This window comes from Micromonospora sp. GCM10011542 (assembly GCF_042650685.1).
Lineage (GTDB): Bacteria > Actinomycetota > Actinomycetes > Mycobacteriales > Micromonosporaceae > Micromonospora.
On the sequence record NZ_JBHSBO010000061.1, the window covers coordinates 1 to 55995 of the forward strand.

Consider the following 55995-nt stretch of genomic DNA (forward strand, 5'->3'; position numbering starts at 1 on the left):
GCGTTCCTCAAGGGCCTGCGCCAGGTTGACGGTTGGCAGGACATGCCGCTGACCGACGCCGCCCAGACCGTGCAGGTCTCGGCCTACCCGGACGCCTACGCCCAGTGGGAGCAGCAGGCCGCCGACCTCGTCGCCAAGCACTGGAACTGACGCACGCACTGACACACCACGGCACGACAGACAGCACCACGCGACAGCACGAACGGATGACAGCACGACATGATCGCTGGCCGGCACCCGAAACCGGGGTGCCGGCCAGCGGCGTATCCACGTACCCCAAGCAGACCGGAACCCGTGCACGGACAGCGACCAGAGTCAGGGCTGGGGGCGACCGTCCCCGGCGCAGGGATCAAGCCTGACCGCCCGGAGCCGGGGACGGTCGCCCCCCAGCCCCAAGCGCAACCACCGACAACCCGGAAGGCCGGATCAGAGGAGCGAAGGTCAGAAGAGGACCGTGGCCAGGGTGCCCACCGGACGGAAGCCGCACCGCTCGTAGACCCGCCGCGCAGGCAGGTTGAAGTCGTTGACGTAGAGGCTGACCGTCGGGGCGACCCGCAGCAGCGCGTCGCGCACCACGGCTGCCATCGCGGCGGTGGCGATGCCCCGGCCGCGCCACTCCGGTGCTACCCAGACGCCCTGGACCTGCGCGGTGCGCTTGGTGACGACGGCCAGTTCGGCCTTGAACACGACCCGGCCGTCGACGAACCGGGCGTACGCCCGGCCGGCCCGGACCAGGTCGGTGACTCTCCGGCGGTAGCTGCGTCCGGCGTCATCGGCCAGAGGCGAGACGCCGACCTCTTCGGTGTACATGGCGACCGCCGCCGGGAAGAGCCGGTCGATCTCGTTGCCGCGCACTTGACGTACCTCCGGGTCGACCGGCACCGGCGGCACCGCGTCGGTTGCCAGCAGCGGCTGGTTGGGGCGTACGTCGCGGGCGGGACCCCAGGTGGCGGAGAGCCGGTCCCAGAGTCCGAGTACGGCGTCGGCCCGCCCGACGATCGAGGAGCAGAGCCGCTCCTCGCCGGCGAGCAGGTCGGCGAAGGCGGTGACGGCCGGCTCGGTGGCGAGCACCGGGGTGAGGTTGCCGCCGAGCCAGCAGAGCGATTCCAGGTTGCGGCGGGAGCCGTACCCGAGGATCCGCCCTTCCGCCCGCCACCAGGACAGTCCGCGCGCGGCGACGCGCTCGGCGACCTGCGCGCCCGCGAACGGGTCCAGGTCGAGCAGTCGCTCGACCGCGCGGCGCTCCGATTCCCCCAGTTGCCGTACCGGCACCGTCAGCACGGGTACCAGCCTGCCAGATCGGTCCCCCACCCCGCCGGCTGAGTGACGAGTCCGGGGTCAGACGGCCACCGGTTCGGCGACATCGGGAGCTGGCCGGGTGCTGGTGGCCCATCGGACGACCGGGGGCACCAGGGCACCGAGCAGGAGGAACAGCCCACCCAGCAGCAACCAGCCCGGTACGCCCCAACCGAGCGCGAGGGTGGTCACCACCACTGGCGCGAGCATCTTGCCCAGCTCGTACCCCATGCCGTAGGTCCCCTGGTACTGCCCCTGCGCGTGCTCGGGTGCCAGGCCGAAGGAGATCCCCCAGCCGGCGGCGGAGTGCCACAGCTCCCCGGTGACGTGCGCCAGTGAACCGCAGGCGAGCAGGCCGACGGCGCCCGCGACGGGTAGAGCACCGCTCGCGGCGAAGAGGACGCAGGCCAGCGCGATCGCGAGTCCGGCGCGACGGGCGGCACGGGCGGCCCCGGTGAGGGTGCCGGCGCCGCGCGCGGCGCGTACCTGCAGGAGCACCACCAGCACGGTGTTGACCAGCGTCAGGACGGAGATCATCCAGGCCGGCGCGCGGGTGTGTCCGGCGATCCACAGCGGCAGCGCGATGGTGAGCAGGCTGAAGTGCATGGACATCAGCCCGTCCAGCAGGGTGAAGGCGAGGAACGGCCGGTCCCGCAGGGCGATCAGCCGGGGTCCGTGCGCGGGGGCGGTGACCGCTGCGACGGCGGGCAGACGGACCAGGACTGCCGCCGCGAGCAGCGACGCCGCGGCCGCGGTCAGGATGAGCGCGACGTAGCCGGTGCGGGTGTCGGCGGCGATGGCGAACCCGCCGAGGACGGCGCCGACGGAGATCCCGACGTTGGTGGTGGCGCGCAGGTACGCCCGGGTGTGCACGCGCTGGTCGACCGGGATGGTGCCGGCGATCAGCGCGCCACGGGCGCCGCGGTCGGCGGCGTCGGCGAGCGCGGTCGCGGCGCCCACCAGCAGGAAGGCCGGGAACGACCGGACGGCGATCAGGCCGGCGGTCAGGGTACCCGCGGCCAGCAGTGCGCCGACCTGGGTGGCGCGCGGGCCGACGCGGTCGGCCAGGTAGCCGCTCGGGGCGCTGGCCAGCACGCCGACCAGCGCGGACAGGGTGAGCCCGACGCCCACCTGGGTCGCGGTTAGGCCGACCGAGCGGGTGAGGAAGAGCGCGCTGGCGACGAGCCAGAGACCCCGCCCCACGGTCTTGACCAGCGTGCCGAGGGTGAGGATCCGGGCCGGGCCCGGCGGGGGTAACAGGCGCATGCCCGGCAGCCTAACAAGACGTACGTACGGTTTGCGTACCGCATCCTTGGCGGCGGTTGAGGTGGCCGGGGTCGCCGGCCCAACGTCCGTGGCGCGGTCCTGGCCCTGCTCACCGAGCGGCCGATGCACGGCTACGAGATGATCCAGGAGATCGACTCCCGCACCGGCGGAGCCTGGCGGCCCAGCCCCGGCTCGATCTACCCCACCCTCCAACTCCTTGAGGACGAGGGCGTGATCGCCACCAGCGCGGAGGAGCCCAGCGGCGGGCGCAAGCGGTTCACGGTCACCGAGGCGGGCCGGGCCGAGGCCACCGAGGCGGCACAGACCCCGCCCTGGGCGGAGTTCGCCGAGAACACCGTGAACAGCTGGCACGACATCCGCGACGCCGGCGCGCAGGCGATGAACGCGCTGCGCCAGGTGATGATGACCGGCACCGACGACCAGCGGGAGCGGGCCGCGCAGGTGCTCGACGAGACCCGGCGCAAGCTGTACGCCATCCTCGCCGAATCGGAGTGACACCGCACGGCACCCGCCAACACGAGGAAGCGGCCGTTACCCACGGGGGGTAACGGCCGCTTCGTCGTCGGCGCGGACAGCGCCGGCGGGTGATCAGTGCACGGTGACGGTCGGGCCGGTCACCAGGCCGCGCAGTTCCTCGGGCAGCTCGGCGCCCATCTCGTCGGCGATCCGCAGCGCCTCCTCGATCAGCGTCTCCACGATCTGCGCCTCGGGCACGGTCTTGACGACCTGCCCCTTGACGAAGATCTGCCCCTTGCCGTTGCCCGAGGCGACGCCGAGGTCGGCCTCGCGGGCCTCGCCCGGGCCGTTGACGACGCAGCCCATGACGGCCACCCGCAGCGGCACCGGCAGCCCTTCCAGGCCGGCGGTGACCTCCTCGGCGAGCTTGTAGACGTCGACCTGGGCGCGACCGCAGGACGGGCAGGAGACGATCTCCAGGCCCCGCTCGCGCAGGCCCAGCGACTCGAGGATCTGGTTGCCGACCTTGATCTCCTCCACCGGCGGGGCCGACAGCGACACCCGGATGGTGTCGCCGATGCCCTCGGCCAGCAGGGCGCCGAAGGCGACCGCCGACTTGATGGTGCCCTGGAAGGCGGGGCCGGCCTCGGTGACACCCAGGTGCAGCGGGTAGTCGCACTGCTCGGCCAGCTGCCGGTACGCCCGGATCATCACCACCGGGTCGTTGTGCTTCACCGAGATCTTGATGTCCCGGAAGCCGTGCTCCTCGAACAGCGAGCACTCCCACAGCGCCGACTCGACCAGCGCCTCGGCGGTGGCCTTGCCGTACTTGGCGAGCAGCCGCTTGTCCAGCGAGCCCGCGTTCACGCCGATGCGGATCGGCACCCCGGCGTCGCCAGCGGCCTTCGCGATCTCCCGCACCTTGTCGTCGAACTGCCGGATGTTGCCCGGGTTGACCCGGACGGCGGCACAGCCGGCGTCGATCGCGGCGAAGACGTACTTGGGCTGGAAGTGGATGTCGGCGATCACCGGGATCTGCGACTTCTTGGCGATCGCCGGCAGCGCCTCGACGTCGTCCTGCGACGGCACCGCCACCCGGACGATCTGGCAGCCGGACGCGGTCAGCTCGGCGATCTGCTGGAGGGTGGCGTTGACATCGGAGGTGAGGGTGGTGGTCATCGACTGCACCGACACCGGGGCACCGCCGCCGACCGGCACCGAGCCGACCATGATCTGGCGGCTGGCCCGGCGGGGAGCGAGCGGCGGGGGCGGTACGGCGGGCATACCGAGTCTGACAGCGGTCACTTCAGCACTCACCTTGAGAAGAGCGTGATGGGGTTGACCACGTCTGCGGTGATGGTCAGCAGCGTGAACACGCCACCGATCAGGATCACCGCGTACGTGAAGGGCATGAGCTTGAGGTAGTCGACCCGCCCGGGGTCGGTGCGGCCGATCCGAGCGTAGAGCCAGGAGCGGGCTCGCTCGAACCAGGCGATGGCGATGTGCCCGCCGTCGAGCGGCAGCAGCGGCAGCAACTGGAACACGCCGATGAAGAAGTTCAGCGAGACGAAGAGCATGAAGAACAGGAACCAGGCGTTGTTCTCCACCGCCTCGCCGCCGAGCCGGCTGGCGCCGACCACGCTGATCGGGGTGTCGGCGTCACGTTCGCCGCCGGTGATGGCGGTCCACAGGGCCGGGACCTTCTGCGGGATCCGCTGCAACGCCTGCACCGTGCCGACGGCCATGTCGCCGGTGAAGTCGGCGGTCGCCCCGAAGGCGCCGACCACCCCGTACGTCACCCGGGTGGGGGTGCTGGGCACGATGCCGACGCCGAGCGCGGCGACCGGGGTCACGGCGCCCTTGGGGTCGTCCAGCGGGGCCCGTTCGGTCTTGGCGAGCACCGTGCTGGTCGTGGCGGGCTGCCCGTCACGGACGTAATCGATCTTCGCGGTGTCGCCCGGCTTGAGCGAGCGCAGCGTGGTGAGCAGCTGGCCGTAGGTGCTGATCGGCGTGCCGTTGACCGAGGTGATCCGGTCGCCGTCGCGCAGCTGGGCCTGGACGGCCGGGCTGGCCGGGTCGCCGGGGGCGCAGGCGCGGGCGACGTTCTCCGGCACCACGCACTCGCTGAGCCGGATCACGGCCGGCTCCTGCCGGACCTGCTGCTCGGTGGTCGGGAAGTCGGGGTTGGGCAGGCCGGTCGAGACGGCCATGATCCAGAGCGTGCCCAGGGCGAGGGCGAAGTGGGTGATGGAGCCGGCGCCCATCACGATCGTCCGCTTCCAGACCGGGTAGCGCCACATCGCCCGCGGCTCGTCGGCCGGATCGACGTCGTCGTCCTGCGCCGTCATGCCGACGATCTTGCAGAAGCCGCCGAGCGGGATGCCCTTGACGCCGTACTCCGTCTCCCCCCGCTTGAACGACCAGAGGGTCGGACCGAAGCCCACGAAGTAGCGGGTGACCTTCATCCCGAACATCTTGGCGGTCAGCATGTGCCCCGCCTCGTGCAGACTCACCGAGATGAGAATGGCCAGGGCGAAGAGGACCACCCCGAGCAGGTACGACATCAAGCTCCTTCCACCGAACCCGCGATGATCTCCTGCGCGTGCGCGCGCGCCCACGATTCGGCCGCGAGCACGTCCTCGACGGTACCTGGTTCGTCGAAGTCGGGAGCGTCCTCCAACACCCGTTCGAGGGTGTCGACGATGCCCAGGAAGGGCAGCCGGCCCGCCACGAACGCCTCGACGCACTCCTCGTTGGCCGCGTTGTAGATCGCCGGACGGCAGCGCCCGGCCTCCCCGGCGGCCTTGGCCAGCGCCACGGCCGGGAACGCCTCGTCGTCCAGCGGCGCGAACTCCCAGGTGTGCGCGGCCGTCCAGTCGACCGCCGTGGCCGCCGCCGGCACCCGGTCCGGCCAACCGATGCCCAGCGCGATCGGCAGCCGCATGTCCGGTGGGCTGGCCTGCGCGATGGTCGAGCCGTCGACGAACTCGACCATGGAGTGGATCACCGACTGCGGGTGGACCATCACGGTGATGTCGGCGTACGGCACGTCGAAGAGCTCGTGCGCCTCGATCACCTCCAGCGCCTTGTTGACCATCGTGGCGGAGTTGATCGTGACGACCGGTCCCATGTTCCAGGTGGGGTGGGCGAGGGCCTGCTCCGGTGTGACCTGCGTCAACTCGTCGCGCCGCCGGCCCCGGAACGGGCCGCCGCTGGCCGTGACGATCAGCCGGCGCACCTCGGCGCGCGAACCGGAGCGCAGGCACTGGGCCAGCGCCGAGTGCTCCGAGTCCACCGGGACGATCTGCCCCGGCCGCGTCACCGCGGCCTTCACCAGCGGGCCGCCGGCGACGAGGGACTCCTTGTTGGCGAGGGCGAGGGTACGACCACAGCGCAGCGCGGCCAGCGTCGGCGCGAGCCCGAGCGAGCCGACCACACCGTTGAGCACGATGTCGGCCGGCCACTGGGCCAGCTCGGTCATCGCGTCCGGACCGGCCACGATCTTGGGAAGCTTGAAGTCGCCGGTGGCCCAGCCGCGGCGGCTCGCCTCGGCGTAGAACGCCAGCTGGAGGTCCTGAGCGGCGGACGCCTTGGCCACGCCTACCGCATCCACCCCGAGTTCCAGGGCCTGGGCGGCGAGCAGGTCGACGTTGCCGCCGCCGGCGCCCAGGGCGACCACCCGGAACCGGTCCGGGTTGCGCCGGACGATGTCGATGGCCTGGGTACCGATCGAGCCGGTGGAACCGAGGAGGACGAGGTCGCGGGGAGACGTCACCGTGCCATTGTTCCCCAGCCGTCCTGAACGCCCGCTGGGAGCCTCACTCCGCCGGATCCGGCTCCGCTGTCGGCGCCTCCTCGTCGAGCAGATCGGCCGGATCCACCGAGAACTCGAACGGTTGCCTCATGACGAACGCGCTGCCCGCCGCCGCTGCTGACACCGGGCGGTATTCCTGCTCCACCAGCTCGTAGAGCGCCATCGCGAGAACCCGGTTCCGCAGGTCGACCCGGAGGAAGAACGGAACACCGGCGGCGGCGTACTCGCGTGGCCGGTCGATCACGTCCTTGCGCCGGTTGCCCGGCGACACGATTTCCCCCAGCAGCACGGCTTCCCGGACGTCGACGGCCGACCGGCCGCCACCAGACGACTGCAGCACGGCGATGTCCGGGATGAAGAGATCCTTGCCGCAAACAAGGTTGATCTCGGGATAGACCCAGAGGCCCGCGCGACGGGCCGCGCGGTGCAGCAGATAAGGCAGCTCGCGCTCGACCGACTGGTGGTCGATTCCGGCATGTGGTGTCACGATCACGCTTCCGCTCAGGACCTCAACCTTGGGGCCGTTGGTCTCCGGCAACAGGTCGAGGGCGAGCTGGGCGGTCCACGGCTCGTCGTGCCACCGCAGCACGTCGAACGACGGCTCGGTCGGCTCCGGCTCGGGCGCGTACGCGGCCTGAGCCATCAGGCTCACCCCCTCAGCGGACATCTTCCACAGCTCACCCTAGTCGCGTAGCCGCGCGAGCCGGCACGTCGCACCACTGGTCCGTCGATGCCGCAGTCGATCACGGCGCATCGAGGACGAAGGTCTCCAGCTCCTCGCCGCCGTACCAGTCGGTGCGCCGGCCGACGTGGGTCATGCCGAGCCGGCGGGCCACCGCCATCGACGCCTCGTTGCCGGGCGCGACGACCGCGTGGATCCGTCGGGTGCCGGCCGCGAACTCGCGAGCGAGTACCGGTCGGGCGGCCTCGGTGGCGTAGCCGTGGCCCCAGGAGTCGGGGTGCAGGTGCCAGCCCACCTCAATGTCGTCGGTGGGCGTCTCGCCGTCCCGCCCCGGCAGCGGCTTGAGCAGCAGCGTGCCGGCCACCACGCCCGTGTCGCGTACCTCGATGGCCCACGTGCCGTACCGCCCGGCGTGCCCGGCGTGCCGGTCGCGCCAGAACCGCAGTCGCTCGACCGCCTGCGCCGGGTCGGTCATCGGGATCCCCGCGGCGGTGCTGAGCCAGCGGGTGATCTCCTCCCGGGAGTACATGTCGTAGATCCGCTCCAGGTCGGCCGGCTCGTCGGTCCAGTCCCGCAGGGTCAGGCGTTCGGTCGTGAGCAGGGTCATGGCCGACGATCTTAATGAGTGGCGGGGACCGATACGGGGAAGAGAACCGCGATGAGGAGCGGATGGCGGCGGGCACGGCGGATCACCAGTGCCGCCTTCCGCCCGGTACGGGGGCGGGACCTGTCGCTGCACGCCGCCGCCATCACGTTCTACGGGGCGATAGCCGTGGTGCCGGTGGCGCTGCTGGCGATCTGGCTCACCTCGGTCGTCGCCGGGGCCGACCGGGTACGCCGACTGACCTCGTACGCCGTGGAGGCGCTGCCCACCGCCATCGGCGCGCCCCGGGCCGTGGCCGCGCTGGTCGACGCCGGGGTCGAGTTGACGCCGCTGCTGGCGTTGGCCTCGCTGCTTCCCGCGTCGCTGTACGGCGAGGGCCTGCGCCGGGCGTTCGTCTCGGTGGCCGTGCCGCGCTCCGACGAGCACCTGGTCGGCTGGCGGGGCCGGCTGCTGCTGCTGCCGCTGCTCGCGCCGGCGCCCGCGCTGCTGCTGTCGATCCTGCTGGCTCTGCCGCTCACCACCCGCCTGGTCCGACAGGGCGGCTGGGTCGGCGCGCTTGGTGTGGTGCTGTCGTTCCTGGCGGTCTGGCTGGTGCTCACCCCGGTGCTGCTCTGGGTGTTCCGGGTGGTCGGGCCAGCCTCGCCGGACTGGCTCTCCGCGCTGGGCGTGGGGTCGTTCACGGCGGCGAACCTCTCGGGATTCCTGCACGGTTTCGTGCTCTTCGCCTCCCTCCCGCTGGACCTGGGCGTGCCGTTCGGCGGCTTCGACGAGATCGGCGGCGGGGTCGCCGTGCTCCTGTGGCTCTACCTGTTCCACGTGATCGTGCTGGCCGGCTACTCCGCCACCCTGGCCCTCTCCCGCTGGCGCGCCCAACGCGCCCCCACCCCCCACCTCTGATGGTTGATCAAGAGGTTCCGGTCACCGGGCACGCCTCTGACGACGGAAACCTCTTGATCAACGGGGATGGCCGGGCAACGGGGATGGCCGGGCAACGGGATTGGCCGGGCAAGGGGATTGGCCGGGCTGGGGGTTACCGCGTGGGGTGGGGCGGGCTAGGGTGCGCAGGCATGAGCAGTGAGGTTCCCGCACGGGCCGACGTCGTGATCATCGGGGCGGGGCACAACGGCCTTGTCTCCGCCGTCCTGCTGGCCCGCGCCGGCCTCGACGTGCTGGTGCTGGAGGCCGCCGACGTGATCGGCGGCGCCACCCGCACCGAGAACCCGTTCCCCAAGGTGCCCGGGCTGCGTCACTCCACCGGCTCGTACCTGCTCGGGCTGATGCCGCCGGAGCTGCTCGCCACGCTCGACGTGCGGATCCCGGTGCTGCGCCGCGACCCGCACTACTTCCTGCCCACGCCGGGCGGCGCTGGCTCGCCGTACCTGCTGATCGGCAGCGACGTCGCGGCGACCCGGCGGCAGCTCGCGGAGTTCTTCTCTCCGGCCGACGTGGCCGCCGACGACGCCATGCAGGCCGAGCTGGCCGTGTTGCGCGACGACCTCGCCCCGGCCTGGCTAGCCGAGCCGTTGCCGGCGGAGGAGACCGCCGAGCGGTACGTCCGCCCGGCGCTGCGGCAGGTCTTCCTCGACCTGGTCCGTGGGTCGGTCGCCGACCACCTGGCCCGCTTCGACTTCCGCTCCGAGCTGCTGGTCAGCATGTACGCGGTGACCGACGGGCTCTCCGGGCTCAACGCCGGCCCGGACGACCCCGGCACGGGGCACAACTTCCTGGTCCACAACATGTGCCGGCTGCCCGGCTCCGGCGGCACCTGGATGATCGCCGAGGGCGGCATGGGCACCGTGTCGCGCACCTTCGCCGAGGCGGCCCGCGCCGCCGGGGCGACCATCCGCACCGGTACGCCGGTGAGCGCGGTGACCATGGACGGCGGCGCGGCGAGCGGCGTGGTGCTCGCCGACGGTCGGGAGGTGGCCGCCGGGGTTGTGCTCGGGGCCTGTGACCCGTACCGGCTGATCGACCTGTTGCCCGACGGCGCGCTCCCGGCGCCGCTGGGCGAGCGGATGGCCGCGGTCCGCCGGCCTGGTACGACGCTGAAACTCAACCTGGCGCTGACCGGCCTGCCGCGCTTCTCCTGCCTGCCCGAGGGCGCGGCCAGTCCGTTCGGCTCCACGATCCACCTGCTGCCGGGCTCGGCGTCGCTGGTCGGCGGGGACGCCACCTCGCCGATGGCCGCGCTGCGCGCCATGTGGGCCGATGTGCGGGCCGGCCGGCTGCCCGACGAGCCGACCATCGAGTGGTACCTGCACACCACCGTCGACCCGTCGCTCTCCGACGCGGACGGGCACCACTCGTCCGCGCTGTTCGTGCAGTCGGTGCCGTACCAGCCGGCCGGCACAACCTGGGACGACGCCCTGCCCGGCTACGTCGAGAAGCTAATCGGCATCTGCGAGCGGTACGCCCCCGGCACCGCCGACCTGATCGCCGACGCGGTGCCGCTGCCCCCGCCCGGCATCGAGGCGCACTTCGGCATCACCGGCGGGCACATCCACCACGTGGACAACACCGTCTCGTTCACCGACCGGATGCCGTACGCCACCGGGATCGACGGCGTCTACGCCGGCAGCGCGGGCTGCCACCCGGCCGGGAGCGTGATCGGCGCCGCCGGTCACAACGCCGCCCAGCGGATCCTCAGCGACCTCGGCCGCTGACCCCGCCGTCGACCTCGGGGGCGAAGCGGGGCAGGTCGCCGGGGCGGCGGATGAGGGAGAGGCCGACGAGTAGCAGGTAGAGCACCAGGCTGAGGATCGGGTCGACGAAGACGAAGGCGAAGGCGGTCAGGTAGAGCAGCGGACGTGCCAGCAGTCGCCGGGAGACCGCCCGGGCCAGCTCCGGGTCGAGGTCGGGGTGGAGCAGTTCCCGCCGGCGGGCCCACCACCAGCTCAGGTTGAAGAAGAGCGACTCGCCGAGCACGGTGCCGAGGTAGAGGGCGGCGCTCAGCCGCTGCTCGACCACGCTCCCGCGCAGGTTGTCCGACAGCAGGTCGGCGGTGAACGGGATCGCCGCCACGAAGAGCAGCACCAGCAGGTTGAACACGACGAGCGGTTGGTCGACCCGGACCACGTAGCGCCACATGTTGTGGTGGCCGAGCCAGATCTGGCCGGCGATCCCGAAGGTGATCACGTAGGCCAGGTAGGACGGCCAGGCGTGGGCGAGCGCGTCCGGCAGTTCCCTCCCGCTGGCCCGCGCCGGGCCGTTCTGGAGCAGTTCGACGGCCATCACCGTCAGCACGACCGCGAAGACGCCGTCGCTGAACGTCTCCACCCGGGAGGCGTCCCGGGCCATCTCCCGGTTACGCCGGTAGCGGTAGTTCCTCTCCCTCGCGTCCGCGTCCGTCACGCCGCCCCCCTCCCGACCTGATGGTCACCCGGCGGGGGCGGCGAGCGTGGGGAAACTCAGCTCAGCTCAGCGCCTCGCCGGCCGGTGCGGGGGTGTCCGCGTCGACCCGGTGCGCGCGGACCTTGTGGCCCACGCTGGTGAGGCACCGCCCGCTGGGCAGGTCGAACTTCCAGCCGTGCAGCTGGCAGGTGAGCTGGTCGCCCTCGATGATGCCGAACCGGGTCAGGTCGGCCTTGAGGTGCGGGCAGCGCCGCTGCACCACCCAGTCGCCCAGAGTGATGTCCTCGGCGTCGCTGCTGCGCTCGTGCTCGTCGTACCAGCCCTCGGCGTACTGGAGGCGCTCCTCGGACAGGCACTTGAAGAAGGCGTAGACGAACTCGTTGTACTGGCCGATCCGGGCCGCCGAGAAGCGGCAGGAGAGGAAGAGCGAGTTGACCCAGTCCACCTCGTCCATGAAGAGCAGGTGCTCGATCAGCGAGCGCTCGGTGCGGAACCGGTAGCGGACCTTCTCGTCCGCGTACGGCCGGACCTCCTTGCCCGGGAAGTCCACCACGATCGACTCGACGCTCTCACCGTCGTAGCCCACCAGGTCGAAGCGGACCGGGCCGCCGACCCCCTTGGCCAGGTAGATCGACTCGTCCAGCAGCGGCTCGATCCGGCGCTTCATCTCGGCGAGCACGTCCACCTCGGGGTGCCGCCAGGACGCCTTCTCCGCCTCGATGATCGGGCGCTTGCGCTCCCGCATCTCCTCCAGGTGGGCGACCTTGTTCGCGAAGAACTCCTCGACCGGCACCGGGTGGGTGGTGGTCGCGCCCTCGGTGGTCACCTCGGCGACGCTGCCCGGCAGCAGCACGATGCCGTTGGTGCCGCCCACCTTCGCGTACTCGCTCAGGAAGACCGACTGGTCGGGGAAGATGTTGCCCTCGTCGCCGTGGATGTCGTTGAACTGCCACAGCGCGTCGTCGAGGAAGCACGGCGGACCGGCGATCGGGAACACGTGCGACGCCTTCAGGTCGTCGATGTAGCGCCAGGTCCGGTCGAACTGCCGGTCGCGCTTCTGCTTGCCGAACGCGGTCTTCGCCGCCTGCGGCAGCTCGTAGACCATCGGGTACCAGATCGCGCCGGAGAACTGCAGCAGGTGCGCGTGCACGTGCCCCAACTCGGCGAAGACGCTCAGGTCGGTGGGACGGGCGTCGTTCTGGTTGAGCAGCCGCACCCCGTCGTACTCCACCCAGAGCGAGGAGTCGCCGATCGGGCCGTCGGTGGGGCTGGTCAGCGCCTGAATCATGATCTTCAGGCCACCGGGCAGCTCCACCACCTGCTCGTTGGGCGCCTTCAGAAACTTGGTGAAGCCCAGCGCCCGGAACTCGTCCTCCATCTCCGAGGTGGGGAACTCCGGGAGCAGGACGGTGGCGTCCTTCGAGACGAAGTCCCGCAGGTGCTTCGCGTCGAAGTGGTCCCGGTGCAGGTGCGACACGTACAGGTAGTCGACCTGGCCCAGGCTCTCCCAGTCGAGCAGCGAATTGTCGGGGAACGGGAACCACGAGGCGAAGTAGGCCGGGTTGACCCACGGGTCGCACAGGATGCTGCCCGCGGCCGTGTCGATCCGCATGCTGGCGTGCCCCGTACCGGTCACTCGCACCGCACAGTCCCCCTCAAACAGACAATCAGGTGTACGCCAAACGCTACCGGAGGGAGTCTGACCGCCGCCCCGCGACGCCCGTAGTGCCGTTCCGCCCGACCGGCGAGGGGTCCAACGCCCCGTAAACCCCCACCGCGCCGACCCGGGCACGAGGCGTGCCAGACTAACCGGAGATCCGATCGCGAGGGAAGGACCGACAGTGGCAGGAAGCGAGCCGGTAACGTCGCCAGACCAGCACAAGCCCGGGCACCGCAAGCTCGGGCGAATCGGTGCGGTGCTCTCCGCGCTGGTGCTGTTGGCGATGATCTGCGGCAACCACGAGGGCAAGGTCGAGGACATCTGGCTGGTCGGTCTCGCCGTGCTGCTGCTGGCCATCGTGATCGGTGACGCCGTGCTGCGGCGCAACGGCCTGCGGTCCTGACCGCACCCGGACATGCACGAGGGCCCGCCCCCACCAGGGGGACGGGCCCTCGTCCGTACGCGGGTCAGCGCCCGAACAGGATGTCCTGCACGTCCTTCAGAGCCGCGTCCACCTCGGCCTCGAAGTAGCCACCGGGGACCAGACCGAACCGAAGCGTGTCGAGGTCCTTCGGGTTGACCGGCATCGGGTTGCGGCCCTGCATGCCACCGAGCAGGGTGTCGAAGAACCGGTCCACCTGATCCGGGTCGTAGCCGCTGCCGAAGCGGCGCACCTGGAAGCTGCGGCGGATCTGGTCGACCCGGTACAGGTCGCTGCCGGGCGGACCGGCCATCGGCGGGCCACCCATCGGGGGGCCGCCGACCGGCGGGCCGGGCAGCGCGGGCGGGCCGGCCATCGGCGGCGGGCCACCCATGCCCTGCTGGGGCATCGGGGGCGGGCCGGCCGGACCACGGCGCATGTCGCGCAGGTCCCGCTCGGGCATCCGGATCTCGGCGGTCATGTCGGTGCGGCCGTGCCGACCGGCCTCGAAGCCGTCGAAGCGCGGCTCCTCCGGCGGGTAGCCGCCGGGCGTGCGCTGGTCCAGACCGTACCCACCGGGCGCGCGCTGCTCGTCCTGCCCGTAGCCGCCGGGCGCACGCTGCTCCTCGGGGCCGTAACCACCGGGCGCGCGCTGGTCGTCGGGGCCGTAACCGCCGGGGCCGGCGGGCAGGCCACGGGGGTGACCGCCCATCGGTCCGGCCGGGCCCATCGGGCCGCCGGGGCCGGGACCACCCGGGCCGCGCGGCGCGTCGTATCCGCTCCGGGGGGCGTCGTAGCCACCGGCGAAGGCGCCGGTCGGCTCGTCGTAGCGGCCGTAGCGGTCGGCGGGCGGGCCGGCCTGCGCCGGCATCGGTCGGGGCGGCATCGGCTGAGGCACCGGCGACATGCCGCGGTCGTCGCGCATCGGCGGACCCATCCGGTCCGGCGGGCCCATCCGGTCACCGGCTCGAAGGTCGCCGCGCCCGGCCGGACCGCGCTCCTCCAGCTCGGCCAGCTGCCGCTCGACGCGGTCCAGGTGCAGGTCGACCTGCCACTCGTCGTAGCCGTTGAACCGGACCCGGAAGACGACGTCGTGGACCTCCTGGGAGGCCACCGGCGCGCCGACCTGCCGGCCATCCAGCGTCGCCTCGACCCGGTCGAGGAAGGCGTCCACCTCGTCGACCTTGTATCCCCGGCGGAGCGCCTTCCGCCGGAAACGCTGACCCTGACTCGCCACTATGTCTCCTGGTTTCGTGCGCCACGCCCGGTCACGCCGGTGCCTCTCCGGCGCGGTCGGTGTCGCTGTCGGTGTCCTCGGCGGCGGCGAGCTGGCCACACGCGCCGTCGATCTCGCGACCTCGGGTGTCCCGCACGGTGGTGGACACCCCGGCGTCGCGCAACCGCCGGACGAACTCCCGCTCGACCGGCTTCGGGCTGGCGTCCCAACGGCTGCCCGGCGTCGGATTGAGCGGAATGAGGTTCACGTGGGCCAACTTGCCGGCCAGCAGCCGGCCGAGCAGGTCGGCTCGCCACGGCTGGTCGTTCACGTCCTTGATCATTGCGTACTCGATCGACACGCGACGGCCCGTCCGGGCGGCGTAGTCCCACGCTGCGTCCAGCACCTCGGCTACCTTCCAGCGCTGGTTGACCGGCACGAGTTCGTCGCGCAGATCATCATCGGGGGCGTGCAACGACAGCGCAAGGGTCACTGAGAGGTCTTCGCTGGCCAGTCGGCGGATGGCCGGAACCAGGCCGACCGTGGAAACGGTGATGTGCCGCTGGGAGAGGCCGAGCCCCTCCGGGGCCGGGGTGACCAGGCGCCGGATGGCGGCGATCACCCGGGAGTAGTTGGCCAGTGGCTCGCCCATGCCCATGAAGACGACGTGCGACAGCCGCGGCGGGGAACCGGCGACGGCACCGGAGGCGGCCACGCCCGCCAGGTACACCGCCTGGTCGACGATCTCGGCGGTGGACAGGTTGCGGGTCAGCCCGGCCTGGCCGGTGGCGCAGAACGGGCAGGCCATTCCGCAGCCGGCCTGGCTGGAGATGCAGACCGTGACCCGGTCCGGGTAGCCCATCAGCACGCTCTCCACCAGCGAACCGTCGTGCAGCCGCCAGAGCGCCTTGCGGGTGGCGCCGTCGTCGCAGGCCAGCTCGCGCACCGGGTTGAGCAGCGTGGGCAGCAGCCGCTCGGCGAGCCGCTCGCGGGTCGCCGCGGGCAGGTCCGTCATCGCCTGCGGGTCGCGGACCAGCCGGCCGAAGTAGTGGGTGGAGATCTGCTTGGCCCGGAACGCCGGCTCACCCAACTCGGCGACCAGCGCCTGGCGACCGGCCAGGTCGAGGTCGGCGAGATGCTGCGGTGGCATGGAGGCCCGGCGTGCGGCGGGGGCGTCCGGGGCGGTGGGGATCAGCGGCAGGCTCGTCATGGCTGGTCCAGTCTGTCACGCCGGCGGCGGGACGCACCCGTCCGGAGGTGCCGAACGGGCCACGACCTCCGGTTGGAGACGGCCGGGCCGGCGTGATCCATGCCTCACTTCACCACCGGCACGAAGATCGCCAACAGCAGGTACGCGGTCGGCACCGCGAACAGGATCGAGTCCAACCGGTCCATCAGGCCGCCGTGCCCGGGCAGCAGGTTGCTCATGTCCTTGACCCCGAGGTCCCGCTTGATCATCGACTCGGCCAGGTCACCGAGGACCGCCGCGACCGAGACCGCCACCCCGAACAGCGCGCCCCACCAGGGGGCCACGTCGAACATCAGCCAGATCAGCAGGGCGCTGCCCAGCGCCGCCGCGGTCACCGAGCCGGCGAAGCCCTCCCACGACTTCTTCGGACTCACCGACGGTGCCATCGGGTGGCGGCCAAAGGAGACGCCGGCCGCGTACCCGCCGGTGTCGGAGAGGACCACCGCGACCAGGGTGGCCAGGATGCGCAACGGACCGTCGTCCGGCGCCGCGGCCAGCAGCGCCGCGAACCCGCCCAGGAACGGCACGTAGACGGCGATCAGGGTGGCCGCGGTGAGATCCCGCTGGAAGCCGCCCGGACCGTCGCCCAACCGCCAGATCATCGTGCCCAGCACGGTGACCAGCAGGCCCAGGCTCAGCGCGTCCGGGCCGGCGAACCAGGCCAGCCCCACGGTCAGCACACCGCCGGCGACCAACGGCACCAGCGGCGGGTGGGCGCCACTGCGCCGGACCGCCCGGGCCATCTCCCAGATGCCGACGCCCACCGCGGCGGCGACCACGACCAAAAACGCCGGCGGGTACAGGAACAGCGGCACCACGATCAGCGCGCCGAGACCCAGGCCGACCCCGATGGCGGCCGGCAGGTTGCGGCCGGCCCGGCCACTCGGGGCCTGCTGGGTGGCGGGCCGGTCGGCGCTGGCCCGACGCCGACCCCGGGACCGCCGGCCCGTCGGGCGCTCCGGCTCGGCCGACGGCTCCGGCGCCGGCTCGTCCCGGATCGGCGCGAGCTGGGCGGTCGGGTAGGCGTCGTCGTATCCGCCGGGAATGGGGCCGGTCTGCCGCTCACGGTCGTCGTACCGGCCGGCGTCCCCGGGTTGGCCCGGATCGTCGTGGCGGCGAGCGTCAAGGTGGCGGCGCGGGTCGTCGTACCGGTCGGCGTGGCCCGGGTCGTCGTACCGATCCGGCCGGTTGCGGCCGTCGTCGTACCGCGGGTCGTCGAAGCGGTCGTAGCGGTCCCGGTCGTCGTAGCCGGCCGACCGGTCCCGGTCGTCGTGGCGCACGGGCCGGTCCCGTTGGTCGTAGCCGGGCTCGGCGTACGGGTCGGGGTGTGGACGGGTGCGCGGCTCGGCGTACAGCTCAGGGCCGGCGCCGGAACGGCGACTCCACTGCCCCGGTTCGAGCTCCGGCTCGGTCCAGGGCAGGGCCGCCGGGCGTTCCGGCCGGTCCCAGCCGCGCGGCTCAGGACCGCCGTAGGGGTCGGGGTGGGACATCACGCACCGCGACGCGGCACGAGTACCACCACATGACGCAAGACCACAAGCATCCCCTACACGCGCGACTTGGTTCCTCCAGTGGACCGACCCGACGGGCGGTCGATTCCCGGTGTTCACCGCCCGGTGGTCGGGAATCCTGCCGAGCCTACTGCACCCGTCCCGGGGGCGAGGTGGACGAGGGCCGGCACCGGCACCCGTCCCCGCCCACGGGTGGCGCGACAGGGGTCGACCAACCTTCCGGACCGCTCCCGCGCCGACAGCCGATCCCAATGGCACCTATCCGACTCCGCCGCCGGGCGAACGGGTGATGACCCGCGGTACCCGCCGGTGGTCGGCTGTCGGTGCATCGGCGCCCGCCGGGGCGTTCCACGGTGAAGGGAGCGGTTCCTGCGCAGAATCAGCCTGGCGGTGCTGACGATCGCCGCCATGGTCCTGACGGCGGCCCCACCGGCCGCCGCGGCGACGCGGGACGCCAGCATCAGGATCGACCATCGCACCAGTACGTCGGAACGACCCTGACCGAGACCACACGGAACGTCCGGATCCCGCGCTGACGGTATGACGCGAGGCCCGTCCCCGGTGGGGGCGGGCCTCGCGTCAGCAAGCACGTCCGGCGGTCCTCAGACCTCCAGCAGCTCGGTCTCCTTGTGCTTGACCAGGTCGTCGACGCCGGCCACGTAACGCTGGGTCAGGTCGTCCAGTTCCTTTTCGGCACGGCGGCCCTCGTCCTCGCCGGCCTCGCCGTCCTTGACGATGCGGTCCAGCTCCTCCTTGCCGCGGCGGCGGATGTTGCGGATCGCCACCTTGGCCTCCTCACCCTTGTGCCGGGCGACCTTGATCATGTCGCGGCGGCGCTCCTCGGTCATCTGCGGGAGCAGGATGCGCAGCTGGTTGCCCTCGTTGTTGGGGTTCACGCCGAGGTCCGAGTCGCGGATCGCCTTCTCCATCGCGTTGATCTGCGAGTTGTCGTACGGCTTGATGATGGCCATCCGCGGCTCGGGGATCGCGACGGACGCCATCTGGGTCAGCGGCGTGGGGGTGCCGTAGTAGTCGATGATGATCTTGGAGAACATGGCGGGGTTGGCGCGACCGGTGCGGATGGCGCCGAACTCCTCCTTGGCGTGCTCGACCGCACGCTCCATCTTCTCCTCGGCCTCGAGGAGGGTGTCGTCGATCACCGGTCTCCTCGCCTCCTTCTGTGCTCGTCGTGGGCTCTGCTGAAAGTCGTCAGGACCGCTGCCGCCGTCGCCGGAGGCGAGGGCGCTCAGGCGGTGATCAGGGTGCCGATCTTGTCGCCACCCACCGCGCGGATGATGGTGTCGTCACCCTGCGCGCCGAAGACCAGCATCGGCAGGCCGTTCTCCATGCAGAGGCTGAACGCCGCCGCGTCGGCCACCCGCAGGTTGCGGCGCAGCACCTCGGAGAAGGTGATCGAGTCGAACTTGCTGGCGGTGGGGTCGAGCCGGGGGTCGGCGGTGTAGACGCCGTCCACGCCGTTCTTGCTCATCAGCACCACGTCGGCGCGGATCTCCAGCGCCCGCTGGGCGGCGACCGTGTCGGTGGAGAAGTACGGCATGCCGGCGCCCGCCCCGAAGATGACCACCCGGCCCTTCTCCAGGTGCCGGATGGCGCGCAGCGGGATGTACGGCTCGGCGACCTGGGCCATCGTGATGGCGCTCTGCACCCGGGTCTCGATGCCCTCCTTCTCCAGGAAGTCCTGGAGAGCGAGGCAGTTCATCACCGTGCCGAGCATGCCCATGTAGTCGGCGCGCGCCCGGTCCATCCCGCGCTTCTGCAGCTCGGCGCCGCGGAAGAAGTTGCCGCCGCCGACCACCACGGAGACCTGCACGCCGCGGCGGACCACGGTGGCGATCTGCCGCGCGATGGCCTGGACGACGTCGGGGTCGACACCGATCGCGCCGCCGCCGAACACCTCGCCGGAGAGCTTCAGCACCACCCGCCGGGCCCGCCCGGGCGGTGGAGCCGTCGGATCGTCCATCGCCAGACTCCGATCACTCACAACCTGCGTCATCCGCCCCGCCCCTCCCCGAGCGCACGCCCCGTGCGCCGCGTACCGCGAACCTGCCGCTGCCGACCCTATGTGACGAGGAGGCCGCGGTGCCTGTCACGTACACCGGCGGCCTCCTCGTCGACGTCTTTCCTGCCCACGGGCGCATCAACGCCCGGTGGCGGCTCAGGCCTGGCCGACCTCGAACCGCACGAAGCGGGTGACCTCGATGCCGGCCTCGGCCAGCAGCTGCTTCACCGACTTCTTGTTGTCGGCCACGGACGCCTGCTCGATCAGGACGTAGTCCTTGAAGAAGGCGTTGACCCGACCCTCGACGATCTTCGGCAGGGCCGCCTCGGGCTTGTTCTCCTCGCGGGCGGTCTGCTCGGCGATGCGCCGCTCGGAGTCGACCACCTCGGCCGGGACCTCGTCGCGGGTGAGGTACTTCGGCCGCATCGCGGCGATCTGCATGGCGACACCACGGGCATCCGCGTCACCGGCCTCGTCCGACTTGCCGGTGTACTCCACCAGCACGCCCACGGCCGGGGGCAGGTCCTGGCTCTTGCGGTGCAGGTAGACCGCGGTGGTGCCCTCAAGCTTGGCGAAGCGGTTGAGCACCAGCTTCTCGCCGATCTTGGCGGACTGCTCCTGGATCAGGTCGGCGACGCTCTTGCCGTTCAGCTCGCTGGCGAGCAGCTCCTCGGCGCTGTTCACGCCGGTGCGCTCGCCGTGCTCGACCAGCTGCTGGGCCAGCGCGATGAACGCATCGGTCTTGGCCACGAAGTCGGTCTCGCAGTTGAGCTCGAGCAGCGCCTTGCCGGAGTGCGCGACGAGGCCGTTGGCGGCCGTACGGCCGGCCCGCTTGCCCACGTCCTTGGCGCCCTTGACGCGCAGGATCTCGATGGCCTTGTCGAAGTCGCCCTCGGCCTCGGTCAGCGCCTTCTTGCTGTCCATCATGCCGGCGCCGGTGAGGTCGCGGAGCTTCTTGACGTCCGCGGCGGTGAATTGGGACATGGCTCTCTCTTCGATGTTGAGACGGCGTGTGGATGGTCAGAGGTGCCGGTTACCCGGATCCGGGCCGATTGTGCCCGGCGTACCCGCCGCTCCCCGCCGTGTGGAAAAACAGACGGCGGGGAGCGACGGTGCGGTCACTCCGCGGCGGCGGTCGCCGGCTGCTCGGTGGTGGCGGTCGCCGGCTGCTCGGTGGTGGCGGTCGCCGGCTGCTCGGTGGTGGCGGCCGGCGCCGGCTGCTCGGCCGGGGCGGCCGACTCGTCGGCCTTCTTCGGCTCCTCGAGCAGCTCGCGCTCCCACTCGGTCAGCGGCTCGTCGGTCGCGACACCCGGCTCCGGCTTCTCGTCGGTGCCCCGGCGACGGCCGGAGCGGGCGATCAGACCGTCCGCGACGGCGGCGGCGACGACCCGGGTCAGCAGCTCGGCCGAGCGGATCGCGTCGTCGTTGCCCGGGATCGGGAAGTCGACCTCGTCCGGGTCGCAGTTGGTGTCCAGCACCGCGATCACCGGGATGCCCAGCTTGCGGGCCTCGTCGACGGCGATGTGCTCCTTCTTGGTGTCGACGATCCAGACCGCGGCCGGCAGCTTCTGCATGTCCCGCAGACCACCCAGGGTGCGGGTCAGCTTGATCTTCTCGCGGGAGAGCTGCAGGGTCTCCTTCTTGGTGTACCCGGCGGCGGTGCCGCTCAGGTCACCCAGGGCCTCCAGCTCCTTCATCCGCTGAAGGCGCTTGTACACCGTCTGGAAGTTGGTCAGCATGCCACCGAGCCAGCGGTGGTTGACGTACGGCTGGCCGACGCGGGTCGCCTGCTCGGAGATCGCCTCCTGAGCCTGCTTCTTGGTGCCGACGAAGAGGATGCTGCCACCCTCGGCGACGGTCCCACGCACGAACTCGTACGCCTTCTCGATGTAGTCGAGGGTCTGGCGCAGGTCGATGATGTAGATGCCGTTGCGCTCGGTCATGATGAAGCGCTTCATCTTCGGGTTCCAGCGCCGGGTCTGGTGCCCGAAGTGGACACCGCTCTCCAGCAGCTGGCGCATGGTCACGACGGCCATGGTGGGGTACTCCTCAAGATCCCTGGTTGTCACGCCCGGCCGGTGGCCGGGCGTCCTGGCGCCGGGTCGCCGGCCATGGTGTTCCCGATCAAGATCGGGACCAGGGAGGCCGTCGCTCCACGACGATTCGTGGAGAGGGCGCGCGAGGTCGACCGCACGAGGCGGTCGCCAGTCGACCAGTGTACGCGCCTCCCCGACCCCACGACCCCCGGGTACGCGCGCCCCGCCGCGCGGAGGTGCGGGGTGATCGACTCGGGTTCGTGGAAGTCGGGGCATCCCGCGACCGGGACACCCCGACTTCACGGAAGTCGAGTCGATCACCCCGCGCCTGACACGGCAGGCCGCGGAGGTCCGCAGGTGCTGGCCGGCGGCCAGCGCGGGTGCTAGCCGGCGGCCAGCGCGGGTGCTAGCCGGCGGCCAGCGCGGCGGCGACGAAGAGCACCAGACCGACGGTCAGGTAGGCCGTCGGTGGGCGCAGCCAGCCCCGCCCGTTGTCGGAGAGCGCCAGACCACCGGTACGCAGCCCGTACAGCCCGGTCGCGAAGATCGGCAGCCCGGCGACCAGGAAGATGCCGACCACCACGTTCCCGGCCGAGAGCGGATCGCCGGTCAGCCCGGCCACCAGCACCCGCAGCGCCGGGATCTCGAAGACCAGCACCAGCACGGCGAAGAGCACGGCCAGCGCCGGGCGGCGGGTCCGGTAGACGCCGTCGGCGGCCGGTGGCCGGATTCCGTCCGCCAGGTACGGCGCCTCCCCCGGCGCCAGGTCGACCCGGGGACCGATCGGCGGCATCGGCCCGGTCGGCATCTCCAGCGGATGCGGCGCGTCGGCGGTACGGGCGGGCTCGACGATCGGGTAGCCGCCCAGTGGCGCGGGCCGAGTCGGGTCGGCACCCCGGTCGGCCAGCGCACCGGACGGCGGGTCGCCCGCGGCCTCCCGGGTCAGCGGTACGCCGGTCGGCGACGCGGCCGACTCCCGGGCGGCGCGACGCCCGGGCAGCTCACCCGAGATCTCGCTCGGGTCCCGATCCGCCCGCCGCGAGCGGCCCGCCCGGTAACCGTCGTCCTCCGACCGAACGTCCCCCAGCGGGTCGACCGCGCCGATTCGTCCCGAGTCCGGCTCGGCTGTGCCGGACCGGGCCGGCGGGGCGTCCACGGCCCCGAACCGACCGGAGTCCGGTTCACCGAGCCGGTCGGGCACCGCCGCGAACCGGCCCGAGTCGCCCTCGGTGCTGCCCAACTGCCCCGGGTCGGTGCTGAACCGCGCCGACTCCCGACGCCGCCCCACGCCGGTGTCCTCGCCGTAGCGGCTCTCCTCGGCGCTGCGCTGAGCCGGGACGTCGTCGTCCCGGTACCGCGGTTCACCAGCGCCGCGCCACTCCGGCTCGCCGTAGCCGCGACCCCGCTCGTCGGGATACCAGCGCGACTCCTGATCTTCGGGAAAGCTCCGTCGTCCGTCCACGTCCGGCACCGTATGCGACCGGCTGCGCGCGCGCCATTCGCCTGGCCAACCGCCGTCCGCCGCCGCGTCAGGGCGTCGAGGGCGAGCCGGCAAGCGCGTCCAGTTCCCGCGACGAGATCGGATCGCAGGTCGTCGTGCGCGGGACCGAGCGCATGCGCCGGGTCACGCCACACCTGCGGCGGGTACGCGTGGACCGGCCCCTGCCGCAGCGCCGCCGGCTCCAGGCCGGGACGACGGCTACGCCCTCGCCCCGCCCACCCGGTCCGCCACCCGGACGAAGCGGTGACGCCACGGGCGGCGGTGCGGGAAGGGGGGCCCTAGGCTGGGGCAGTGCCAGCTGACAGCGGGTCCACGGACGTCGGTGGGCCGGTGCACGCCGAGCGGACGGCGGCCCGGCCGCGATGAGCGGGTCGGCCCGCGGCACCCGCGCCGCCCACCAGGAGCTGCCGCCGCCGATGCGCGCGGCGGTGGACGACTTCGCCGACCACCTGTCCCGGGTGCGCAACCGGTCGGCGCACACCGTGCGGGCGTACGTCACCGATCTGGTCTCGCTGCTCGACCACGCCGTACGGATGGGCTGCGTCGACCTGGCCGACCTCGATCTGTCGGTGCTGCGCAGCTGGCTGGCCCGGCAGCGGACCACTGGCGCGGCGCGCACCTCACTGGCCCGCCGGGCCGCGTCCGCACGGGCGTTCAGCGGCTGGGCGCACCGGACGGGTCTGCTCCCCGCCGACGTGGGCGCCGCCCTGGCGAGCCCGCGCGCACACCGGGAGTTGCCCACCGTCCTGCGTGCCGACCAGGCCGCCGCGCTGGTGGAGGCTCCGGCGCTGCGAACACCAGCCCAACCGGAATCGACGGGGACCGCAGCGGACGCCGCCAGCGGGACGGTGACGCCCGAGGAGGCGGAAGCGGTGCCGCTGCGGGATCGGGCGCTGCTGGAACTGCTCTACGCCACCGGCGTCCGGATCAGCGAGGCGTGTGGGCTGGACGTCGCGGACGTCGACCACGGCCGCCGGGTGATCCGGGTGTTCGGCAAGGGCGGGCGGGAGCGCTCGGTGCCGTACGGGCTGCCCGCGCAGCGGGCGCTGGACGACTGGCTGCGCCGGGGCCGGCCGGCGCTGGTCGGCGCCCGCTCGGGCGAGGCGCTGCTGCTCGGCGCCCGCGGTGGCCGGCTCAACCCGACCACCGCCCGCCGGATCGTCGGCGGGTACGCCGAGGCCGCCGGGCTACCGCGGACCAGCCCGCACGGCCTGCGCCACTCCGCCGCGACCCACCTGCTGGAGGGCGGTGCGGACCTGCGGGCCGTGCAGGAGATGCTCGGCCACTCGTCCCTGGCCAGCACCCAGATCTACACCCACGTCTCGGTGGAGCGGCTGCGTGCCGCCTACCGCCAGGCCCACCCCCGCGCCTGACCGCGGGCGGCCCCACCTTCGCGGCCCGGGACGCGGCGCCGACCCCCGGTGCCGACCGGCACCCGCCGGCCTCACCCCGCGCCTCCGGCGAACCGTCGGGTGATGATCGACCGACGGTTACGATCATCGGGTGAGCGTCCCGCAGCCACCCGAGCCGATCCCGGGCGCCCGACTGCTCTTCTCCCTCGATCCGGCGGTCAGCCATCTCAACCACGGCTCGTTCGGGGCGGTACCGGTCGGTGTGCAGCGGGCCCAGCAGCGCCTCCGCGACGAGATGGAGGCCAACCCGCTGCGGTTCTTCACGCAGGGGTTGGTCGACCGGATCGCGCACACCCGTCGGCACCTCGCCACCTTCCTCGGCGCCGACCCGGACGGCAGCGCCCTGGTCGGCAACGCCACCACCGGTGTGGCGGTGGTGTTGCAGTCGCTGGGTCTGCGCCCGGGCGACGAGGTGCTCAGCACCGACCACGGGTACGGGGCGGTGAGCCTGGCCGTCGCGCGGGAGTGTCGCCGGACTGGTGCGGTGAGTCGGGTCCTGCCGGTGCCGCTGGCCGCCACCGACGAGGAGGTCGTACAGATCGTCCGCACCGGCCTGCGGCCCGGCCGGACCCGACTGCTCGTGGTCGACCAGCTCAGCTCGGCCACCGCCCGACTCTTCCCGGCCGCCGCCATCGTCGGCGTGGCCCGCGAGCACGGGGTGCCGGTGCTGGTGGACGCGGCCCACGCTCCGGGGATGCTGCCCACCACGGTGGCCAGCATCGGCGCCGACTTCTGGGTGGGCAACCTACACAAGTGGGGGTACGCCCCGCGCGGCACCGCGCTGCTGGCGGTGGCGCCGCCGTGGCGCGACCGGATCGAGCCGCTGGTGGTCTCCTGGGAGCAGGAGGCGGGCTTCCCCGCCCGGATCGAGTGGCAGGCCACCCTCGACTACACCTCCTGGCTGGCCGCCCCGGCGGGCCTGTTCACGCTGCGTAGTCTCGGCGCGGACCGGGTGCGGGCGCACAACGCCGCGCTGGCCGCGTACGGGCAGCGGGTGCTGGGGGACGCGCTCGGGGTGCCCCCCACCGACCTGCCCGACCCGGGCGGGCCCGGGGTGGCCATGCGGATCATCCCGTTGCCGTCCGGCATGGCCGCCACCACCGAGGCGGCGCAGGCGCTGCGTGGGCGGATCGCCGACCGACTCGCCGCCGAGGTGGCGGTGACGAGCTGGAACGGGCAGGGCTGGCTCCGGCTCTCCGGCCAGGTCTACAACTCCGCCGACGAGTACCAGCGGCTGGCCACGCGGCTGCCCGCCTTGCTCGCCCAACGCTGACCGGGCAGCCGAGCGTCCCCCAGCCGGCTTGGGTGCGGTAGTTCCCGCTCACCGCATCGACCAGCGCGGCGTCGACGGCGGCAGCCGAGGCGGCCCTCAGGGCGGCGGCGCGTCGACCGGGTACAGCCGCACCGGACCGAGGCCGAGCAGGGCCAGCGGGTCGAGGTAGGCGGTGCCACGGCGCAGGCCCCAGTGCAGGCAGGCCGTGGCGGGGCAGCCGGGGTGCCCCGGCAGCAGCGCACCCAGCGGCGCACCGGCGGTGGCCGACTGGCCGGCGCGTACCCCCGGTGCCAACGGCTCGTAGGTGGTCCGCAGCCCGTCGGCGTGGCCCACGGTGACCACCGGCCGACCGGCGACCGGCCCGGCGAAGAGCACCGTGCCGGCCCGGCGCTGCGGATCACCGCCCCGGCTGTGACCGCCAGGTCCACGCCGCGATGACCGGCCAGCCACGGTTGCGGCGGCGGGTCGAAGGCGCGGACCGGGCGCGGCGCCCCGTCGACCGGCCAGCGGAACCGCCCGCGCGGGACCACGTCGGCCCGGTGCTCCGCCGGCACCCGCCCGACCATCGACCGGCCCGCACCGCCCGGCGCGGCCCGTACCGACGGCACCAGCACCCCCGGCGCTCCACGGCGAGGCAGCACGACCGACGCCACCGGGCCAGGCAGCACAGCACGCGCCACCGGGTCGGGCAGCACCACCCGCGCCGCCGGGTCAGGCAGCACCACCCGCGCCGCCGGAACGGGCAGCAGGGCGAGCACCACCGGCCGAGGCGGAACAGCGTGCGGGACCGCGGCCAGCACCGCCGTGCCAAAGAGCTGGCCGGTCAGCGCGAGCGGGCTGACGACCCAGAGCACCAGCGTGCGGCGGACCTCATCGGGCGGCGGGACGGAAGGCGGTCGCATGACGACAGCCTGCGACCACGCCCGCGACGGCCACCACCCCGACGGCGTCCGCTGTGGACAACCGCCGGACCTGTGGACAACGGCCATCGCGCCCGATGATCTGCTATGCGCAAGGGTCCCGGCACCGGCCTAGGGTGGGCCGATGAGCGGAGACTGGTACGCCTGGCACGACGACTACGACCGGCCGGGATCGTCGTTGGCCCGCCGGCTGACCGAGGTGCAGGCGCAGGTCCGCGCAGCCCTGGACCAGGCCCCGGCCGGCCCGCTGCGGGTGGTCAGCCTCTGCGCCGGCCAGGGCCGCGACCTGATCCCGGTGCTCGCCGGACACCCCCGCCGCGACGACGTGACCGCTCGCCTGGTGGAGCTCGATCCGCGCAACGCCGAGGTGGCCACGGCGGCGGCGCAGGCGGCCGGGCTCACCGGCGTGCAGGTGGTCGTCGGCGACGCGGCGGCCACCGACGCGTACGCCGATCTGGTCCCGGCCGATCTCGTGCTGCTCTGCGGGGTGTTCGGCAACGTGTCGGACGACGACGTGCGGGCAATCGTCGGGTACAGCGCCGCGCTCTGCGCGAGCGGCGGCACGGTGTTCTGGACCCGGCACCGCCGGGAACCTGATCTGGTGCCGGCCATCTGCGGGTGGTTCGCGCAGGAGGGGTTCGCGCCGGTGGCCGTCAGCAGCCCGGCGGACGGGGTCGGCGTCGGCGTACACCGTCATGTGGGCCGTCCCCGTCCGCTGCCGGCGGGGGTGACCATGTTCCGCTTCCTCCCCCGCTGACCCGCGGCTCCGCCCCGCCCTAGGCTGGGGACACGCACGGCGGACCGCCGCCGTCCGGACCGGGGAGGTCGGCATGACCAGTGTGGACGACCGGACGCCACGAGCGGACCAGGGCGACCGGATGCCAGGCTCCGGCGGCATCCCGACGCTGGCCGACGTGAGCGGGCCGTCCCGGCTCGCCGCTTCGGACGAGGCGATCAGCGCCGAGGAGTTGCAGCTCGCCGCGCGCAACCACGGCATCCCGCTGGAGGCGCTGCGCTACGACGTCACCCCGGCCGGGCTGCACTACCTGCTCATCCACTACGACATCCCGGAGCTGGACGCGGCCACGCACGCGCTGACCGTGGACGGCGCGGTGGAGCGACCGTTGACCGTCAGCCTGGCCGAGCTGCGCGAGCGGCCCCGGGTCACCCACCGGGTCACCCTGGAGTGCGCCGGCAACGGACGGGCCCTGCTGCACCCCCGGCCGGTGAGCCAGCCCTGGCTGGTGGAGGCGGTGGGCAACGCCGAGTGGACCGGTACGCCGCTGGCGCCGCTGCTGCGCGAGGCGGGCATCGGGCCGGACGCCGTCGACGTGGTGTTCACCGGCGCGGACCACGGCGTCGAGCGCGGGGTGGAGCAGGACTACCAGCGGGCGCTGCCGGTGGCCGACGCGCTGCGGGAGGAGGTGCTGCTGGCGTACGAGATGAACGGCGCTCCCCTGCTGCCGCAGCACGGCGCTCCGCTGCGGCTGATCGTGCCCGGCTGGTACGGCATGGCGCACGTGAAGTGGCTGCGCTCGGTGCAGGTGCGGACCGAGCCGTTCGAGGGCTACCAGAACGCGGTGGCCTACCGGGTGCGTCGCGACGCCGACGACCCGGGTGTGCCGGTGACCCGGATCGAGCCGCGCGCGCTGGTCCGGCCGCCCGGGTTCCCCGACTTCATGTCCCGCCGCCGGGTGCTGCGGCCGGGACCATGCACGCTGGACGGTCGGGCCTGGTCCGGGCACGCTCCCGTGGTCGCGGTCGAGGTGACCGTCGACGGCGGGGCGACCTGGGCGCCGGCGGAGCTGGACCCGCCCGGTGGGGGCGACTTCACCTGGCGGCGGTGGCGCCACGAGTGGACCGCGACGCCGGGACGGTACGTGCTCGGTGCGCGGGCGACCGACGCGTCCGGACGGACCCAGCCCGTGGAGCAGCCGTGGAACCGGGGCGGGTTCGCCAACAACCTGGTGCAGCGGGTGGAGGTCGTGGTGCCCGCCGAGTGACCGGCGGCTACGCCACGGGTGGGGGGCCCGTGGCGTGGCCGGATGCTACGGGCGCGGTCAGCCGCCGAAGCCGGAGTCGGCGGGCAGGGAGATGTCGGGCTTCTCCAGCTCCTCGACGTTGACGTCCTTGAAGGTCATCACCCGGACGTTCTTCACGAAGCGCGCAGGGCGGTACATGTCCCACACCCAGGCGTCGTGCATCTCGACCTCGAAGTAGACCTCGCCGTCGGAGTTACGCACGTGCAGGTCGACCTGATTGGCCAGGTAGAACCGGCGTTCCGTCTCCACCACGTACGAGAACTGGCGGACAATGTCGCGGTACTCCCGGTAGAGCTGCAGCTCCATCTCGGTCTCGTACTTCTCGAGATCTTCCGCGCTCATCGCACTCCGCCTTCCATGACCACATCTTCCCCCACCGGCGCCGGAGGCCGAGGCTGCTCGCCCAACGCCACGCCGACGGTACCCCCTGCCGCCCACGAGCGCTCCATCGGCTCGTCCGGGCCCGGGCCGACCGGCCGCCGGGACCGCGGCGGCCGGCCGTCGCGGCCCGAGATCGTGGCGACGTTGACGTACGAGAACCGGTGCTCCCGGCACGGTCCGTGCTCCCGCAGCGCGGCGGTGTGCTCCGGCGTGATGTAGCCCTTGTGCTCGGCGAACCCGTACGCCGGGAACACCCCGCCCAACTCGACCATGATCCGGTCGCGGGTCACCTTGGCCAGCACGCTTGCCGCTGCCACGCAGGCCGCGACGCGGTCGCCCTTCCACACCGCCAGCCCGGGCACGCCCAGGCCGTCCACGCCGAAGCCGTCGGTGAGCACGTACTCCGGTCGGGTGGTGAGCGAGGCCAGCGCCCGGCGCATCGCGGCCAGGTTGCACACGTGCAGCCCCCGGGCGTCGACCTCGTCGGCCGGAATGACCACCACGGTGTACGCGAGCGCGCGGGCCACGACCTCCTCGTACACCCGTTCCCGGCTGGCCGGGGTGAGCAGCTTCGAGTCGGCCAGCCCGTCGATCTCCCCGCGGCGTCCCTCCGGAAGCACCACCGCGGCGGCGACCAGCGGACCGGCGCAGGCACCACGGCCGGCCTCGTCGGCGCCGGCGACGTGCCGGAAGCCGCGCCGTTGCAGTGCCCGTTCCAGCGCGTACAGCCCGGCCTCCCGGCGCACGACGGTGCGCGGCGGGGTCAGCACGGCACGTCCCCGCCCCGGCCGCTCCCGGCCGACGACGCGGCAGCGCCCGAGGAGGCGGCAGCGCCCGACGGGTCCGCAGCGGAGAGCAGGCGGTCCAGCAGTGCGGGCAGCTCGGGCGGGTAGTAGCGCTCACCGCTCGCGACCAGCTCGGCCGGCGTCCACCAGCGGTGCCCGGCGATGCTGCCCCGCTCGATGTCGGTGAAGCCCGCGGTGTCCACCTCCCAGGACGGCACCCGGAGCAGGAAGAAGTCCTGCTCCTGGCGGTACCAGACACCGTCGAACGAGAACTCGGTCCGGTCGAACCAGACCGACTCGCCCAGTTCGCTCGGCGACACCCGCAGGCCGGTCTCCTCGGCCAGCTCCCGCGCCGCGCCCTCCGCCGACGGCTCCGCCGGATCGAGACCGCCGCCCGGAGTGAACCAGTACCGGTGCTCGGGGCGGGCCGGGTCGAAGCCGTGGAAGAGCAGCACCCGACCGGCCGCGTCGACGACGAGCACGCGGGCGCCGCGCCGAGGGGTGTAGACCCGGTTGCTGCTGTTCACGACTGCGGGGCTCGCAAGCTCACTCCTCGCGCTCACGTTCACCGCACCAGCCTGCCAGACGGGCGGCCGAACGCCCACGTCAGCCCGGATCCGGCTACGGCTTCGGGATGCCGTCGAAACCGTCCGGCACGGTGAGCCAGGTGGCCCGGCCGACCGGCCAGAAGACGGTGAAGGCCCGGCCGACCACCTCGTCCTCGTCGATGGTCGCCTCGATGATGTCCTGCCCGGACTGCTGCCAGTGCTCCAGCGAGTCGCCGGAGGCCGAGCGGTGGTCGCCCATCACCCAGAGCCGCCCCTCCGGCACGGTGATGTCGAAGTCCTGGTCGGCGGGCTTGTCCTGCACCCCGTCGGCCGAGAAGATGTACGGCTCGTCGAGCGACCTGCCGTTGATCACCAGCCGATCCTGCGCGTCGCAGCAGACCACGTGGTCGCCGCCGACGCCGATCACCCGCTTGATGAAGTCCTCACCGTCCGGGTTGCCGCTCCACTCGGTTGGCGCCCGGAAGACGATCACCTCGCCGCGGTGCGGCGAGCGGAAGTCGTAGACCAGCTTGTTGACCAGCACCCGATCATCGATCTTGAGAGTGTTCTCCATGGACGGGGAGGGGATGAAGAAGGTCTGCAGCACGAAGGCGCGGACCAGCACCGCGACCAGGATCGCCACACCCAGCAGAATCGGCAGCTCCTTCCAGAAGGAGCTGCGGGGCTTGTCGGTCTGCTCGTCAATCACGCCAAGGAGCCTACGTTGCCGGGCCGGACGCCACCGTCCGGAACGCGCGGGAACCGCGCAGCGCCGCGACCAGCGGAAGGAGCAGCAGCACACCGCCCTGGGGGGTGGGTCGGACCGGAGGCGGCGCGGAGGCCGCCGCGGCCGGGTCGGACACGTCGTCGAAGGTCGAGGGCACCGGCAGCGAACTCCACCGGGACGACGGCCAGACCACCATGAAGGCGCGGCCCACCACGTTGTCGATCGGCACCGGGCCCTGGCAGCGGGCGTCCTGGGAGACCAGCCGGTGATCGCCCATCACGAAGATCTGCCCGGGCGGGACGACCACCTCGTCGAAGCGCCGGGACCGGCACTCCCCCGGGCTGGGCGGCAGATCGAGCGGCGAGTCCCGCACCACGTACGGCTCGTCCAGCGGCGTGCCGTTGACGGTCACCCGGCCCTGTGAGTCGCAGCACTTCACCCGGTCGCCGGGGAGGCCGATGACCCGTTTGATGAAGTCCTTCTCGCCGGGGCGGCTCACCCCGACCAGGTCGCCGACGGTGCGGCCGAGCTTGCCGACGAACCCGGGGTCGGGCTGCTCGTCGACCTGCGGCGCCCACCGGTCGGTGCCCCGGAACACCACCACCTCGCCGCGCACCGGGTCGCGGACGTCGTAGACGACCTTGTTGACCAGCACGCGGTCACCGACGAGGAGGGTGTCCTCCATCGAGCCGGACGGGATGAAGAACGCCTGGAGTAGGAAGGTGCGGATCAGCACCGCGAGGCAGAACGCGACGACCAGCAGCAGCGGGAGTTCCTGCCAGAGGGGCATCTGCCGGCGGGATCGGCGGGCCCGCCGGCGCCACGGATCGACGGTGCCGTCCTCGTCAAGCGTCTGCACCACGCCACTCCCCGGTCCGCAGAAACACCACCGCCCGGGAGCCTCGTCGAGGCCCCACGGGCGGTCGTGGAAAGCTGCCCGCCGAATTGGCGGGGCCGCCGCTTGGCTGCGCCCGTACGACCAGGGTAGTGCGGTCTGGTCGGTACGGCATACGCGCAGCTCAGGCGGCGTGGCGAGCGGGAAGTCAGCTGGGCTGCTTCTCCCGCTTCTCCTTGATCTTGGCCTTCTTGCCGCGCAGCTCGCGCAGGTAGTAGAGCTTGGCGCGGCGGACGTCACCGCGGGTCACGACCTCGATCCGGTCGATGCCCGGGCCGTTGATCGGGTAGGTGCGCTCGACGCCGACGCCGAAGCTGACCTTGCGGACCGAGAAGGTCTCGCGCAGACCGTCACCCTGGCGGCGGATGACGACGCCCTGGAAGATCTGAACACGGGACCGGTTGCCCTCGACGACCCGGGCGTGCACCTTGACGGTGTCACCGGCACGGAAGTCGGGAAGGTCGGTCCGCTTCGACTGGGCGTCAAGGGCGTCCAGGATGTTCATCGCTGCGTCCTCGTAAGGCTCACGGCGCACCGTCACTCGGTGCGCGACTGGGTGATTCTGATCCCCGGGTGGACGCCGGCGGGCCGGCCCCGGTCGGGGATCCTCGCAGCCGCCCGCGGCGCGGACGGAAGCGGCAACCCCTCTACTTTGCCACATCCCCCGGTGCCGGCTGAAATCCGACCCGGTCCAACGCGGCGATGTCCCGTTTGTCCAGCCGATCGGCGGGCAGCGCGGCGAGCAGGTCCGGGCGCCGGACGGCGGTGCGAACCAGCCCCTCCTCCCGCCGCCAGCGGGCGATCTTCCCGTGGTCGCCGGAGCGGAGCACGTCGGGTACGTCGTGCCCGCGCCAGCTCGGCGGCTTGGTGTAGAGCGGTGCCTCCAGCAGCCCGTGCGCGTGCGACTCCTCGTCGAGCGAGCCGGCGTTGCCGAGCACTCCGGGCAGCAGCCGGGTGACCGCCTCCAGGATCACCAGCACCGCCACCTCGCCACCGAAGAGCACGTAGTCGCCGAGGGAGACCTCGGTGACCGGCATCCGTGTGGCCGCGTGGTCCAGCACCCGCTGGTCGATGCCCTCGTACCGGCCGCAGGCGAAGAGCAGGTGCGGCTCGGCGGCCAGCTCGTGCGCCATGGCCTGGGTGAACGGAGCGCCGGCCGGTGAGGGTACGAGCAGCCGCGGCGGGGTGGCCCCGGCCGGGGCGAGGGAGTCCAGTGCCTCGCCCCACGGCTCGGGCCGCATCACCATCCCCGGCCCGCCGCCGTACGGGGTGTCGTCAACCGTGCGGTGCACGTCGTGGGTCCAGGTCCGCAGGTCGTGTACGGCCAGCCGCAGCGTGCCGTTGGCCCGGGCCCGCCCGATCAGCGACAGCTCCAGCGGTGCGAAGTACTCCGGGAAGATCGACACGATGTCGACGCGCATTGCGGGGATGCTCCAGCGGGCTTAGAGGTCGAGCAGACCGGCCGGCGGGTCGACGACGATGCGCCCACCGGCCAGGTCGACCTCCGGAACGATCGCCGTGACGAACGGGATCAGTGCCGTCCGCCCCTCGGGGCGGCGCAGCACCAGCAGGTCGGAGGAGGGCGCGTGGTCGACCCGGGCCACCTCGCCCAGCCGCTCGCCGGTCGGGGTGACCACGGCCAGCCCGACGAGCTGGTGGTCGTGGAACTCCTCCGGGTCCTCCGGCGGGGCCACGTCGGCGCTGTCCACCACGAGCAGGGTGTCGCGCAGCGCCTCCGCGGTTTCCCGGTCGAGCACCCCGTCGAACGCGACAAGCATCCGGCTCTGGTGCCAGCGGGACGCCTCGATGGTCAGCTCCCGGGGAACGCGGTACGGCACACCCGGCCCGTTGGCCGGTACGGGAGCCGAAGCCGCCCCCGGCTCGGTGCGCAGCACCGTGCCGGGGGCAAAGCGTGCTTCGGGCTCGTCGGTCCGCACCTCCACGGTGACCTCACCGCGGACGCCGTGCGGCTTGCCGATCCTGCCGACGATGAGCTGCATCAGTACGAGTCGACGATGTCGACGCGTACACCGCGCCCGCCGATGGAGCCGATCACCTGGCGCAGTGCCTTGGCGGTCCGACCGGACCGCCCGATCACGGTGCCCAGGTCCTCGGGGTGCACGCGGACTTCCAGCCGCTTGCCCCGACGGGAATCGACCATCCGCACCCGGACGTCGTCCGGGTGATCGACGATGCCCTTGACCAGGTGCTCCAACGCCGGACGCAGAGGCATGTCAGGCCTGCTCACCGGCGTCGGCAGCAGCGGCCGGAGCCTCGGCCGGAGCCTCGGTCTTCGGCGCCTCGGCCGGAGCCTCGGCGGCCTTGGCGGCCTTCTTGGCCGGCTTGGCCGGGGTCTCCGGGGCGAGCCCGGCGGCGGCCTTCGCCTCGGCCTCGTACGCCGCCTTGCGGTCGGCCCGCTCGGGGGCGACCTTCAGCGGCGGCGGGGCCGGCAGGCCCTTGTACTTCTGCCAGTCACCGGTCAGCTCCAGCAGCCGCTGCACCGCCTCGCTCGGCTGAGCGCCGACGGACAGCCAGTACTGGACCCGCTCCGACTTGACCTCGATGACCGAAGGGTCCTCCTTCGGCTGGTACACCCCGACGAACTCGATCGCCCGGCCGTCGCGCTTGGTACGCGAGTCGGCGATGACGATGCGGTACTGCGGGTTGCGGATCTTGCCCATCCGCAGGAGCCGGATCTTTACGGCCACAGTTGTTTCGCTCCTGTTGCGATCTCACCGGCCCGTACGGGCGGTGTGCATGGGTGAGCGCCGACCGGCACAGTGGGGTTGGGCCGGAGACTACTCGGTGGACTGGCGACACGCCCGGGTTAGAGGGCGCCGGACGCGCGCCGGATACCAGCGACCCATTCTGCCAGATCCGACCCCGATCTCTCACATCGGACCCGGACACGGTGCTCCGGGTCGTCCGCCCGGTGACCGGGAACACCCGTCAGCGCACCGGTGGGCGGTCCCAACCCGGCGGCAGTTCGTCCGGTACGTCCCAGTCCGCCGGCGGCACGAAGTCGCACCAGGTGCCGTCGAAGGGAAACTCCCCCGCCTCGGCGAGCGCGATCACCCGCTCCCCCTCGGCCCGGACCGCCTTCTCGTCGGTCACCCAGTAGTCGGCGCCGAAGGCGAGGCGTTCGACGAACTCCTCCTCGTCCTTCCAGTGCCAACTCCGGTCGGGGCGGACCACGACATCCAGGTCCTGGTCGATCATGTCCACCCCCGCGACCCGGCCGTCGTCCCAGCGGACGCCCGGTTCCTCCAGGTTCACGTACCACTCGGCGAAGCGGCCCCGCGCGTCCCGGAACCACCAGACCGAGTGGGCCGCCCCGGTGGGCAGGAACTTCAGCACCGGCGGCCCGTTCCAGCGGCCGTGCGCCAGCCGGTACGACGAGGTGATCCACTCGGCGAACGGCATCGCGCGCATACCCAGCCCGGCCTCGGTGACCTCGTGCGCCACCGGCGAGTCCCGCGCGACCCAGAGCAGCAGGCCACGGTCGTCGTCAAGGACAACCCGGGCCGGCCGGACCCATCCGATCCGGCCGTGCCGCACGTTGCGGTGCATGATCAGCCGACCCGGTTCGAAGCGCACCTCACCACCCATGGGCTGTTAAGCGGGGCCCCTGCTCTACCGCAGGCGTTAACAGGGGGCCCTTCCTTACGTCTCAGTAGGCGCGGGCGAGGATGGCGACCAGGTCCGGCTCGTCCTCGGAGTCCGGCACCGAGCCGTCGGCGCGCAGCAGGCAGCGCACCGTGACGCCCTGCCCGTTCGCCTCGGCCTCGCCGGCCACGCCGACCGCCGACCACGGCACCCGCGCCCAACCGGTCGCCGCGGCCTCGATCGCCTCGGCGAGGGTGGCCACCTCCACCGTGCGGGACAGCCGGTGGGCCAGCGCCTGGTCGTGCAACGTCTGCTGGTCGGTATCGAGCGCGGCCAGCACGGCGCCGACCACGTCCGCCACCGGCGTCGGGGTCTTCGACCCGTCGGTACGCCGCACCACGACCGCGTTACCGGCGGCCAGGTCACGGGGGCCGACCTCGACGCGTACCGGATAGCCGCGCAGCTCGGCGTCGACGGCCCGGCGGCCGAACGCGGTGTCGGTGCGGTCGTCGAGCGCGACCCGGACACCCGCGTCGCGCAGGCCGTCGCGCAGCTTGGCCGCCGCCTCGCGCACGCCGTCGCCGTCCTTGACGATCATGATGTACGCCTGGATCGGGGCCAGCCTCGGCGGCACCCGCAGGCCGCTGTCGTCGCCGTGGGCCATGATCAGGCCGCCGAGCATCCGGGTCGAGGTGCCCCAGGAGGTCGTCCAGGCGTGCTCCCGGCCGCCCTCCTTGGCCGAGTAGCTGATGTCGAACGCCTTGGCGAAGTTCTGGCCCAGCTCGTGGCTGGTGCCGAGCTGGAGCGCCTTGCCGTCGCCCATCATGCCTTCGCAGGTGTAGGTGGCGGTCGCCCCGGCGAAGCGCTCCCGGGCGGTCTTCAGGCCGACCACCACCGGGATGCCCAGCACGTTGACCATCAGGTCCTCGTACGCCTCGTGCAGGATCCGCCGGGCGTAGGCGCGGGCATCCTCACGGGTGGCGTGCGCGGTGTGCCCCTCCTGCCAGAGGAACTCGCTGGTCCGCAGGAAGATCCGCGGGCGCAGCTCCCAGCGGACCACGTTGGCCCACTGGTTGAGCAGCAGCGGCAGGTCCCGGTACGAGTCGATCCACTTGGCCATGAACTCGCCGATCACCGTCTCGCTGGTGGGGCGCACCACCACCGGCTCGGCGAGCTGCTTGCCGCCACCGTGGGTGACCACCGCCAGCTCCGGCGAGAAGCCCTCGACGTGCTGCGCCTCGCGCTTGAGGTAGCTCTCCGGGATGAACAGCGGGAAGTACGCGTTCTCCGCGCCGGCCGCCTTGATCCGGGCGTCCATCTCGGCCTGCATCCGTTCCCAGATGGCGTAGCCGGCCGGGCGGATGACCATGGTGCCGCGGACCGGGCCGTTGTCGGCCAGCTTCGCCTTGGCGATCAGGTCCTGGTACCAGCGGGGGAAATCCTCCGCACGGGGAGTGAGCACGCGAGCCATGACCGCACATCCTATGCGCCACCTGGGCCGCCACCGCGCCCGGGAGGCGTCGCGCCGTGTCGCGCCCGCCCGCGCCGTCCGGCGTACCTCATTCGCCGGCCCCCGCCTCGACCACTCTGGGCGGGCCGGCGGACCGGCCGTAGACTTCGACCACCATGGGTGAGCCGAGGGACTCGCGGCAGCGGCTGCGCGACATGATCGTGGATGCCGCCCGCGCGCAGACCGTCGCCGCCGGCTGGGACGGGGTACGGATGGGCGGCGTGGCCACCGCCGCCGGGGTGAGCCGGCAGACCGTCTACAACGAGTTCGGCAACAAGGCGGGGCTGGCCGAGGCGCTGGCCCGGCGCGAAGTGGACCGGTTCGTCGGCGACGTACGGACCGCGCTGGCCGCGCACGGGCCCGACGTCCGGGCCGGCGCGTACGCGGCCATCGCGCAGACCCTCGCCGCGGCGGCGGACAACCCGTTGATCAAGGCGATCCTGACCAGCGCCCGGGGTGGCTCGGACGAACTGCTGCCGTACCTGACCACCCGGGCCGAGCTGGTGCTAACCGAGGCGACCGGCGCACTGACCGACTGGGCCGGTACCTTCCTGCCGTCGGCCGATCCGGCCGCGCTGGCCTTCGCCGCCGACACCATCGTCCGCCTGGTGGTGAGCCACATCGTGCTACCCCGGACGCCGGTGGACGAGACCGCCGCCGCCCTCGCCGACCTGGCCGTGCACCTCTTCACCGCCGCCGTCACCCCATGACCGCGCCGGCTGCGGCCGGGGGGCGGACCGGGCGGGCCCGGGGCGGTCGGGTCAGCGGGTGACGCGGCCGCGCAGGATGGTGAGGGACGGGGTCCGGACGACGGAGAGGTCCCGGCGGGGATCCTCGGGGTAGACGGTGAGGTCGGCGAGGCCGCCCTCGACCAGGCCGGGGAAGCCGAGCCACTCGCGGGCGGCCCAGGACGCGGCGGCGAGCACGTCGACGGCGGACATGCCGGCCCGCTGGTGCAGCAGCAGCATCTCCTCGGCGGCCAGCCCGTGGTCGATCCCGCCGCCGGCGTCGGTGCCCACGTAGATCGGCACCCCCGCCTCGTACGCCGACCGGACCACCTCCGGGAAGCGGTCGCGCAGGGCGAGCATGTGCTCGGCGTACCCGGGGAACCTGGCGCGGGCCTGCTCGGCGATGCCGCCGAAGGTCTGGATGTTGATCATCGTGGGGACCAGGGCGGTGCCCTGCCGGGCCATCAGGTCGATCAGGTCGAGGCTCAGGCCGGTGCCGTGCTCCACCGAGTCCACCCCGGCCCGCACCATGATCTCCACGGCCGACTCGGAGAAGGTGTGCACGGCGGCGCGTGCTCCGGCGGCGTGGGCGGCCGCGACGGCGGCGGTCATGGTGTCGACGTCCCACGAGGGCGCGAGATCGCCGACGCCGCGGTCGATCCAGTCGCCGACCAGCTTCACCCAGCCGTTGCCGGCGGCGGCCTGCGCGGTCACGGTCGCCGCCACCTCGGCCGCGCCGACCTCCACCCCGATGTCGCGCAGGTAGCGCTTCGGCGGCGCGACGTGCCGGCCGGCGCGGGCCAGTCGCGGCAGGTCCGGCTCGTCGTCGAGTTCGGGGTACGGGTACGGCGACCCGGCGTCGCGGATGGCGAGCACCCCGGCGTCGCGGTCCACGCGGGCCAGCTCGCGGGCCTGGTCGAGGGAGGTGATCGGGGCGCCGCCGCGGGCGATGCCGATGTGGCAGTGCGCGTCGACCAGGCCGGGCAGGACGTACCCGCCGTCGACCACCGTCTCCGCGCCGGGCACCGGTTCGAAGGTAACCCGGTCGCCGACCAGCCATAGATCCCGGACCTCGTCGTCGGGGAGGAGCACACCGCGCACATGCAGAGCCATGCCCACAGTCCTACCGGATCACCTCCCGCCGTGGCGCGTCGGGCCGGAGCCGGCCGGTGCGGTGGCTTCACCCGTACCGGGTGGGGCGGCCTCACCCTGCGGCGGTGGACGGTGGTCGGACCCGAGGACCCAGGGAGGAAAGATGGCGGTCCAGACCACGGTACGACCCTCGCCGACCGACGAGGTTCCGCTGCACCCGGCGTACGGCTACCTGATGCGCCGCCAGCGGCACCCGATCGGCGTACGCGGCGGGCCGCGGCGTGCCCCGCGCGGGTACCAGCTGAGCGACAGTGACCAGCGGCAGGTCCGGGCGGCGTACGAGCTACGCGTGCGGCAGCTGGCCCGCGCGGTGGTGACGGCCGGCCGGCAGCCGGGTGACGCGACGGAGAACCTGGTCGGACAGTTGGAACAGCGGATCGACGCGCTGGTGCATCGGGCCGGTTTCGCGCCCTCGGTCGACGCGGCGCGGGATCTCGTCGCCCACAACACGTTCACCGTGGACGGGGGCAAGGTCAACCGTTCGTCGTACCTGGTCCAACCGGGGCAGACCATCGAGGTGCGCGCGGACCGGCGGTGCCGAGCGCCGGTGGCCGTCGCCATGGCCGAGCACGCCGACGGCGACGCGCCGCCGTACCTGGAGGTCAGCTTGGAGCGGTTCACCGCGACCCTGACCCGGGAGCCGCAACGGCAGGAGGTGCCCACGTTGCGGGACCTCACCCTCGCCGTCCATTCGAATGAGGAGGTCGCACGATGAGCATGCCGATTCCGAACGACCGGCGGGTGCCCACCTACCTGCGGCAGAGTGGGCGGCCGGAGCTGACGCCGCGGCAACGGCGTCGCGCCGAGCAGAAGGAAGCGCGGCGGGAGAGCCTCCTGGGTCAGCGTCCGCCGAAGCGATCGCGGGATCGGTGACCCGCGGCCGGGTGCCGGCGCCTGGAGCCCGGCCCGCGCGGGCGGTCCGAAGCGACCCGGGTGCCGGCGGCGTGCGCCGGCCACCCGGGGTCAGCGCTTGCCGTCGCCCTTGCCGAGCTTGTTGAAGTCGATCTTCGGCAGCTTAAAGCCCGGCGGCAGGCCCTGGCCGCCGGCGAGGTCGTTCGGGTCCATCCCCGGCGGGAGCTGCGGCATGCCGCCCGGGAAGCCGCCCGGCAGCCCGGCACCCGCCCCGGTACGCGGCCGACCGCCGCCCTTGGTGCCCTTGCGCTTGTTCTTCGGCGACTTGGTCGCCTTGCGCCGGCCACCGCCGGGCAGGCCCATCATGCCGCCCATCTGCTTCATCATCTTCTGCGCGTCGGCGAAGCGGTTGAGCAGCTGGTTGACGTCCATCACGGTGACCCCGGAGCCGTTGGCGATGCGGGCCCGGCGGGAGCCGTTGATGATCTTCGGGTTGGTGCGCTCGCCCGGGGTCATCGACCGGATGATCGCGGTGACCCGGTCGAAGTGGGTGTCGTCCAGCTCGGCGAGCTGGTCCTTCATCTGCCCCATGCCCGGCATCATGGCCAGCACGTTGGCGATCGGGCCCATCCGGCGCACCGCGATGAGCTGGTCGAGGAAGTCCTCGAGGGTGAACTGCTCGCCGCCCATCAGCTTGGCGGTCATCTTCTCTTTCTGATCTTCGTCGAAGGCCTGCTCGGCCTGCTCGATCAGAGTGAGGACGTCGCCCATGCCGAGGATCCGGCTCGCCATCCGGTCGGGGTGGAAGACGTCGAAGTCCTCCAGCTTCTCGCCGGTGGACGCGAACAGGATCGGCTGCCCGGTCACCTCGCGTACCGACAGCGCGGCGCCACCACGGGCGTCGCCGTCGAGCTTGGAGAGCACCACGCCGCTGATGCCCACGCCGTCACGGAACGCCTCGGCGGTGCGGACGGCGTCCTGACCGACCATCGCGTCGATGACGAAGATGACCTCGTCGGGCTGGACCGCGTCACGGATATCGGCGGCCTGCTGCATCATCTCGGCGTCGATGCCAAGCCGGCCGGCGGTGTCGACGATCACGATGTCCCGGGCGGCCCGCTTCGCGTGCTCGATCGAGGCGCGCGCCACCTGCACCGGATCACCGACGCCGTTGCCGGGCTCCGGGGCGTACACCTCGACGCCCGCCCGGCCGCCGAGCACCTGGAGCTGCCCGACGGCGTTGGGGCGCTGGAGGTCGGCGGCGACCAGCATCGGCTGGTGCCCCTGGGCCTTGAGCCAGCGGGCCAGCTTGCCGGCGAGGGTGGTCTTACCGGAACCCTGGAGGCCTGCCAGCATGATCACCGTCGGCGGCTGCTTGGCGAACTGGAGCCGCCGGCCCTCGCCGCCGAGCACGGTGATCAGCTCGTCGTTGACGATCTTGATGATCTGCTGCGCCGGGTTGAGCGCCTGGGAGACCTCGGCGCTGCGCGCCCGCTCCTTGACGTTGGCGATGAAGCCCTTGACCACCGGCAGCGCGACATCCGCCTCCAGCAGCGCGAGACGGATCTCGCGCGCGGTGGCGTCGATGTCGGCGTCGGTGAGCCGACCCTTGCCGCGGAGCTTGGTGAAGATCCCGGAGAGGCGGTCACTCAAGGTGTCAAACACACGAACATCCCGTTTGTCAGTGTTCCGGCGGGCACAACACGGCCGGCACTGCGGAGTCCGGCCACCGCTAGGGTAGCCGGCCGGCCGCACCACCGCTGTCGGCCGGCCCGGCCCACCGGCCGAGGTGCCCCGGGCGTGACCACGCGCCGCCCGCGCGGGGCCGTCGGCGCCGTCACCCCGACACCAGCCCCGACTGGTACGCGAAGACGACCAGCTGCGCCCGGTCCCGCGCGCCAAGCTTGCCCATGGCCCGGCTCACATGGGTACGCGCCGTCGCCGGGCTGACCACCAGCCGGGCGGCGATCTCCTCGTTGTTCAGCCCCTCACCGACCAGCCCGACCACCTCCCGTTCCCGGTCGGTCAGCGCGTCCAGCCGCGGGTGCGGGCGGGGGATCCGGGGCGGCCGGGTGGCGAACTCCCGCACCACCCGGCGGGTCACCGACGGTGACAGCAGCGCCTCCCCCTCGGCCACCAGCCGGATCGCCCGCAGCAGCTCCGCCGGCCGGGTGTCCTTGGTGAGGAAGCCGCTCGCCCCGTGCCGCAGCGCGTCGAAGACGTACTCGTCCAGCTCGAAGGTGGTCAGCACCACCACCCGGGTACCGGCCAGGTCGGGGTCGGCGACGATCCGCCGGGTCGCCTCGATCCCGTCGATCCCGGGCATCCGGATGTCCATGAGCACCACGTCCGGACGCTCCTGGCGGGCCAGCTCCACCGCCCGCAGCCCGTCGGCCGCCTCGCCGGCCAACGTCAGGTCGTCCTCGCTCTCCACCAGCGCGCGCAGCCCGAGCCGGACCAGGTCCTGGTCGTCGGCGACCAGCACCCGGATCACGCGGCCCGCTCCACCGGCAACCGGGCGTACACCCGGAATCCCCCACCGGGGCGCGGCCCGGTCACCAGCTCCCCGCCCAGCGCGGCCACCCGCTCCAGCATCCCGGCCAGCCCGTGTCCGCCGGTCCCAGGGGCGTTCGGTCCGGTACCGCCCGTCCCAGCGGCGCCCGGTCCGCTCTCGGCAGGCCCGACAGTGACCGGTCCGGTACCGGCGCGCCCGGCGATGAGCGGCCCGACGTCGGCCCGGTTCACTCCGTCGCGGTCCGCACCCACTCCCCGGTCGGTGATCTCCACGGTCAACTCCTCCGGGGCGTAGCCGACGGTGACCTCAGCGGTGCCCACCCCGGCGTGGCGCAGCACGTTGGTTAGCGCCTCCTGCACGATCCGGTAGGCCGCCAGGTCCACGGCGGTCGGCAGGTCGCGCGGCTCGCCCACCACCCGCAGCCGCACGGCGAGGCCAGCTCCGGCGAGCCGATCGCGCAGCGCAGACAGCCGGGCCAGGCCGGGCACGGGCCCCCGCTCGGCGCCGTGCCGGACGGCGCCCAGGGTCACCCGCAGCTCGTCCAGCGCCTCGCGGCTGGTCCGGCTGATCGCGGTGAGCGCCGTCTCGGCCTGCTCCGGACGCTTCGGCAGCAGGTGCAGGGCGATCTCGGCCTGCATGCTGATCGCCGCCAGCCCGTGTCCCACCACGTCGTGCACCTCCTGGGCGATGCGCAGCCGTTCCTCGTCGGCCTGCCGCCGGGCCTGCTCGGCGCGGACGCGGGCCTCCTCGGCGCGACCACGGACGACCGACTCCCGGTTCGTGCGCACAGCCACCCCCACCGCGAACGGTACGACCACCCAGGCCGACGCGGGCAGCAGCCCGCCCCAGCCCGGGGCGGGGCCCCGGGAGGCGAAGATGTGCACCAGCAGCACGGCGAACGCACTGCCGGCGGCGATCGCGGCCCGGTCGAGCGGCAGCCGCACCGCCACCGTGTAGACGGCGACGAGGAAGGTGATGAGGACCGGCCCGTACGGATAGCCGAGCACCAGGTACGTCGAGGTGGCCACGGTGACCACCGCGAGCGTGAGCACCGGCGCCCGCCGCCGGGCCACAAGCGCGAGCGCGGCGACCGCGATCAGCACCCGGCAGGTGGCATCCACCCGGACCGAGCCGGGCTGGTTGGCGCCGGCCAGCCCGGTGGCCAACAGGCCGAAGCCGAGCAGCACCAGGGCCAGCGCGGCGTCGCCCGCCACCTCCTGCCGCTGGCTCGATCGCATGGCGTCATTCTGCCCGCGCCGACGCCACCCGTCGTGCGTCCACCGACGGCCCCGCCCGTACGCCCCCCGACGTACACCGACCTCCAGCAGCGACTCGGCCCGCAACGCCGGTGCCAGTGAGCGCACGGCCTCTGCTCGGAAGGACGCCGCGGCGGGCCGAACGCGGGCAGGGCGGGCGGTCTCAGCGCGGGCAGGCCAACGCGGGCAGGGCGGGCGGTCTCAGCGCGGGCAGGCCAACGCGGGCAGGGCAGGCGGTCTCAGCGCGGGCAGGCCAACGCGGGCAGGCGGCTCGGCGCGGGCGGGCCAGGGCAGGCGGTCTCCGCTCGGGCGCAGCGCCGCGCGTTGGCCCAACGCGCCGGCCCGAACGCGCCGTCCAGCTCGCACCGGTTCGGGGCCACGGCAGTGTGGTGAGCTTTATGACTGTGAGGCCATGATTTATGCCTCACAGTCATAAAGCTCGTCCTGGCATGTGCGCTCCGACGACGTCCGGCGGCAGACGCGGCATGCCCTGGCCACGCCGCCGGCGCGACGGTAGTCAACGGCGGCCAACGGCCGCCACCAGGCGAGGCACGACCGTTCAGACGGCGGCCAGGACGGCGGCCTCCAGGCGGGCCCGGGTGGCCTCGTCGGGCCAGCCGCCGACCAGGTAAAAGGCGTCGACCACGTCCGCGCCGAGGGTGGAGATGCGGGCCGCGCGGACCAGGGCGCCGGCCTCGTCGAGGGCGCAGGCGACCCGGTAGAGCAGCCCGGCGGCGTCGGCCGCGCGCAGTTCCAGCAGCACCGCGTCGGTGGCGGCCTCCCGGTGCCAGACCACCCGTGGCGCGGCGCCGGCGCCCCGGGCGGCGAGTGCCCGGCCGCGCAGCCGCTGGGTGACCGAGACGTCGCCCGCGACCGCGCGGCGCAGGTCGGCGCTGAGCGGTACCGGGTCGGGTGGCAGGCCGTAGCGGGGCTGCACGCGGCACTCGACTAAGGCCCGCCCGTCCACGGCGGAGGCGTCCGCGGAGATCACTTCCAGCCGGTGCAGGGCCAGGCAGCCGGCCACCGTGGCGAGCAGGCCCCGGCGGTCCGCCGCCGCCACCGCGACCCGGTCTCCGGTCAGGTGGACGACCGGCAGTGGCCCGGCCAGCAGCGCCGGGTCGGGGGCGGGCGGGTCGGGCAGCACGCCGGTGTCCAGCGCGGTGCGTACCCGGGCGACCAGCTCGGCGACGAGTCGGCCCTTCCAGTCCGACCAGGCGGCAGGTCCGGTCGCCGCGGCGTCGGCGCGGACCAGGGCGTGCAGCAGGTCCAGGGTGCCGGTGTCGCCGACCGCCTCGGCCACCGAGGCGATGGTCACGGGGTCGGCGAGGTCGCGGCGGGTGGCCACGTCGGGCAGCAGCAGGTGCAGCCGGACCAGCGTGCCGATCAGCGCGACCTCCGGAGCGGGCAGCCCGATCCGGCTCGCCACCGCCTCGGCCAGCGGCACGCCGACGGTGCTGTGATCTCCGGGTAGGCCCTTGCCGATGTCGTGCAGGAGTGCGCCGAGCAGCAGCAGGTCCGGCCGGTCCACCTCGCGGGCGTGCCGGCTGGCTTCGTAGGCGGTCTGCACCAGGTGCCGGTCGAGGGTGAACCGGTGCACCGGGTTGTGCTGGGGCAGGCTGCGCAGCCGGGTCCACTCGGGCAGCCAGCCGTCGACCAGGCCGTACCGGTCGCAGGTCTCCCAGGCCCGCACCAGGCCGGGACCGGCGCCGAGCAGCGTGGTGAGCGCGGCCCGGGCCTCAGCCGGCCAGGGTGCGGGCAGCGGCGGGCAGTACGCGGCCAGCCACTCGCAGGTGGCGCGGGCGATGGGCAGCCGGGTGGTGGCCGCCGCGGCGGCCATCCGCAGCGACAGGCTCGGGTCGGGGCGGGCCCCGATGGCGGTGCGGGCCAGCACCAGCTCGCCGTCGTGCTCGACCACGTCGCGGGCCACCGGGCGGCGCAGCGGGCGCCCGTTGGCACGGGAGCGGCCGGAGCGCAGCCGGTCCGCGGCGCGGAAGGCGTCGTCGAGGGCGTGGCTGACGGTCCGCGCGTCCCCCGCCACCCGCCGCAGCAGGGCGTCACCGTCGTGCATCACGGCCCCGTCGCGCTGCGCGGAGTCGGGCGCGCCGAGCTGCGGTTGCCGGAGGCCGAGCAGCGCGGCCACCCCGTCGCGTTCCTGGGCGATCAGGCGGTCGACCCGCCGGCCGACCTGCTGGTGCAGGGCGTCGCGGGTGTCCAACAGGCGCAGGTGGGCGGCGCGTACGGCGGGACGCAGCGCGTCGGTGATCCCGGCGGCCGCGATGGCCCGCAGCAGACCGACGTCGCGCAGCCCGCCGGCGGCCTCCTTGAGGTCACCCTCGAGCAGGAAGGCCAGCTCGCCGTGGGCCTGCCAACGGGCGGTGGTGACCTCCCGGAGGCCGGGCAATTGGCGCACGGCGGTACGCCGCCAATGGTCGGCGGCGGTGCGGATCAGCGCGTCGGCCAGCTCCGGGTCGCCGGCGACCAGCCGGGCGTCGAGCAGCCCGAGGGCGACCTTGACGTCGTCCTGGGCCACCGAGAGGGCCTCCGCGACGGTACGCACCGAGTGGTCCAGCCGCAGGCCGGCGTCCCAGATCGGGTACCAGAGGGAGGAGGCCAGCTCGTCCGTGCCGGGCACCCCGGCGTGCAGCAGCACAAGGTCGAGGTCCCCGTACGGGGCGCACTGCCGCCGCCCCAGCCCGCCGACCGCGAGCAGTGCGATCCCGTTGCGGTCCGGCAGCAGGGAGGCCAGCCAGGAGTCGTACGCGTCCGCCCGCGCGGCCCGCGCCCCCTCCCCGATCCCCCCGGGTACGCCGACGACCTCGTTGATCAAGACGTTCGCGTCGCCGTCGCCGGGGTGTTCTGACGCATTCTTCTTGATCAACGAGGTCATCGGACGGGACTCCCTACAGGGCGTCGAGGCCGCGTTCGCCGGTACGCACCCGGACGACCTCCTCGACGCCGGTCACCCAGACCTTGCCGTCGCCGATCTTGCCCGTTCGGGCGGCACCGACGATGGCGTCCACGATCTTGTCGACGTCGATCTCGTCGGTGAGCACCTCGACCTTGATCTTGGGCAGGAACTCGACCGTGTACTCGGCACCCCGATAGACCTCGGTGTGCCCCTTCTGTCGCCCGTACCCCTGGACCTCGCTGACGGTCAGCCCAGCCACCCCGAGGGCGTGCAGAGCCTCCTTCACCGCGTCCAGCTGATAGGGCTTGATGACCGCGGTCACCAGTTTCATCCGAGTCGCGGCGTGGCAACCCGGCCGTTCAGAGCCGGGAGGAAACGCCGCTCCCTCCCTCCGGCGATCGTCCTACACAATTGGGTTATAGAATGTTGCCTATGGGTCGTGCGGTGAAGCGGACGTACAAGTACCGCTGTTACCCGTCCCCCGAGCAGGCCGAGCAGCTCAACCGCACCTTCGGCTGCGTTCGGAAGGTTTACAACCTGGCCCTCGACGCCCGCACTCGAGCATGGTCCGTGGATCGACAGAGCACCACCTACGTGCAAACCTCGGCCTGGCTGACCGAGTGGAAACGCACCGACGAACTCGCTTTCCTGAATGACGTCAGCTCGGTGCCGCTTCAGCAGGCATTGCGGCATCTTCAGGCGGCGCTCGCCGCGTGCTGGGACAAGCGGTCCCGCTACCCCCGGTTCAAGTCCAAGCGCAGGTCGAGAGCGTCGGCGGAGTACACCCGCTCGGCGTTCCGCTGGCGTAACGGGCAGCTCACTCTGGCCAAAATGGACACCCCGCTGGCGATCGTGTGGTCCCGTCCCCTGCCCGAGGGGGCGCAGCTGTCGACGGTCACGGTGTCCCGGGATGCTGCCGGGCGGTGGTTCGTGTCCCTGCTGGTCGAAGATTCGACCATCAAGACGCTGTCGCCGCTGGACTCGGCGGTCGGGGTGGATGCTGGGATTACCAGTCTGGTCACCCTTTCCACCGGGGAAAAGGTCACGAACCCGCGGCACGAACGCGCCGATCGGCGCAAGCTCGCCAAAGCCCAGCGGGAGCTGTCCCGCAAGGCCAAGGACTCCCGCAACCGGGCCAAGGCCAGGTTGAAGGTGGCCCGGATCCATGCCCGCGTCGCCGATCGGCGGCGTGACCTGCCGCACAAGCTGAGCACCCGACTCGTCCGCGATAACCAAACGGTCGTGATCGAAGACCTCAGCGTGCGCAGCATGCTGCGAAACCACAGCCTGGCCCGGGCCATCTCCAACGCGGCCTGGTCTGGCCTCCGCAACATGATTGAGTACAAGGCCGCCTGGTACGGCCGGCAGGTGATCATCGTCGACCGGTGGTACCCGTCGTCCAAGACCTGCTCGACGTGCGGCCAGATCAACACCTCCATGCCCCTGTCGGTCCGCTCGTGGACGTGCTCCGGCTGCTGCACCACTCACGACCGAGACATCAATGCAGCGAAGAACATCCTCGCCGCCGGGCTGGCGGAGAGGTGAAACGCCTGCGGAGCTGACGTAAGACCCCACGGGAGCCCTCCCTACGGGCAGTCGGTGATGAAACAGGAACTCTCACCGGTGACGGCGGGAATTCCGGCCTTCAGGACCGGAAGGATGTCAAGTCCAACCCCTCCATCCAGCACCAGCAGCAACGTCAACCGGCGATCTTCTCGCCCACGGGCGCGGCGGCCGGTTCGGCGGCGGCCTCCGGCGTCGGCTTCCCTGAACCCGGAGTGAGCCCGGCCATCGCGAAGGCGCCGCCGCCGCTGCTGCCTGTGGTGGGCGAGAGGTCGTACGCGCTCTCCGCGTGCTCGGCGACGTCGATACCGGCCACCTCGTCCTCGGCGTCGGCCCGCAGACCGATCACGGCCTTGACCGCGAGGGCGATTAGCACCGCCACCCCGAAGGAGTAGACCGACACGATGCCACTGGCCAGCGCCTGCCGGCCGAGCTGGGTGACCCCGCCGCCGTAGAACAGGCCTTCGCTGGCGCCCAGGCCCTCGATGGCCGAGTTGACCTGGAGGGTGGCGAAGAGGCCGATGAACAGCGACCCGATCCAGCCGGCCACGAAGTGCACGCCCACCACGTCGAGGGAGTCGTCGAAGCCGAGTTTGTACTTCAGGCTCACCGCGTAGGCGCAGACGGCGCCGGCGATGAGGCCGAGCAGCACCGACGGCAGCGGGGCGATGAAGCCACACGCCGGGGTGATGGCGACCAGGCCGGCGATGGCCCCGGACGAGGCGCCGACCAGGGTCGGCCTGCCGCTGCGGATCCACTCCACCACGATCCAGCCGAGCACGCCGGCGGCCGTGGCGACCTGGGTGTTGACGAAGGCGACGGCGGTGGTGCCGTCGACGGTCAGCTCCGAGCCGGCGTTGAAGCCGAACCAGCCGAACCACAGCAGCCCGGCACCGAGCGCCACCAGCGGCACGTTGTGCGGCTTGAAGCTCTCCCGGGGCCAGCCGACCCGCTTGCCGAGGATCAGCACCAGCCCGAGTGCGGCAGCGCCGGCGTTGATGTGCACGGCGGTGCCGCCGGCGAAGTCCAGTGCCTTGATCTTGGAGCCGATGAAGCCGCCGCCCCACACCCAGTGCGCCACCGGCAGGTAGACCAGGGTGAACCAGGCGAACGCGAAGAGCAGCCAGCCGGAGAACTTCAACCGGTCGGAGACCGCGCCGCTGATCAGGGCGACCGTGATGATCGCGAACATCATCTGGAAGACCATGAAGACGTACGTGGGGATGCCGGTCCCCGCGCCGAGGAAGAGCCACTCCTCGCCGATGAAGCTGGTTTCGGTGCCGAGGTACTGGGTGAAGCTGCCGATCACGTTGTTGACCCCGGCGTTGCCGTTGGTGCCGAACGCGAGGGTGAAGCCGTAGATGACCCAGAAAACAGAGATGAGCCCGATCGCGGAGAAGCTCATCATCATCATGTTGAGCACGCCCTTGGACCGGTTCAGCCCGCCGTAGAACAGGGCCAGCCCCGGCGTCATGAGCAGCACGAGCGCAGACGACAAGAGCAACCAGGCGGTGTTGCCGGTGTTGATCTCCACGCTGCCTCCTCTCGGTGTGGAAGTCCTCCCGTCGGCTGAGAAGTGGCAGCATCGCCGTCAGCCGGTTGCGCGGAAGCCTCGTTGCCGGCTGTTTCACCCGTGGTCCCCGACCGGTTTCCGTTCGGTGACGGCTTGTTTCGTACGTGTGACGAGAACCGCACAGTCAGCGTCGTGGATCCACGAACCATCGACGGCCGGGTCAGCGCAGCGCGTTCTCCAGGGCGTGCCGCTCGTAGTCGAGCAGCCGCAGGTCGCGCATCGGCCGGCGCAGGTGGCCCTTGTGCACGATCCGTACGAACGCCGGCTCACCGGCGGCGGCCATCCGGCGGATCCCCTCGACGTGGTCGACGATGCGCTTGCGGATGGTGCGGATCAGCCGGTGCCGGTCGCGTGGGATCAGCCCGTACGCGTCGGCGAAGAGCCGCAGTCGGCGCGGTCGGTCGGGCCGCTTCCAGCCCAGTGTGATCGAGTCCCGGTCGGAGAAGATCGGCACCCAGGTCCAGGCCGCGTACGCCACGTCGTAGATCCGCGCACCCGGCGAGGCGAGGTCGAAGTCGATCAGCCCGAGCGTGCCGTCCGGCCGCCAGATCACGTTGTGCGGGGCGGCGTCGTGGTGGCAGATGACCTCGGTGTCGGGCGGTGGTGGCCCGAACGAGCGCCACACCGCCTGGGGCGGCGGGGCGAAGCCGTACTGGGCGTCGTGGAACATCCGCAGCATGGTGGCCACCGTGACCAGCGCCTCGTCGGTGACCCAGTGCGGGGCGAGGGGATATTCCCCGCACTCCCCCTCCAGGTACGACAGCACCTCCCGGTTGCGCTCGTCCATGCCGAGCGCCCGGGGTGCGCCGGTGAACCCGACGTACTCCAGGTGACGCAGCAGGGCGTGCACCGACGGGGTCCACGGCCCGGCGTTGCGGCGGACCGTGTCACCGACCCGGACCACGGTACTCACGTTGCCGCCGTGCAGCGGGATCTCCTGCGAAGTCACGTACGGTCTCCCGAGGCGCTGCGAGGGGTGGCCGGGGTCGCGCCAGCCCGCGTACGCGCGATCGTCAGTGGTCACCCGAGACTACGCGTCCCGTCCGGCATCGACGCCCAGCAAGGCATCGACGAACTGCGCCGGGTCGAACGGTGCCAGGTCGTCCTTGCCCTCGCCGAGACCGACCAGCTTGACCGGGATGCCGAGTTTGCGCTGCACGGCGATCACGATGCCGCCCTTGGCGGTGCCGTCGAGCTTGGTCAGCACCACGCCGGTCACGTTGACCACCTCGGTGAAGACCCGGGCCTGCTCCAGGCCGTTCTGGCCGGTGGTGGCGTCGAGGATCAGGATCGTCTCGTCGATCGGGCCGTGCTTCTCCACCACCCGCTTGACCTTCCCCAGCTCGTCCATCAGGCCGACCTTGTTCTGCAGCCGGCCGGCGGTGTCGATGAGCACGGTGTCCACGCGGGTGTCGATGCCCCGCTTGACCGCGTCGAAGGCGACGCTGGCCGGGTCGGCGGCCTCGGGACCGCGGACGATCTCCGCGCCGACCCGCTCGCCCCAGGTCTGCAACTGGTCGGCGGCGGCGGCGCGGAAGGTGTCGGCCGCGCCGAGGAGCACGCTGTGGCCGTCGGCGACCAGCACGCGGGCGATCTTGCCGCAGGTGGTGGTCTTGCCGGCGCCGTTGACCCCGACCACCAGCAGCACCGCCGGCACGCCGTCCTTGGGAGTGGTCTTCAGCGTCCGGTCCAGCGTCGGGTCGAGCGCGTTCACCAGTTCGGCGGCGAGCAGCGCGCGCAGCTCGCCGGCGCTGCGGGTGCCCAGCACTCGGGTCCGCTCGCGCAGCCGGTCGACGATGTCCCGGGTGGCGTCGATCCCGACGTCGGCGGTGATCAGGCTGTCCTCGATCTCCTCCCAGGTGTCCTCGTCGAGGTGGTCCCGGGCGAGCAGGCCGAGCAGGCCCTTGCCGAAGACGTTCTGCGAGCGGGACAGCCGCGAGCGGAGCCGGACCAGCCGCCCGGCGGTCGGCTCGGGAATCTCCACGACCGGCGCTGGGAGCTCGATGACCGGTGGCGGTTCGATGAGGACGCCGGTGGACAGATCGGACTCCGGTGCCTCGACCGGTGGCCCGGCGAGGTCCTCCTCGGCGCGGGTGTCGACCTCGGTACGCGGCAGCGGCGGCTCGGGGCGCCGGCGCAACCGCGGCACGACCAGCCCGATCGTGCTGAGGATCAGCACACCGAGCAGGACCAGAGCGAGGACGAGATATTCGGCCATGCCGGAATCCTTCCAGATGCCGGCGACCGCGTCCCAGCCACCGCCACCCGGCCGCTGTCCGGTTACCGGCGGTAGGCTCGGCCGCATGCCCGCCGCACACCTGCTCATCGGCCCACTGCTGCGCCGGGTGGTGGACACACGGGCCACCGTCTGGGTGGAGACGGCGGCGCCCGCCGTGGTCACCGTCCGCACCGCCGACGGCGCCACCGGCACCGCACCGACCTTCTCCGCGTACGACCACCACTACGCGCTCGTGGTGGTGGAGGGGCTCACCCCGGACAGCACCACCACCTACGAGGTGCTGGTCGACGACGAGGTGGTCTGGCCGGTGCCGCGCAACGGGTTCCCGCCCAGCGTGATCCGCACCCGGGCCGCCGACGACCGGGACCAGCCGGTAACCCTGATCTTCGGCTCCTGTCGGGAGACCACCCAGCACGCCACCACCCGCAGGTTGCCGCCGGACGCGCTGGACGCGTACGCCCGGCGACTGATGGCCGACCCGGAGCCGGCGGCGCTACCCGACCTGCTGGTGCTGCTCGGTGACCAGGTCTACGCGGACGTGACCTCGCCGACGGTGCGGCGGCTGCTCAAGCGGCGCCGGCGGCGGCCGAAGGACGCCCCGGCCGACCAGGTGGTCAGCTTCGACGAGTACACCAAGCTCTACCTGGAGTCCTGGCGCGATCCGGAGATCCGCTGGCTGCTCTCCACCGTGCCGAGCGCGATGATCTTCGACGATCACGAGATCATCGACGACTGGAACACCTCCGCCTCCTGGCGCGCGGAGATGCGCGAGCAGCCGTGGTGGGCCGAGCGGATCGGCAGCGGGCTGGCCTCGTACTGGGTCTACCAGCACCTGGGCAACCTCTCCCCGGACGAGATCGCCGCCGACCCGCTCTTCGCGAAGGTCGCCGCCGCCGAGGACGCCACCGGCGTGCTGCGCGAGTTCGGCCACCGGGTGGACCAGGAGTCCGACCTGGCGCACGACACCGAGCGCTGGCGTTCCGTGCAGTACCAGTGGAGCTACTCCCTCGACCTGGGCCGGACCCGGCTGGTGATGCTGGACAACCGGTGCAGTCGGGTGCTCGACGCGAACAACCGGGCGATGCTGCCGCCGGGCGAGTGGTCCTGGTTCCTCGACCAGGCCCACGGGGTCTACGACCACCTGGTGGTCGGCGCGTCGCTGCCCTGGCTGCTCCCGCCGGGCATCCACCACATCGAGGCGTGGAACGAGAAGCTGGCCGACTCCCGCCGCCCCTGGGTGGCGCGCGGGGCGGAGAAGCTGCGCCGGGCGCTCGACCTGGAGCACTGGGCGGCCTTCCGGCGCTCCTTCGAGGCACTCGGTGCGACCTTCGCCCGGATCGGCACCGGCACGCCCGCACGGTCCGACGAGCCGGTCGGCGCCGGGCCGGCGTACGCGCCACCGGCGTCGATCAGCGTGCTCTCCGGCGACGTGCACCACTCGTACGTGGCCCGGGCCTGGTTCGGCGATCCGGCGGTGGTCACCCCGGTGCACCAGCTGACCTGTTCGCCGATCCACAACCAGGTGCCGGCCGGCATCCGCCCGCTGATGCGGCTGGGCTGGTCGTCGGGGCCGGCGGGGGCCACCCGGGCGTTGGCCCGTTCGGCCGGCGTGCGTCGTCCCGGGGTGCGCTGGCGCAAGCTGGCCGGCCCGTACTTCGGCAACGCGGTGGCCACCCTCACCCACCGGGGTCGGGCGGCCGAGGTGACCATCGAGGGCACCACCAGCGACGGCCGGCTACGCCCGGTGATGCGCCGCCGGCTCGCCGGCGACGGCTGAGCCGACCCCGCCGTAGTCTCTACGCCGTGGACGAGCACCTGCCGGAGCCGATCCGGGCGGTCGAGCACGAGTTGACCGCCCTACTACGTCGTGGGCGGGCGGTCTCCTGGGAGATCGCCCGGGAGGTGCACCCGAACCTCGAACCGAACACCTACGGGCTGCTGCTCTGGCTGCGCCGGTGCGGGTCGGTCCGGCTGACCGACCTGGCCGCCCGGCTCGGGGTGGGCAAGGGGACGCTGAGCCGGCAGATCCAGGGCCTGGAGGCGCTCGGTCTGGTCCGGCGCGACCCCGACCCGACCGACCGTCGGGCCGCGCAGATCAGCATGACCGAGGAGGGGCAGCGCCGGTTCGACGCCGCCCGGGCCGCCCGGCTGGGGCAGTTCCTGCGGGTCCTGGAGACCTGGCCGGCGCGCGACGTCGAGGAGTTCGCCCGTCTGCTGGGCCGGTTCAACGACTCCTGAGCCCGATCCGGTCCGCCGGGAATGTCCCGGCCCACCGGCAAGTTGTTGCTTCAGGCAACCAAGGCATACGGTTGCCCCAGGCAACTCCCAGCCGGGGGCGCGTCCGTGCGCCCGCCCCACCATGACTCTCTTCGGAGGCAGCCACGATGAGCCAGGCGACAGCGCCCACCCGGGCGACCGGCGTCGAGATGACCCACCGGCAGATCCTGGAGGCCCTCTCCGGGCTCCTGCTGGGCATGTTCGTCGCGATCCTCTCCTCCACGGTCGTCTCGAACGCGCTGCCGCGGATCATCACCGAGCTGCACGGCGGTCAGTCCGCGTACACCTGGGTGGTCACCTCGGCCCTGCTCGCGACCACCGCGACGACCCCCATCTGGGGCAAGCTCGCCGACCTGGCCAGCAAGAAGATCCTGGTCCAGCTCTCCCTGCTGATCTACGTGATCGGCTCGATGCTGGCCGGCGCCGCGCAGGGCACCGGTGAGCTGATCGCCTGCCGGGTGCTCCAGGGCGTCGGCGCCGGCGGTCTCACCGCACTGGCTCAGGTGATCATGGCCACCATGATCGCGCCCCGCGAGCGTGGCCGCTACAGCGGCTACCTCGGCGCCGTCATGGCCGTCGGCACCATCGGCGGCCCGCTGATCGGCGGCGTGATCGTCGACACCTCCTGGCTCGGGTGGCGCTGGTGCTTCTACGTCGGCGTGCCGTTCGCCATCGCGGCGCTGGTGGTGCTCCAGAAGACCCTGCACCTGCCGGTGGTGAAGCGGAAGGCGCAAATCGACTGGTGGGGCGCCACCCTGATCACCGCGGCCGTCTCGGTGCTGCTGGTCTGGATCTCCCTGGCCGGCGACCAGTTCGCCTGGGTCTCCTGGCAGAGCGCCGCCATGGTGCTCGGTGCCCTGGTGCTCGGCGCGCTGGCGATCCGGGTGGAGACCCGGGCCGCCGAGCCGATGATCCCGCCGCGGCTGTTCCGCAACCGCACCATCACCCTTTCCGTGATCGCCAGCGTCGGGGTCGGCGTGGGCATGTTCGGCGCCTCGGTCTTCCTCGGCCAGTACTTCCAGATCAGCCGTGGCCAGAGCCCGACCATGTCCGGCCTGATGACCCTGCCGATGATCCTCGGTCTGCTGGTCTCCTCCACGCTGACCGGCCGGATCATCACCCGTACCGGCCGGTGGAAGCGGTTCCTGGTGATCGGCTCGGCGCTGCTGACCGTCGGCTTCGCGCTCACGGGCACGCTCCGCGCGGACACCAGCTTCGCCCTGCTCAGCTGCTACATGGCCCTGATCGGCATCGGGCTGGGCATGACCATGCAGAACCTGGTCCTCGCCGTGCAGAACACCGTCGGCCCGCACGAGCTCGGCGCCGCCAGCTCGGTGGTGGCCTTCTTCCGCAGCCTGGGCGGCGCGATCGGCGTCTCCGCGCTCGGCGCGGTGCTCGCCCACAAGGTCAAGGACTACCTGGCCGAGGGGCTGGCCCAGCTCGGCATCCCGGCGTCCAGCTCCGGCAGCGGCGGCGGCCTGCCCGACGTGCACACCCTGCCCGGTCCGCTGCGGGCGGTGGTGGAGAGCGCGTACGGCCACGGCGCCGGCGACATCTTCCTGGCCGCCGCACCCTTCGGGCTGATCGCGCTGATCGCGGTGAGCTTCATCAAGGAGGTGCCGCTGCGGCAGCACAACGGCAACCCGATCGCCGACGAGGTCGAGCGGGAGTCGACCCTCGCGGCCGGCGCCGGCGCCGCAGTGGTTCGCACCGGCGAGCAGAGGTGAGG

51 protein-coding genes and 3 pseudogenes are annotated in these 55995 nt (G+C 72.6%); 15 read left to right on the plus strand and 39 right to left on the minus strand.

Going from position 1 to position 55995, the window contains the following annotated elements:
* Nucleotides 1–441: 441 nt before the first annotated feature.
* Nucleotides 442–1281 carry a GNAT family N-acetyltransferase gene (locus ACFOW4_RS25455; RefSeq protein ID WP_377532172.1) on the minus strand — a complete coding sequence of 280 codons (840 nt, stop codon included), beginning with the start codon at nt 1279–1281 and terminating at the stop codon, nt 442–444.
* 57 nt (nt 1282–1338) lie between these two features.
* Nucleotides 1339–2562, minus strand: a complete 1224-nt coding sequence (locus ACFOW4_RS25460) for an MFS transporter (protein ID WP_377532175.1) — start codon at nt 2560–2562, stop codon at nt 1339–1341.
* Between the two features lie 63 nt (nt 2563–2625).
* On the opposite strand from ACFOW4_RS25460, the pseudogene ACFOW4_RS25465 reads away from it, so the two are divergent.
* A pseudogene (locus ACFOW4_RS25465) lies at nt 2626–3078 on the plus strand (PadR family transcriptional regulator); the annotation flags it as partial.
* Between the two features lie 93 nt (nt 3079–3171).
* On the opposite strand, the gene ispG reads toward ACFOW4_RS25465, so the two are convergent.
* From ispG to ACFOW4_RS25490, 5 genes are all read right to left on the minus strand, one after another.
* The gene (ispG, locus tag ACFOW4_RS25470; RefSeq protein ID WP_377532177.1) at nt 3172–4344 is read right to left on the minus strand and encodes a flavodoxin-dependent (E)-4-hydroxy-3-methylbut-2-enyl-diphosphate synthase; all 1173 of its coding nucleotides are present in this window, start codon (nt 4342–4344) and stop codon (nt 3172–3174) included.
* An 8-nt stretch (nt 4345–4352) separates the two neighbouring features.
* On the minus strand, nt 4353–5603 hold the full coding sequence (locus tag ACFOW4_RS25475) for a M50 family metallopeptidase (RefSeq protein WP_377532179.1): 1251 nt from the start codon (nt 5601–5603) through the stop codon (nt 4353–4355).
* Nucleotides 5603–6814 (minus strand): 1-deoxy-D-xylulose-5-phosphate reductoisomerase, encoded by a 1212-nt coding sequence (dxr, locus tag ACFOW4_RS25480; protein WP_377532181.1) that lies wholly within the window; start codon nt 6812–6814, stop codon nt 5603–5605. Before dxr ends, ACFOW4_RS25475 begins: the two co-directional genes overlap by 1 nt.
* Before the next feature lie 43 nt (nt 6815–6857).
* Complete coding sequence (locus tag ACFOW4_RS25485; protein ID WP_377532184.1) at nt 6858–7520, minus strand: Uma2 family endonuclease; 663 nt, start codon at nt 7518–7520, stop codon at nt 6858–6860.
* Nucleotides 7521–7596: 76 nt separating this feature from the next.
* Complete coding sequence (locus ACFOW4_RS25490; protein WP_377532187.1) at nt 7597–8142, minus strand: GNAT family N-acetyltransferase; 546 nt, start codon at nt 8140–8142, stop codon at nt 7597–7599.
* A 51-nt stretch (nt 8143–8193) separates the two neighbouring features.
* Between ACFOW4_RS25490 and ACFOW4_RS25495 the strand changes: the two genes are divergently transcribed.
* Nucleotides 8194–9036 (plus strand): YhjD/YihY/BrkB family envelope integrity protein, encoded by an 843-nt coding sequence (locus ACFOW4_RS25495; RefSeq protein ID WP_377532190.1) that lies wholly within the window; start codon nt 8194–8196, stop codon nt 9034–9036.
* Nucleotides 9037–9206: 170 nt separating this feature from the next.
* Nucleotides 9207–10802 carry a phytoene desaturase family protein gene (locus ACFOW4_RS25500; protein WP_377532193.1) on the plus strand — a complete coding sequence of 532 codons (1596 nt, stop codon included), beginning with the start codon at nt 9207–9209 and terminating at the stop codon, nt 10800–10802.
* Here the strand turns inward: ACFOW4_RS25500 and ACFOW4_RS25505 are convergent.
* Together ACFOW4_RS25505 and ACFOW4_RS25510 are read right to left on the minus strand one after the other, a co-directional pair.
* Nucleotides 10783–11436, minus strand: coding sequence for a TMEM175 family protein (locus ACFOW4_RS25505; RefSeq protein ID WP_377532737.1), 654 nt, complete (start codon nt 11434–11436; stop codon nt 10783–10785). The genes ACFOW4_RS25500 and ACFOW4_RS25505 overlap by 20 nt on opposite strands.
* Before the next feature lie 115 nt (nt 11437–11551).
* The gene (locus tag ACFOW4_RS25510) at nt 11552–13132 is read right to left on the minus strand and encodes a Rieske 2Fe-2S domain-containing protein (RefSeq protein ID WP_377532195.1); all 1581 of its coding nucleotides are present in this window, start codon (nt 13130–13132) and stop codon (nt 11552–11554) included.
* A 199-nt stretch (nt 13133–13331) separates the two neighbouring features.
* Here ACFOW4_RS25510 and ACFOW4_RS25515 point away from each other — a divergent pair, with 199 nt between their 5' ends.
* Nucleotides 13332–13553, plus strand: coding sequence for a DUF2631 domain-containing protein (locus tag ACFOW4_RS25515; RefSeq protein WP_377532198.1), 222 nt, complete (start codon nt 13332–13334; stop codon nt 13551–13553).
* A gap of 64 nt (nt 13554–13617) precedes the next feature.
* Here ACFOW4_RS25515 and ACFOW4_RS25520 read toward each other — a convergent pair whose 3' ends face one another.
* The 8 genes and pseudogenes from ACFOW4_RS25520 to ACFOW4_RS25555 form a co-directional block, all read right to left on the minus strand.
* Complete coding sequence (locus tag ACFOW4_RS25520; protein WP_377532199.1) at nt 13618–14808, minus strand: DivIVA domain-containing protein; 1191 nt, start codon at nt 14806–14808, stop codon at nt 13618–13620.
* 31 nt (nt 14809–14839) lie between these two features.
* Nucleotides 14840–15997, minus strand: a complete 1158-nt coding sequence (gene rlmN / locus ACFOW4_RS25525; protein ID WP_377532202.1) for a 23S rRNA (adenine(2503)-C(2))-methyltransferase RlmN — start codon at nt 15995–15997, stop codon at nt 14840–14842.
* A gap of 104 nt (nt 15998–16101) precedes the next feature.
* Nucleotides 16102–17526 (minus strand): phosphatidate cytidylyltransferase, encoded by a 1425-nt coding sequence (locus ACFOW4_RS25530; protein ID WP_377532205.1) that lies wholly within the window; start codon nt 17524–17526, stop codon nt 16102–16104.
* Between the two features lie 623 nt (nt 17527–18149).
* Complete coding sequence (frr, locus tag ACFOW4_RS25535; RefSeq protein ID WP_377532208.1) at nt 18150–18707, minus strand: ribosome recycling factor; 558 nt, start codon at nt 18705–18707, stop codon at nt 18150–18152.
* Between the two features lie 86 nt (nt 18708–18793).
* Nucleotides 18794–19528 carry a UMP kinase gene (pyrH, locus tag ACFOW4_RS25540; protein ID WP_377532211.1) on the minus strand — a complete coding sequence of 245 codons (735 nt, stop codon included), beginning with the start codon at nt 19526–19528 and terminating at the stop codon, nt 18794–18796.
* Nucleotides 19529–19723: 195 nt separating this feature from the next.
* On the minus strand, nt 19724–20551 hold the full coding sequence (tsf, locus tag ACFOW4_RS25545; protein WP_377532214.1) for a translation elongation factor Ts: 828 nt from the start codon (nt 20549–20551) through the stop codon (nt 19724–19726).
* A gap of 134 nt (nt 20552–20685) precedes the next feature.
* Complete coding sequence (rpsB, locus tag ACFOW4_RS25550) at nt 20686–21603, minus strand: 30S ribosomal protein S2 (RefSeq protein WP_377532217.1); 918 nt, start codon at nt 21601–21603, stop codon at nt 20686–20688.
* Between the two features lie 406 nt (nt 21604–22009).
* Nucleotides 22010–23102 (minus strand): annotated as a pseudogene (locus tag ACFOW4_RS25555) (hypothetical protein).
* Between the two features lie 364 nt (nt 23103–23466).
* Between ACFOW4_RS25555 and ACFOW4_RS25560 the strand changes: the two are divergent.
* Both ACFOW4_RS25560 and ACFOW4_RS25565 read left to right on the plus strand, forming a co-directional pair.
* Nucleotides 23467–24477: a tyrosine recombinase XerC gene (locus tag ACFOW4_RS25560; protein WP_377532220.1), complete on the plus strand. Its 1011-nt coding sequence runs from the start codon at nt 23467–23469 to the stop codon at nt 24475–24477.
* Between the two features lie 130 nt (nt 24478–24607).
* On the plus strand, nt 24608–25789 hold the full coding sequence (locus ACFOW4_RS25565) for an aminotransferase class V-fold PLP-dependent enzyme (protein WP_377532223.1): 1182 nt from the start codon (nt 24608–24610) through the stop codon (nt 25787–25789).
* 96 nt (nt 25790–25885) lie between these two features.
* Here ACFOW4_RS25565 and ACFOW4_RS25570 read toward each other — a convergent pair.
* Nucleotides 25886–26511, minus strand: a pseudogene (locus ACFOW4_RS25570) (murein hydrolase activator EnvC family protein).
* A 322-nt stretch (nt 26512–26833) separates the two neighbouring features.
* On the opposite strand from ACFOW4_RS25570, the gene ACFOW4_RS25575 reads away from it, so the two are divergent.
* Nucleotides 26834–27466 (plus strand): class I SAM-dependent methyltransferase family protein, encoded by a 633-nt coding sequence (locus ACFOW4_RS25575; RefSeq protein WP_377532225.1) that lies wholly within the window; start codon nt 26834–26836, stop codon nt 27464–27466.
* Nucleotides 27467–27539: 73 nt separating this feature from the next.
* Nucleotides 27540–28712, plus strand: a complete 1173-nt coding sequence (locus tag ACFOW4_RS25580) for a sulfite oxidase (protein WP_377532228.1) — start codon at nt 27540–27542, stop codon at nt 28710–28712.
* Nucleotides 28713–28769: 57 nt separating this feature from the next.
* On the opposite strand, the gene ACFOW4_RS25585 is transcribed toward ACFOW4_RS25580, so the two are convergent.
* The 12 genes from ACFOW4_RS25585 to proS form a co-directional block, all read right to left on the minus strand.
* Complete coding sequence (locus ACFOW4_RS25585; RefSeq protein WP_007075222.1) at nt 28770–29093, minus strand: DUF2469 domain-containing protein; 324 nt, start codon at nt 29091–29093, stop codon at nt 28770–28772.
* Nucleotides 29090–29902, minus strand: coding sequence for a ribonuclease HII (locus tag ACFOW4_RS25590; RefSeq protein WP_377532230.1), 813 nt, complete (start codon nt 29900–29902; stop codon nt 29090–29092). Before ACFOW4_RS25590 ends, ACFOW4_RS25585 begins: the two co-directional genes overlap by 4 nt.
* Nucleotides 29896–30444, minus strand: a complete 549-nt coding sequence (locus ACFOW4_RS25595; RefSeq protein WP_377532233.1) for an NUDIX hydrolase — start codon at nt 30442–30444, stop codon at nt 29896–29898. The genes ACFOW4_RS25590 and ACFOW4_RS25595 overlap by 7 nt, the downstream gene beginning before the upstream one ends.
* A 94-nt stretch (nt 30445–30538) precedes the next feature.
* Nucleotides 30539–31174, minus strand: coding sequence for a signal peptidase I (gene lepB / locus ACFOW4_RS25600; RefSeq protein WP_377532236.1), 636 nt, complete (start codon nt 31172–31174; stop codon nt 30539–30541).
* 10 nt (nt 31175–31184) lie between these two features.
* A complete protein-coding gene (gene lepB / locus ACFOW4_RS25605) occupies nt 31185–32054 on the minus strand; it encodes a signal peptidase I (RefSeq protein WP_377532240.1) in 870 nt (289 codons plus the stop codon).
* A 181-nt stretch (nt 32055–32235) separates the two neighbouring features.
* Entirely contained in the window at nt 32236–32592 is a 357-nt protein-coding gene (gene rplS, locus ACFOW4_RS25610; RefSeq protein WP_030487486.1) for a 50S ribosomal protein L19, read from the minus strand.
* Nucleotides 32593–32734: 142 nt separating this feature from the next.
* Nucleotides 32735–33508 (minus strand): tRNA (guanosine(37)-N1)-methyltransferase TrmD, encoded by a 774-nt coding sequence (trmD, locus tag ACFOW4_RS25615; protein WP_377532243.1) that lies wholly within the window; start codon nt 33506–33508, stop codon nt 32735–32737.
* 21 nt (nt 33509–33529) lie between these two features.
* Nucleotides 33530–34087, minus strand: coding sequence for a ribosome maturation factor RimM (gene rimM / locus ACFOW4_RS25620; RefSeq protein WP_377532245.1), 558 nt, complete (start codon nt 34085–34087; stop codon nt 33530–33532).
* Complete coding sequence (locus ACFOW4_RS25625; protein WP_172862164.1) at nt 34087–34347, minus strand: RNA-binding protein; 261 nt, start codon at nt 34345–34347, stop codon at nt 34087–34089. Before ACFOW4_RS25625 ends, rimM begins: the two co-directional genes overlap by 1 nt.
* Complete coding sequence (rpsP, locus tag ACFOW4_RS25630) at nt 34322–34795, minus strand: 30S ribosomal protein S16 (RefSeq protein ID WP_377532247.1); 474 nt, start codon at nt 34793–34795, stop codon at nt 34322–34324. The genes ACFOW4_RS25625 and rpsP overlap by 26 nt, the downstream gene beginning before the upstream one ends.
* 241 nt (nt 34796–35036) lie before the next feature.
* Nucleotides 35037–35684, minus strand: coding sequence for a DUF402 domain-containing protein (locus tag ACFOW4_RS25635; protein ID WP_377532249.1), 648 nt, complete (start codon nt 35682–35684; stop codon nt 35037–35039).
* A 73-nt stretch (nt 35685–35757) separates the two neighbouring features.
* On the minus strand, nt 35758–37164 hold the full coding sequence (proS, locus tag ACFOW4_RS25640) for a proline--tRNA ligase (protein WP_377532251.1): 1407 nt from the start codon (nt 37162–37164) through the stop codon (nt 35758–35760).
* A gap of 155 nt (nt 37165–37319) precedes the next feature.
* Between proS and ACFOW4_RS25645 the strand changes: the two genes are divergently transcribed.
* Nucleotides 37320–37913, plus strand: coding sequence for a TetR family transcriptional regulator (locus tag ACFOW4_RS25645; RefSeq protein WP_377532253.1), 594 nt, complete (start codon nt 37320–37322; stop codon nt 37911–37913).
* A gap of 51 nt (nt 37914–37964) precedes the next feature.
* On the opposite strand, the gene ACFOW4_RS25650 is transcribed toward ACFOW4_RS25645, so the two are convergent.
* Nucleotides 37965–39044, minus strand: a complete 1080-nt coding sequence (locus ACFOW4_RS25650; protein ID WP_377532255.1) for an amidohydrolase family protein — start codon at nt 39042–39044, stop codon at nt 37965–37967.
* Nucleotides 39045–39186: 142 nt separating this feature from the next.
* Here ACFOW4_RS25650 and rpsD point away from each other — a divergent pair, with 142 nt between their 5' ends.
* Nucleotides 39187–39798 carry a 30S ribosomal protein S4 gene (gene rpsD, locus ACFOW4_RS25655; RefSeq protein WP_377532257.1) on the plus strand — a complete coding sequence of 204 codons (612 nt, stop codon included), beginning with the start codon at nt 39187–39189 and terminating at the stop codon, nt 39796–39798.
* Entirely contained in the window at nt 39795–39956 is a 162-nt protein-coding gene (locus ACFOW4_RS25660) for a hypothetical protein (RefSeq protein ID WP_377532259.1), read from the plus strand. The genes rpsD and ACFOW4_RS25660 overlap by 4 nt, the downstream gene beginning before the upstream one ends.
* 90 nt (nt 39957–40046) lie before the next feature.
* Here ACFOW4_RS25660 and ffh read toward each other — a convergent pair whose 3' ends face one another.
* From ffh to ACFOW4_RS25685, 5 genes are all read right to left on the minus strand, one after another.
* A complete protein-coding gene (gene ffh / locus ACFOW4_RS25665; protein WP_377532261.1) occupies nt 40047–41600 on the minus strand; it encodes a signal recognition particle protein in 1554 nt (517 codons plus the stop codon).
* Nucleotides 41601–41772: 172 nt separating this feature from the next.
* Nucleotides 41773–42429, minus strand: coding sequence for a response regulator (locus ACFOW4_RS25670; RefSeq protein WP_377532263.1), 657 nt, complete (start codon nt 42427–42429; stop codon nt 41773–41775).
* A complete protein-coding gene (locus tag ACFOW4_RS25675; RefSeq protein WP_377532266.1) occupies nt 42426–43688 on the minus strand; it encodes a sensor histidine kinase in 1263 nt (420 codons plus the stop codon). The genes ACFOW4_RS25670 and ACFOW4_RS25675 overlap by 4 nt, the downstream gene beginning before the upstream one ends.
* Nucleotides 43689–44265: 577 nt before the next feature.
* Entirely contained in the window at nt 44266–46593 is a 2328-nt protein-coding gene (locus tag ACFOW4_RS25680) for a [protein-PII] uridylyltransferase (protein WP_377532269.1), read from the minus strand.
* A gap of 13 nt (nt 46594–46606) precedes the next feature.
* Entirely contained in the window at nt 46607–46945 is a 339-nt protein-coding gene (locus ACFOW4_RS25685) for a P-II family nitrogen regulator (protein ID WP_074317754.1), read from the minus strand.
* Between the two features lie 101 nt (nt 46946–47046).
* Here ACFOW4_RS25685 and ACFOW4_RS25690 point away from each other — a divergent pair, with 101 nt between their 5' ends.
* Nucleotides 47047–48159 carry an RNA-guided endonuclease InsQ/TnpB family protein gene (locus ACFOW4_RS25690; protein WP_377532273.1) on the plus strand — a complete coding sequence of 371 codons (1113 nt, stop codon included), beginning with the start codon at nt 47047–47049 and terminating at the stop codon, nt 48157–48159.
* 154 nt (nt 48160–48313) lie between these two features.
* Here ACFOW4_RS25690 and ACFOW4_RS25695 read toward each other — a convergent pair whose 3' ends face one another.
* The 3 genes from ACFOW4_RS25695 to ftsY all read right to left on the minus strand — a co-directional run bounded on the left by ACFOW4_RS25695 (nt 48314) and on the right by ftsY (nt 51968).
* Entirely contained in the window at nt 48314–49711 is a 1398-nt protein-coding gene (locus ACFOW4_RS25695) for an ammonium transporter (protein WP_377532276.1), read from the minus strand.
* A 199-nt stretch (nt 49712–49910) separates the two neighbouring features.
* A complete protein-coding gene (locus ACFOW4_RS25700; protein ID WP_377532278.1) occupies nt 49911–50774 on the minus strand; it encodes an aminoglycoside phosphotransferase family protein in 864 nt (287 codons plus the stop codon).
* Nucleotides 50775–50780: 6 nt separating this feature from the next.
* Complete coding sequence (ftsY, locus tag ACFOW4_RS25705) at nt 50781–51968, minus strand: signal recognition particle-docking protein FtsY (RefSeq protein ID WP_377532281.1); 1188 nt, start codon at nt 51966–51968, stop codon at nt 50781–50783.
* 85 nt (nt 51969–52053) lie between these two features.
* On the opposite strand from ftsY, the gene ACFOW4_RS25710 reads away from it, so the two are divergent.
* From ACFOW4_RS25710 to ACFOW4_RS25720, 3 genes are all read left to right on the plus strand, one after another.
* The gene (locus ACFOW4_RS25710; protein WP_377532284.1) at nt 52054–53766 is read left to right on the plus strand and encodes an alkaline phosphatase D family protein; all 1713 of its coding nucleotides are present in this window, start codon (nt 52054–52056) and stop codon (nt 53764–53766) included.
* A 26-nt stretch (nt 53767–53792) separates the two neighbouring features.
* Nucleotides 53793–54227 (plus strand): MarR family winged helix-turn-helix transcriptional regulator, encoded by a 435-nt coding sequence (locus tag ACFOW4_RS25715; RefSeq protein ID WP_377532287.1) that lies wholly within the window; start codon nt 53793–53795, stop codon nt 54225–54227.
* 146 nt (nt 54228–54373) lie between these two features.
* Complete coding sequence (locus ACFOW4_RS25720; protein WP_377532290.1) at nt 54374–55993, plus strand: MDR family MFS transporter; 1620 nt, start codon at nt 54374–54376, stop codon at nt 55991–55993.
* Nucleotides 55994–55995 lie beyond the last annotated feature (2 nt).

What these genes read in the sequence shown, in the direction of transcription:
- ACFOW4_RS25505 (WP_377532737.1), bottom strand. Translation starts at nt 11,436, where the DNA reads ATGGCCCGGGACGCCTCCCGGGTGGAGACGTTCAGCGACGGCGTCTTC.
- pyrH (WP_377532211.1), bottom strand. Translation starts at nt 19,528, where the DNA reads ATGGACGATCCGACGGCTCCACCGCCCGGGCGGGCCCGGCGGGTGGTG.
- ACFOW4_RS25660 (WP_377532259.1), top strand. Translation starts at nt 39,795, where the DNA reads ATGAGCATGCCGATTCCGAACGACCGGCGGGTGCCCACCTACCTGCGG.
- ftsY (WP_377532281.1), bottom strand. Translation starts at nt 51,968, where the DNA reads ATGGCCGAATATCTCGTCCTCGCTCTGGTCCTGCTCGGTGTGCTGATC.
- ACFOW4_RS25650 (WP_377532255.1), bottom strand. Translation starts at nt 39,044, where the DNA reads ATGGCTCTGCATGTGCGCGGTGTGCTCCTCCCCGACGACGAGGTCCGG.
- ACFOW4_RS25575 (WP_377532225.1), top strand. Translation starts at nt 26,834, where the DNA reads ATGAGCGGAGACTGGTACGCCTGGCACGACGACTACGACCGGCCGGGA.
- ACFOW4_RS25690 (WP_377532273.1), top strand. Translation starts at nt 47,047, where the DNA reads ATGGGTCGTGCGGTGAAGCGGACGTACAAGTACCGCTGTTACCCGTCC.
- ACFOW4_RS25495 (WP_377532190.1), top strand. Translation starts at nt 8,194, where the DNA reads ATGAGGAGCGGATGGCGGCGGGCACGGCGGATCACCAGTGCCGCCTTC.
- ACFOW4_RS25530 (WP_377532205.1), bottom strand. Translation starts at nt 17,526, where the DNA reads ATGTCCCACCCCGACCCCTACGGCGGTCCTGAGCCGCGCGGCTGGGAC.
- rlmN (WP_377532202.1), bottom strand. Translation starts at nt 15,997, where the DNA reads ATGACGAGCCTGCCGCTGATCCCCACCGCCCCGGACGCCCCCGCCGCA.
- proS (WP_377532251.1), bottom strand. Translation starts at nt 37,164, where the DNA reads ATGGCTCGCGTGCTCACTCCCCGTGCGGAGGATTTCCCCCGCTGGTAC.
- ACFOW4_RS25585 (WP_007075222.1), bottom strand. Translation starts at nt 29,093, where the DNA reads ATGAGCGCGGAAGATCTCGAGAAGTACGAGACCGAGATGGAGCTGCAG.
- rimM (WP_377532245.1), bottom strand. Translation starts at nt 34,087, where the DNA reads ATGCAGCTCATCGTCGGCAGGATCGGCAAGCCGCACGGCGTCCGCGGT.
- ACFOW4_RS25560 (WP_377532220.1), top strand. Translation starts at nt 23,467, where the DNA reads ATGAGCGGGTCGGCCCGCGGCACCCGCGCCGCCCACCAGGAGCTGCCG.
- ACFOW4_RS25680 (WP_377532269.1), bottom strand. Translation starts at nt 46,593, where the DNA reads ATGACCTCGTTGATCAAGAAGAATGCGTCAGAACACCCCGGCGACGGC.
- rplS (WP_030487486.1), bottom strand. Translation starts at nt 32,592, where the DNA reads ATGAACATCCTGGACGCCCTTGACGCCCAGTCGAAGCGGACCGACCTT.
- ACFOW4_RS25485 (WP_377532184.1), bottom strand. Translation starts at nt 7,520, where the DNA reads ATGTCCGCTGAGGGGGTGAGCCTGATGGCTCAGGCCGCGTACGCGCCC.
- ACFOW4_RS25500 (WP_377532193.1), top strand. Translation starts at nt 9,207, where the DNA reads ATGAGCAGTGAGGTTCCCGCACGGGCCGACGTCGTGATCATCGGGGCG.
- trmD (WP_377532243.1), bottom strand. Translation starts at nt 33,508, where the DNA reads ATGCGCGTCGACATCGTGTCGATCTTCCCGGAGTACTTCGCACCGCTG.
- ACFOW4_RS25645 (WP_377532253.1), top strand. Translation starts at nt 37,320, where the DNA reads ATGGGTGAGCCGAGGGACTCGCGGCAGCGGCTGCGCGACATGATCGTG.
- tsf (WP_377532214.1), bottom strand. Translation starts at nt 20,551, where the DNA reads ATGTCCCAATTCACCGCCGCGGACGTCAAGAAGCTCCGCGACCTCACC.
- ACFOW4_RS25710 (WP_377532284.1), top strand. Translation starts at nt 52,054, where the DNA reads ATGCCCGCCGCACACCTGCTCATCGGCCCACTGCTGCGCCGGGTGGTG.
- ACFOW4_RS25475 (WP_377532179.1), bottom strand. Translation starts at nt 5,603, where the DNA reads ATGTCGTACCTGCTCGGGGTGGTCCTCTTCGCCCTGGCCATTCTCATC.
- ACFOW4_RS25685 (WP_074317754.1), bottom strand. Translation starts at nt 46,945, where the DNA reads ATGAAACTGGTGACCGCGGTCATCAAGCCCTATCAGCTGGACGCGGTG.
- ACFOW4_RS25720 (WP_377532290.1), top strand. Translation starts at nt 54,374, where the DNA reads ATGAGCCAGGCGACAGCGCCCACCCGGGCGACCGGCGTCGAGATGACC.
- ACFOW4_RS25490 (WP_377532187.1), bottom strand. Translation starts at nt 8,142, where the DNA reads ATGACCCTGCTCACGACCGAACGCCTGACCCTGCGGGACTGGACCGAC.
- rpsD (WP_377532257.1), top strand. Translation starts at nt 39,187, where the DNA reads ATGGCGGTCCAGACCACGGTACGACCCTCGCCGACCGACGAGGTTCCG.
- ACFOW4_RS25675 (WP_377532266.1), bottom strand. Translation starts at nt 43,688, where the DNA reads ATGCGATCGAGCCAGCGGCAGGAGGTGGCGGGCGACGCCGCGCTGGCC.
- rpsB (WP_377532217.1), bottom strand. Translation starts at nt 21,603, where the DNA reads ATGGCCGTCGTGACCATGCGCCAGCTGCTGGAGAGCGGTGTCCACTTC.
- ACFOW4_RS25460 (WP_377532175.1), bottom strand. Translation starts at nt 2,562, where the DNA reads ATGCGCCTGTTACCCCCGCCGGGCCCGGCCCGGATCCTCACCCTCGGC.
- ACFOW4_RS25580 (WP_377532228.1), top strand. Translation starts at nt 27,540, where the DNA reads ATGACCAGTGTGGACGACCGGACGCCACGAGCGGACCAGGGCGACCGG.